43 protein-coding genes and 2 tRNA genes (2 of these 45 only partly in view) are annotated in these 57671 nt (G+C 46.5%); 11 read left to right on the forward strand and 34 right to left on the reverse strand.

Annotated elements, in window-relative coordinates; translation table 11 throughout:
- From SK066_RS17440 to SK066_RS17450, 3 genes are all read right to left on the reverse strand, one after another.
- A tRNA-Ser gene (locus tag SK066_RS17440) sits at positions 1-17 on the reverse strand (it extends 75 nt beyond the left edge of the window).
- Between the two features lie 6 nt (positions 18-23).
- Positions 24-99, reverse strand: a tRNA-Asn gene (locus SK066_RS17445).
- Between the two features lie 24 nt (positions 100-123).
- The gene (locus SK066_RS17450) at positions 124-609 is read right to left on the reverse strand and encodes a SprT family protein (protein ID WP_320542410.1); all 486 of its coding nucleotides are present in this window, start codon (positions 607-609) and stop codon (positions 124-126) included.
- 201 nt (positions 610-810) lie between these two features.
- Between SK066_RS17450 and SK066_RS17455 the strand changes: the two genes are divergently transcribed.
- The gene (locus SK066_RS17455; RefSeq protein ID WP_320542411.1) at positions 811-1158 is read left to right on the forward strand and encodes a hydrolase/acyltransferase; all 348 of its coding nucleotides are present in this window, start codon (positions 811-813) and stop codon (positions 1156-1158) included.
- Between the two features lie 312 nt (positions 1159-1470).
- On the opposite strand, the gene SK066_RS17460 is transcribed toward SK066_RS17455, so the two are convergent.
- From SK066_RS17460 to SK066_RS17500, 9 genes are all read right to left on the reverse strand, one after another.
- Positions 1471-3696 carry a Tex family protein gene (locus SK066_RS17460; RefSeq protein WP_320542412.1) on the reverse strand — a complete coding sequence of 742 codons (2226 nt, stop codon included), beginning with the start codon at positions 3694-3696 and terminating at the stop codon, positions 1471-1473.
- A gap of 162 nt (positions 3697-3858) precedes the next feature.
- A complete protein-coding gene (locus SK066_RS17465; RefSeq protein ID WP_188773610.1) occupies positions 3859-4209 on the reverse strand; it encodes a type II toxin-antitoxin system PemK/MazF family toxin in 351 nt (116 codons plus the stop codon).
- 3 nt (positions 4210-4212) lie between these two features.
- Positions 4213-4494 carry a CopG family ribbon-helix-helix protein gene (locus tag SK066_RS17470; RefSeq protein WP_284446173.1) on the reverse strand — a complete coding sequence of 94 codons (282 nt, stop codon included), beginning with the start codon at positions 4492-4494 and terminating at the stop codon, positions 4213-4215.
- Between the two features lie 225 nt (positions 4495-4719).
- Positions 4720-5901 (reverse strand): alanine racemase, encoded by a 1182-nt coding sequence (gene alr / locus SK066_RS17475; protein ID WP_188773609.1) that lies wholly within the window; start codon positions 5899-5901, stop codon positions 4720-4722.
- A gap of 366 nt (positions 5902-6267) precedes the next feature.
- The gene (locus SK066_RS17480) at positions 6268-6825 is read right to left on the reverse strand and encodes a hypothetical protein (protein WP_320542413.1); all 558 of its coding nucleotides are present in this window, start codon (positions 6823-6825) and stop codon (positions 6268-6270) included.
- 76 nt (positions 6826-6901) lie between these two features.
- Positions 6902-7654: an ABC transporter permease gene (locus SK066_RS17485; protein ID WP_320542414.1), complete on the reverse strand. Its 753-nt coding sequence runs from the start codon at positions 7652-7654 to the stop codon at positions 6902-6904.
- Positions 7654-8895, reverse strand: coding sequence for an SPFH domain-containing protein (locus tag SK066_RS17490; protein ID WP_320542415.1), 1242 nt, complete (start codon positions 8893-8895; stop codon positions 7654-7656). Before SK066_RS17490 ends, SK066_RS17485 begins: the two co-directional genes overlap by 1 nt.
- Before the next feature lie 276 nt (positions 8896-9171).
- Complete coding sequence (gene fur / locus SK066_RS17495) at positions 9172-9663, reverse strand: ferric iron uptake transcriptional regulator (RefSeq protein ID WP_373289082.1); 492 nt, start codon at positions 9661-9663, stop codon at positions 9172-9174.
- Between the two features lie 474 nt (positions 9664-10137).
- Positions 10138-10737, reverse strand: a complete 600-nt coding sequence (locus SK066_RS17500; RefSeq protein ID WP_320542416.1) for a hypothetical protein — start codon at positions 10735-10737, stop codon at positions 10138-10140.
- A 435-nt stretch (positions 10738-11172) separates the two neighbouring features.
- Between SK066_RS17500 and arfA the strand changes: the two genes are divergently transcribed.
- Positions 11173-12687 carry an arabinosylfuranosidase ArfA gene (gene arfA / locus SK066_RS17505; RefSeq protein WP_320542417.1) on the forward strand — a complete coding sequence of 505 codons (1515 nt, stop codon included), beginning with the start codon at positions 11173-11175 and terminating at the stop codon, positions 12685-12687.
- A gap of 389 nt (positions 12688-13076) precedes the next feature.
- Here arfA and SK066_RS17510 read toward each other — a convergent pair whose 3' ends face one another.
- Positions 13077-14042, reverse strand: a complete 966-nt coding sequence (locus SK066_RS17510; protein ID WP_320542418.1) for an ArsR/SmtB family transcription factor — start codon at positions 14040-14042, stop codon at positions 13077-13079.
- Between the two features lie 169 nt (positions 14043-14211).
- On the opposite strand from SK066_RS17510, the gene SK066_RS17515 reads away from it, so the two are divergent.
- From SK066_RS17515 to SK066_RS17525, 3 genes are all read left to right on the forward strand, one after another.
- Positions 14212-15690 carry an alpha-N-arabinofuranosidase gene (locus tag SK066_RS17515; RefSeq protein ID WP_320542419.1) on the forward strand — a complete coding sequence of 493 codons (1479 nt, stop codon included), beginning with the start codon at positions 14212-14214 and terminating at the stop codon, positions 15688-15690.
- 223 nt (positions 15691-15913) lie between these two features.
- The gene (locus SK066_RS17520) at positions 15914-16216 is read left to right on the forward strand and encodes a hypothetical protein (protein ID WP_320542420.1); all 303 of its coding nucleotides are present in this window, start codon (positions 15914-15916) and stop codon (positions 16214-16216) included.
- Between the two features lie 143 nt (positions 16217-16359).
- The gene (locus tag SK066_RS17525) at positions 16360-16890 is read left to right on the forward strand and encodes a hypothetical protein (protein ID WP_320542421.1); all 531 of its coding nucleotides are present in this window, start codon (positions 16360-16362) and stop codon (positions 16888-16890) included.
- A gap of 283 nt (positions 16891-17173) precedes the next feature.
- On the opposite strand, the gene SK066_RS17530 is transcribed toward SK066_RS17525, so the two are convergent.
- The 4 genes from SK066_RS17530 to SK066_RS17545 form a co-directional block, all read right to left on the reverse strand.
- Complete coding sequence (locus tag SK066_RS17530; protein WP_320542422.1) at positions 17174-20446, reverse strand: S8 family serine peptidase; 3273 nt, start codon at positions 20444-20446, stop codon at positions 17174-17176.
- A 474-nt stretch (positions 20447-20920) separates the two neighbouring features.
- The gene (locus SK066_RS17535; RefSeq protein ID WP_320542423.1) at positions 20921-24223 is read right to left on the reverse strand and encodes a S8 family serine peptidase; all 3303 of its coding nucleotides are present in this window, start codon (positions 24221-24223) and stop codon (positions 20921-20923) included.
- Positions 24224-24777: 554 nt separating this feature from the next.
- A complete protein-coding gene (locus tag SK066_RS17540) occupies positions 24778-28050 on the reverse strand; it encodes a S8 family serine peptidase (RefSeq protein ID WP_320542424.1) in 3273 nt (1090 codons plus the stop codon).
- Positions 28051-28418: 368 nt separating this feature from the next.
- Positions 28419-28970 carry a GbsR/MarR family transcriptional regulator gene (locus tag SK066_RS17545; RefSeq protein WP_320542425.1) on the reverse strand — a complete coding sequence of 184 codons (552 nt, stop codon included), beginning with the start codon at positions 28968-28970 and terminating at the stop codon, positions 28419-28421.
- A gap of 482 nt (positions 28971-29452) precedes the next feature.
- Between SK066_RS17545 and SK066_RS17550 the strand changes: the two genes are divergently transcribed.
- The 3 genes from SK066_RS17550 (at position 29453) to SK066_RS17560 (ending at position 32619) form a co-directional block, all read left to right on the forward strand.
- Positions 29453-30658, forward strand: a complete 1206-nt coding sequence (locus SK066_RS17550) for a quaternary amine ABC transporter ATP-binding protein (protein ID WP_320542426.1) — start codon at positions 29453-29455, stop codon at positions 30656-30658.
- Complete coding sequence (locus SK066_RS17555; RefSeq protein WP_188773596.1) at positions 30651-31487, forward strand: ABC transporter permease; 837 nt, start codon at positions 30651-30653, stop codon at positions 31485-31487. Before SK066_RS17550 ends, SK066_RS17555 begins: the two co-directional genes overlap by 8 nt.
- Positions 31488-31689: 202 nt before the next feature.
- Positions 31690-32619, forward strand: coding sequence for a glycine betaine ABC transporter substrate-binding protein (locus tag SK066_RS17560; protein WP_320542427.1), 930 nt, complete (start codon positions 31690-31692; stop codon positions 32617-32619).
- 157 nt (positions 32620-32776) lie between these two features.
- On the opposite strand, the gene SK066_RS17565 is transcribed toward SK066_RS17560, so the two are convergent.
- From SK066_RS17565 to SK066_RS17575, 3 genes are all read right to left on the reverse strand, one after another.
- Positions 32777-32941: a hypothetical protein gene (locus tag SK066_RS17565; protein WP_320542428.1), complete on the reverse strand. Its 165-nt coding sequence runs from the start codon at positions 32939-32941 to the stop codon at positions 32777-32779.
- 56 nt (positions 32942-32997) lie between these two features.
- Positions 32998-33465: a NucA/NucB deoxyribonuclease domain-containing protein gene (locus tag SK066_RS17570; RefSeq protein WP_320542429.1), complete on the reverse strand. Its 468-nt coding sequence runs from the start codon at positions 33463-33465 to the stop codon at positions 32998-33000.
- Between the two features lie 176 nt (positions 33466-33641).
- Positions 33642-35324 (reverse strand): methyl-accepting chemotaxis protein, encoded by a 1683-nt coding sequence (locus tag SK066_RS17575; protein ID WP_320542430.1) that lies wholly within the window; start codon positions 35322-35324, stop codon positions 33642-33644.
- Positions 35325-35636: 312 nt separating this feature from the next.
- Between SK066_RS17575 and SK066_RS17580 the strand changes: the two genes are divergently transcribed.
- Together SK066_RS17580 and SK066_RS17585 are read left to right on the forward strand one after the other, a co-directional pair.
- Entirely contained in the window at positions 35637-36413 is a 777-nt protein-coding gene (locus tag SK066_RS17580) for a sporulation protein (RefSeq protein WP_320542431.1), read from the forward strand.
- A 398-nt stretch (positions 36414-36811) separates the two neighbouring features.
- The gene (locus SK066_RS17585) at positions 36812-37234 is read left to right on the forward strand and encodes a LysM peptidoglycan-binding domain-containing protein (protein ID WP_320542432.1); all 423 of its coding nucleotides are present in this window, start codon (positions 36812-36814) and stop codon (positions 37232-37234) included.
- A gap of 541 nt (positions 37235-37775) precedes the next feature.
- Here SK066_RS17585 and groL read toward each other — a convergent pair.
- The 9 genes from groL to SK066_RS17630 all read right to left on the reverse strand — a co-directional run bounded on the left by groL (position 37776) and on the right by SK066_RS17630 (position 50476).
- Positions 37776-39404, reverse strand: coding sequence for a chaperonin GroEL (gene groL, locus SK066_RS17590; RefSeq protein ID WP_188773590.1), 1629 nt, complete (start codon positions 39402-39404; stop codon positions 37776-37778).
- A 96-nt stretch (positions 39405-39500) separates the two neighbouring features.
- Positions 39501-39782 (reverse strand): co-chaperone GroES, encoded by a 282-nt coding sequence (gene groES, locus SK066_RS17595; RefSeq protein WP_188773589.1) that lies wholly within the window; start codon positions 39780-39782, stop codon positions 39501-39503.
- A 259-nt stretch (positions 39783-40041) separates the two neighbouring features.
- On the reverse strand, positions 40042-45453 hold the full coding sequence (locus tag SK066_RS17600) for a diguanylate cyclase domain-containing protein (RefSeq protein WP_320542433.1): 5412 nt from the start codon (positions 45451-45453) through the stop codon (positions 40042-40044).
- Entirely contained in the window at positions 45453-46658 is a 1206-nt protein-coding gene (locus SK066_RS17605; protein WP_320542434.1) for a small-conductance mechanosensitive channel, read from the reverse strand. Before SK066_RS17605 ends, SK066_RS17600 begins: the two co-directional genes overlap by 1 nt.
- A 551-nt stretch (positions 46659-47209) precedes the next feature.
- Positions 47210-47959: a twin-arginine translocase subunit TatC gene (tatC, locus tag SK066_RS17610; RefSeq protein WP_188773586.1), complete on the reverse strand. Its 750-nt coding sequence runs from the start codon at positions 47957-47959 to the stop codon at positions 47210-47212.
- A 184-nt stretch (positions 47960-48143) separates the two neighbouring features.
- Complete coding sequence (gene tatA / locus SK066_RS17615) at positions 48144-48383, reverse strand: twin-arginine translocase TatA/TatE family subunit (protein WP_188773585.1); 240 nt, start codon at positions 48381-48383, stop codon at positions 48144-48146.
- A gap of 291 nt (positions 48384-48674) precedes the next feature.
- A complete protein-coding gene (locus tag SK066_RS17620) occupies positions 48675-49172 on the reverse strand; it encodes a MogA/MoaB family molybdenum cofactor biosynthesis protein (protein ID WP_188773584.1) in 498 nt (165 codons plus the stop codon).
- Between the two features lie 89 nt (positions 49173-49261).
- Positions 49262-49693, reverse strand: a complete 432-nt coding sequence (moaC, locus tag SK066_RS17625; protein ID WP_320544913.1) for a cyclic pyranopterin monophosphate synthase MoaC — start codon at positions 49691-49693, stop codon at positions 49262-49264.
- 138 nt (positions 49694-49831) lie between these two features.
- Positions 49832-50476 carry a 5-formyltetrahydrofolate cyclo-ligase gene (locus SK066_RS17630; protein ID WP_320542435.1) on the reverse strand — a complete coding sequence of 215 codons (645 nt, stop codon included), beginning with the start codon at positions 50474-50476 and terminating at the stop codon, positions 49832-49834.
- A gap of 453 nt (positions 50477-50929) precedes the next feature.
- On the opposite strand from SK066_RS17630, the gene SK066_RS17635 reads away from it, so the two are divergent.
- Positions 50930-52876, forward strand: a complete 1947-nt coding sequence (locus tag SK066_RS17635) for an ABC-F family ATP-binding cassette domain-containing protein (protein WP_320542436.1) — start codon at positions 50930-50932, stop codon at positions 52874-52876.
- 538 nt (positions 52877-53414) lie between these two features.
- Here the strand turns inward: SK066_RS17635 and tsaD are convergent.
- The 5 genes from tsaD to cls form a co-directional block, all read right to left on the reverse strand.
- Positions 53415-54467, reverse strand: coding sequence for a tRNA (adenosine(37)-N6)-threonylcarbamoyltransferase complex transferase subunit TsaD (tsaD, locus tag SK066_RS17640; RefSeq protein ID WP_320542437.1), 1053 nt, complete (start codon positions 54465-54467; stop codon positions 53415-53417).
- A 7-nt stretch (positions 54468-54474) separates the two neighbouring features.
- Positions 54475-54975, reverse strand: a complete 501-nt coding sequence (gene rimI / locus SK066_RS17645; RefSeq protein ID WP_250343036.1) for a ribosomal protein S18-alanine N-acetyltransferase — start codon at positions 54973-54975, stop codon at positions 54475-54477.
- A gap of 23 nt (positions 54976-54998) precedes the next feature.
- Positions 54999-55889: a tRNA (adenosine(37)-N6)-threonylcarbamoyltransferase complex dimerization subunit type 1 TsaB gene (gene tsaB / locus SK066_RS17650; RefSeq protein WP_320542438.1), complete on the reverse strand. Its 891-nt coding sequence runs from the start codon at positions 55887-55889 to the stop codon at positions 54999-55001.
- On the reverse strand, positions 55886-56383 hold the full coding sequence (tsaE, locus tag SK066_RS17655) for a tRNA (adenosine(37)-N6)-threonylcarbamoyltransferase complex ATPase subunit type 1 TsaE (RefSeq protein WP_320542439.1): 498 nt from the start codon (positions 56381-56383) through the stop codon (positions 55886-55888). Before tsaE ends, tsaB begins: the two co-directional genes overlap by 4 nt.
- 110 nt (positions 56384-56493) lie before the next feature.
- Positions 56494-57671: the 3' portion of a cardiolipin synthase gene (gene cls, locus SK066_RS17660; protein ID WP_188773579.1), read on the reverse strand. It continues 253 nt past the right edge of the window; 1178 of the gene's 1431 nt are visible here — the last part of the coding sequence; the start codon falls outside the window, past its right edge — the gene reads right to left on this strand; it ends in the stop codon at positions 56494-56496.

Below are 57671 nucleotides of genomic sequence, written 5' to 3' on the forward strand. Positions count from 1 at the left end.
CACTTGGGTATCTCTCCAAGAAATGGCTCCCCGAACAGGACTCGAACCTGTGACAACTCGATTAACAGTCGAGTGCTCTACCAACTGAGCTATCAGGGAACGTTGTTCAATCTAAAAAATAATTTACCATGTTTCTCTGGGCAAGTCAAGCGATTCCAATGTGAGTTTTCCTCCACATTTGCCACAGCGGTATTTGCCCGGGTCCATACGGCGTTTCCGCAAATATTGGGTGCCGCAATCACCACATAGAAGTCGATAACGGTACAGCTCCCTGGGTTTACTTTTTAACATATCGGGCGGAATCTGGCAATATCGTCCGCCACCTACGCGTTGTAGCCAGTATTTAAACTCTGCATCCTTATGCTGATAGCCTCGACCTAAAATATGAAGATGATAATGGCACAGCTCATGCTTAATAATCTTCTCCACTTCCTCGCGACCAAAGGCGGCAAGCTGATGCGGGTTAATCTCGATATTATGGCTTTTGAGAAAATAACGTCCACCGGTTGTGCGTAGTCGTGCATTAAAGATAGCCTCATGCAAAAATGGACGTTCAAAATGCTGCAAGGATAGCTGCTCCACCCATGCCTGAAGTTCTTCGTTAGTCATGAAACCCGCTCTGCTCCTTTGACATGATTGTTCCAGATCAGTTTGCATAGAAAAAGATCAACCTGCTTCTCTTGAATTTTAACTTTGTTATGCGCTACACTTCAAGTACAAACTACATTTTCGATCATTTATTTATAATGAAAATGTATACCGGCATGCCGGCAATTCGATTGAAGGAGAATGATGATGAGCACCTCACTTATGCGCTATGTACTTTTACAGCAGGACACGGAGCTTCAATATGTGGAGATGCCTGCTGATTATGCTTACCAGCTCAGCGCGCTCAATTTACGTTTACATAAGGAAATCAGCAAATTGACTGCTATGGATGTGCCGAAGCTTCCACGCGCGGTTGCTGAATGTAATGATCTGGAGCTATTACAGGACGGCGCACAAACGATCGGTGGACTAGATTACATTAATGCACTGGAACAGTCATTTGCCCGTCTACAGGAGCAAGAGTATCCGTTGATCTCATTGCTCACTGAAATTCGTGCACTACAGGCACAGCTTGAGCAGTGGTATGAGGAATATGCAGAGCAGCAATAATACTGCCACTAATCAGCTAATATGAATAGTTAGAAGATACGAACAGCCCTGTAGAATAATCTACAGGGCTGTTTGCGTTTCGTTCTGGTTATCATTACAGCTTTGCTCTAGCTTTCAGATAGCTGATGTACAGCTCGACCTGCTTATGCGCAGTTCTAGTTGCTTACATGCTATTCCGCTTATGCATCGTTACATAGTTATAGTTGACATGTATGGCTTCATACGACGTCTTACCGCAATGACGTTAGATGACTTGTACATCCGTATCCCTGCCTTGCCAGTGCCATTAAGCAGAATGTTGATTCATACCTTTTATTGTCCGGCTGCTTCCTGAGCAGAGGATTGGCGCATCGTCAGACCTACACGACCTTTTTTCAAATCCACATTCAGTACCCATACCGTTACATTATCTCCTACAGAAACAACGTCCATCGGGTGCTTCACGAATTGCTCGCTCAGCTGAGAAATATGCACCAATCCATCATTTTTGATGCCAATATCAACAAAAGCACCAAAGTCGATGACATTGCGCACCGTGCCTTGCAGCTCCATCCCTGGCGTCAGATCCTCGATCTTCAGCACATCGGTGCGGAAGATTGGCAATGGCAACTCATCCCGTGGATCGCGTCCTGGGCGCTGTAAGCTATCTAAAATATCGCGCAGTGTTGGCACACCGATATCCAGTGCTGCAGCTGTCTGTTCCACATCGACGCCTGCAAGAGCCGTTACCGCTTCGGGACTGCCTAATTGCTCTGGCTGGATACCAAGGGACTTCAGGAGCTTCGTTGTCGCTGCATACGATTCCGGGTGAATGCCGGTATAATCAAGCGGATTGTCTCCGCCCTTGATACGCAGGAAGCCGACACATTGCTGGAGCGTTTTAGCACCCAGACGTGGCACCTTTTGCAGCTGCTTGCGGCTAATAAAGCGACCATTTTCCTCACGATATTTTACGATATTTTTAGCAATCGTTGCATTCACGCCTGCCACATAGGAGAGCAGTGATGGAGAAGCTGTATTCACATCGACGCCGACGTGGTTAACCGCTGACTCTACAACGCCTTTAAGCGAGCTTTCCAGATTTTTCTGTGATACATCGTGCTGGTATTGACCGACACCGATTGCTTTTGGATCGATTTTGACCAGCTCTGCTAGTGGATCCTGCACACGGCGAGCAATCGATGCTGCACTGCGCTGTGCGACATCCAGATCAGGGAATTCTTCCTGCGCCAGCTTGGAAGCAGAATACACACTTGCCCCTGCCTCACTCACAATCAGATACGCAAGCTTGCGATCCTTGATCTCCTGAATCAGCTCGGCTACGAATTGCTCCGTTTCACGCGAAGCTGTACCGTTACCGATCACGATCAGCTCAATGTTATGCTCGTTAATCATACGATGGAAGATTTCCGTCGCTTCACGCTTTTTGTTAACTGGTGGAGTTGGGTACGTTACTGCTACCTCCAGCAGCTTGCCTGTCTCATCAACAGCTGCTAGCTTACAGCCTGTACGGAAGGCCGGGTCAACGCCGAGCACTCTTGTTTCCTTGATCGGTGCTTGTAGCAACAGATTGCGCAGGTTACCAGCAAAGATCGAGATCGCCTGGCTATCGCCCTTTTCTGTCAGCTCGGTACGTACCTCGCGCTCGATCGATGGTGCAATCAGGCGCTTGTAAGCATCCTCGATCACTTCACCTAGCAGCTTTTGTACCGCAGATGGCCCTTGAATGAGCTGCTTCTCCATATAACGATAGATCGATTCTGGAGCTACCTCGAGCTGTACCTTCAGTACATTTTCGCGCTCACCGCGGTTGATTGCCAGAATGCGATGAGGCGGCATTTTTTTCGCCAGCTCGCGATAGCTGTAGTACATCTCGTACACGGATTCTTCATTGGCATTACGCGCTTCGGTCACGAGCATGCCATGATCAAAGGTGTAACGTCTGATCCAGGCACGAATTGTTGCATCATCCGAAATTTCCTCGGCAATGATGTCCATCGCTCCCTGTAGCGCCTGTGAGGCATCCTCTACGCCTTTTGCCCCATCCACATACTTAGCGGCCTCTACGAGCGCTTCAGGCGCCTTCGGCTCACTACGAATCCATTGTGCAAGTGGCTCCAATCCTTTCTCGCGCGCTACGCTTGCACGTGTTTTACGCTTTTGGCGATATGGACGATACAGATCCTCGACCTCTTGCAGCTTGCTTGCATTTTGAATCGCTGTTGCCAGCTCCTCTGTCAGCTTGTCCTGCTCGCTGATGATACGTAGCACTTCTTCTTTACGTTCCTGTAAATTGCGCAAATATTGATGGCGCTCCTCGATATCACGAAGCTGGTTCTCATCCAGCTCTCCGGTCATCTCTTTACGGTAACGGGCAATAAATGGAATCGTATTGCCTTCCGACAGCAGATCAATCGTCGTACGAATCTGCTTTTGCGAGATATTCAGCTCATCAGCGATCTGACGTACGATCCGCTCGCGTACCTGCTGCTCGCTATCTTTCGCTTGCGCTTCATGAATTACTTTTTGTTCAGACAATCTGATCCCTCTTTCCATTCTCTACTCGTGCAGAGAACCCTATATCAATAGCTGTATTATCTCAAAAGTTGGGCATGATCTCAAACCATATTGAATAGGTCGCCCCATTAGACGCAAAAAACCCGGTGCAGTCACCGGGTCCACTTGCTTGCCGAAAGCCTTTTAGAAGTCCACCAGGCCGAGGCTGATCTGGAGAGAATCATGCACCCTACGCATGGTATCTTCATCCAGATGTGTGATTTTGTCAGTCAAACGCTGCTTATCAATGGTACGAATCTGCTCTAGTAAAATGACGGAGTCCCGGTCAAAACCATGAGACTTCGCGTCGATCTCCACGTGCGTCGGCAATTTGGCCTTTTGAATCTGTGCCGTAATCGCCGCCACAATGACCGTCGGACTGAAGCGATTACCGATATCGTTCTGGATCACCAGAACCGGTCTCACGCCACCCTGCTCAGAACCGACGACGGGCGATAAATCTGCAAAAAATACATCGCCACGCTTTACGATCAATGTCTACACCCCGCTAACTAAGCGGTCCAGAGTGATGTCCGCTTCTTCCTCCGCATAGAATGCTTCACTAGCAATTCTAAGATTGATCTTGGCCATTTCCATATATCCACGCTGCATCGATTCACGGACAATCCGCTTCTTACGCTCCGTTAGATACACTTTCGTCGCCTTTCTGATTAACTCATTGCGGTCGGAATTATCCAAGGCTGCGATCCCATCGATTTCCTGCAAAAGCTGATCCGGTAAATGGACCATAATCCCTTGCACGTTTTGCATGTTGTCCAACTGTCCAGCACCCCCAAAACCTTTTCAGCTATACCCCTTAGCTGTTGTAACGGCATTTTTTCATAATGCGAATCCAAGTTTATGGTCTGGCTTCATGCACAATACATAAAGCCACTTTGCTGCCCTCATTATAAACTACAACAACAGTATGAGTACAGACTTTTCATCACATTATGTAAGATTCGCTCAACATTTTCCGTTTCCTTCCACTCTGCGAAAAATATTTTAACGCAAAAGGGGGTTTAAACAGCTAACGATTTCGCCGTCACGGTAGTAGAGACGAGGGACGCGGGAAGCGATCATGCAAACCACTTCGTAATTGATAGTACCGAGCCATGAAGCAAGCTCATCAGCCGAGATGAATTCATTCTGCTGACGGCCGATTAAGACAACCTCATCGCCGATTTGGATTTCTTCTGCCTCATGGGCAAAAGATTTGAGTGATACCATACACTGATCCATACAGATCGTTCCAACGACGGGAACTCTGCGTCCGCGAAGCAGCACTTCGGCTTTTCCGCTGAGTAAGCGCGAATATCCATCCGCATAGCCAATTGGCAGTGTGACAATAACCTCTGGCTGCTCGGTCACATAACGGGTGCCATAGCTCACACCCGCGCCTGCCGGCAACGTTTTGGTATAGACCACTCTGGTTTTCAAGACCATGACCGGGGCTAACGCTATCGCCTGCTGGTTCACTTCGGTCGAAGGATACAGCCCATACAGTGCAATTCCTACCCGAACCATCTGTGGGGATAGCTCGGGAGCATCAATCGCGGCAGCACTGTTCCCCGTATGTATGACAGGGATAGTATAGCCCATGCTTCGCACTTCACGGTCCACGCGTTGGAAGTTCTCGTATTGCATCAGTGTATAATCTTTATTATGCTCGTCTGCTCTTGCAAAATGAGTGAACATTCCTTCTACTTCCAGTGTTGGTACTGCAAACGCCTTGGCGATAAATGCAGGTGCCTGATCTGGAAATAGTCCGAGTCGTCCCATTCCGCTATCAATTTTGATATGAGCCTTGAGCTTGCGACCGGAAGGTTCCACAGACAGTCCGGCAATCGCTTCAAGCACTTCTTCTGTAAACACATTTAAAGTAACATCATACTCATACGCTGCTGCTACCCCTTCTGGTGCCGTATAGCCCAGTACCAGAATCGGTAACGAAATGCCGTGCTGACGTAGCTCAATCGCTTCGTCCAAAAAAGCTACGCTCAAGTAGTCCGCACCGAGCTGTTCCAGCTCACGGGCTACGCCTACAGCACCATGTCCATACGCTCCTGCTTTTACACAAAGCATCAGTCTGGTTGTGTGCGGCAATGCACTCCGAAAAGCTTCGTAATTCGCCCGCAGCGCATCCAGATTAATTTCCGCTCTTGTTGGTCGATATTGCTCTTGCAATTACAGTCACCTTCTATCCGTTTTTGCCCATCCGGGCAATACAACTATGTTAATGCGGAAGCCGGATAACTGTCAATTATAAGCGACCTGCAAGATGCTATCAGATGCCATGTTAATGCTTCGAAATGGGACAATGCAGCGTATGAATTCACCGCTGATGGTGAAGAATATTCGGCATATTACACCAGCCGAAATGAAAGACATAATCCTATTATATATAACTACACCTTAAAAAGGCGAACAGCCGCCCAGCATAGGTCTGTTCGGTTTCGCCTTGTTTGTAGTATTTACCCGCTTCTTTCAGAATAGAAGCGGATATTTTGCAATTCAGAAAATTTACACGAATGCGCTAAAGTCATCCTGAAATCACTTGTAAGCAACGACCGTGCTACAGTATTCACACTCACGGCTCTGACCTGGTGCCAGCGTTTGTGGCGCCCCGCAGCCCGGACAATCTACGGTTTTCGGTTGATTACCTGTAGCTGCCTGATTCATAGGATTTGAAGATGTCGAGGACGCTGCTTGCTGCCTTGCTCGATGATTCACATAGGCAGCTGTGCGTGGATCAAGCGGATTATGAATCGTATACGATTCATTTACTCGCTGCACTCCATTTGTACTGGAAGATATATTCACATTCATGGATGACTGTGATGACGAATGCTGAAACTGCCCATTCAGATTGTGCTGATTCCACTGCTGCTGAGCCGTCATCATTTGCTCATATTCCAATCGCGTTTGTGCCTGACTTTTGCGAATCATAGAAATTCCGAATACCATCAATATGATTCCCGGAAAACCAAACACCATTCCCAGTACAATCGCTGATCCCGGATCGCTCGATAATGTACCACCTACTCCAAACAATGCAAATAACAATAAAGGAAGGGCAAAAATAATACAAACAATCCCTCCTGCAAGCATGATCAATCTCCCCTTTTACATCATTCTATATTCTTCTATATTGTTTGATGACAAGCCTGCTCGATCGAATAAAGAGCTATGACTTGGAAGCTGCCAGTCGAGTGTTTCGCTGACGTAAAATATCGTGTGCTGCCTGGAAATGCTGTCGCAGCTGCTCCAGCTGACGATTTATCTGCTGCTGGTCTCCAGCTGGCGCCTGCATCATCCGTTCACGCAGCTGACGTATTTCGTCGGTAAGCTGCTCCTCTTCCTTCCATATAGCAGGGTGGGTAACCGGATCACTAAAACGTACATTTTCCTCAAGCTCAGACAGCAGGCGACTCACCTCACTGCGATACGGCTCCTGCCAGCTGCGAATATGCAGACCAGCTTCGCCCAAACCCTGCCGAATATCATGAATGCTCAGCTTTTGTAGACGTTCCTGACTATCGATATAACGTTCAGACTGCATAAACCAGCTTATAAGCGCGATCACGCCAACCGCTACGACAAATGTCATTAATTGCAGCCAGCTGTAGAAGAACGCCCCTAGATTGAACAGCAACCAGAATACAAGCGTATAGACGATGACCAGTATAGCATACAGGCCAGCGGTCACGAGCTGTCCCATGTAGGCAGGCACGGTAGAAGCGAAGCGTTCTCCACGTAATGCTCCCCATCCAGCTAGCGACCAAAACAACGTTTCAGCTAAAAATAGAGCTGCAAGCGATATCCAGAAGCGACTGTCTGCGATCAGCACATTACCGAGCAGGATAAAACTAATAATCGTGACCAGTAGTGTCAGTCCATACAATAGAGCGATGATGGCGATGCCTCGATTACGATTCATCAGGCTTGTCCCCCTTGCTCCGGCGCTGCTTGTCCGCATTCCATACAGAATTTCTGACCAGGCTGCATTGGTTTTCCGCAATGATTACATGCTACCGTAGTTGGTGTACCACATGCATGACAGAAGCGCGCATCTGCTTTTAACGAAGCGCCACATTGACGGCAGGGATGAGAGAGTGCCTTGCCGCAGCTATTACACTGCACAGCACCTTCCGGATTGTCTGCACCGCAGTGCTCGCATGCCAGATACGCATCGCCACAATGATGACAGAACTTGGAGCCGGCGATGAGCGGCTGACCGCAATTGCTGCATGGCTTCGCATTTGTCGATGTGGAGCTATTAGATACACTGCTCGTGTTCACTTCCATAACACGTCCGACCTGCCCCATCAATTGACCAAGCGGGCCGCCCATGCCTACACCCATACCAAGTCCTAGTCCGGCACCCATAATACCGGACTGCATACTGCCTTCATTTTTAGCAGCACCCTCCAGCGTATCAAAGCTGCGCTCCTGCTGATACGTATAGCCAATAATATCCATCTCTGCTTTTTTAGCAAGTGCTTCCCGCAGTCGCTGAACCGAGAGATCCTCGTCCGGTGTATTGATCGAGTCGACATACATATTCACGACCGCAATGCCATACTCGGCGAATACAGGAGCCATACGTTCCTGTACAAAGGTAGAAATCTCACTAATATACGCATTGATCTCCAGAATGCTAATTTTACGATGAACAAGATACGATGAAATGCACTCATTAATATTCATTAACAATAAACCGCGGAAATATCTTGAAATATCAGCCTGTTCAAACTTTGGTAACGTTCCGACCAGCTTGATCAAGAATCGACGAGAGTCTTCAATACGAATCCCCATCTGTCCAAATGCACGTACAGGCACGATGATATTATATTTCGGATCTTGAAGCTGGATCGGTGATGTGGTTCCCCATTTCACATCCAGATTATTGACCCGGTTCACGTACCATATTTCAGCGGCGAATGGAGATTGTCCACCAAAGGGTAGATTGATCACTTTGTTTAGTAGAGGAATATTCATTGTGCTCAGTGTATGACGACCCGCCTGAAACGTATCAAACGCCTGTCCATTTTTGAACAAAATCGCTTCCTGAGATTCATTTACAACTAATTGTGTCCATGTGCTAACCTCTTCATTGGGATACTTCCACGCATACACATCCGGTGTGCCATCATATTTTACAACTTCAAATAAGGCCATTGTTCTAACCCCTTTTCTATATATGTAAATCTATACTCTATGTACGCTGGGAATGAAGATCGCGTTCCAAAAGTAAGTAGCTTGCTTCATTTCTATTTTCTAATATGCCCACAACGATACAAAGACTAACTGTAAAATCATACTTTTATTGTATAATGTCGGCTAGATTGGCTGAAAAAATAACCCACACAGCAAAAAAGAGCCTTTGCAGGCTCTTTCATGCATCATTACTTTTCCGTCCTAGCTCAATAGCGATAGCACGCTCACCGTTTATTATTAGGAAACCGCCTGGCAGTTCTTGCCGCCTTTATTCTTCTCGCGTTCCTTTGCCTGGCAAGCGGAGCATACACCTTGGAAGTCCAGTCGGTGATCAGTCACTGTAAAGCCGTACTCACGCTCTACGCGCTTTTCCAGTGTGACCAGCCAGTCCTCCATAATCTCCTCTACATTGCCGCAGCGTGTGCAGATGAGATGGTGATGCAAATGGGGACTATTCGCTGCACGTAGATCAAAACGTGCTGCTCCATCGCCAAAATTCACTTTTTGTACGATCTGTAGCTCATTTAGCAGATCAAGTACCCGATACACGGTCGCCATACCGATCTCCGGGAATTGTTCCTTTACGAGCAAAAATACTTCCTCTGCGCTCAAGTGATCCTTTTCATGCTCCAGCAATACCCGGATTGTCGTTTCACGCTGTGGCGTCAGCTTGTAGCCTTTGGATTTGAGTCGTTCCTTAATCCGGTCTACCTGTTCCGTCAGCACCATCATGTTCTTCACACCTTCCGGTTGATTTAATTCTTCCTGTCCAAGTAACGTTTCACATTGTCATTTTCGGTTGGGCATTTCATCTTCTTCATCGTCATTTATTCCAAATGGTACGGTGTAGCTAACATCTCGACACGACGTACACATCCATGTCTGCACATACCGAACATAATATAAATGGATACCGATATCTGTATATTCACGCACACGGTACAATACCGTGCCTGACTGTAAGAGAGACCATCAACACACGTAACTTGTATTTATATTTAGAATAATTATAAATATATCATATCGGAACCGCTTGTACTTGTAAATAGGAAGAAGAAAATCTGTATCGGCGCTAAAATATAGAGTGCCACTATACCGGATTAGTTTACATTTTCACCTGTAGATTTTTTGCGAGTAGCTGTGCGAATAGCTAATTGTATGGAATATTCTCATCAATTTGCTGACCCATCCTATCCATAGTACCTATTCCAAATTATACGTTCGCGTATAGATAATGAATTCTCCTTCATCCGGTGCTTCGCTTCCAATCCAGCCAATAGGCATCCCCTGATTACGATAAATACTCAGCATATGCTCAAAATATGGATGTGACTCCTCTAGCAACAATCTGGCTTTGGCACAATGGTACAGGTCGTTGCTAATGATATCTGCCACAAAACTAGCTTCCTCGTCCTCGATATGTAGTTTGGCAGCAAGCGGAGCAATTCTTTCCTTTATAAGCTCATAAAAATTATGCTCCTCCTCATACTCAATTAGCGCACGATTCAGCGCTCTCTGCTCATCGCTGGTCGCAGCTGGAATATCTCCTAATGCCTCTGCCGTTATATCGGGCAAATGATAATAAGGCGGCTCCAGATCTTCCTCCTGATAAAATTGCAACGCTTCCTGCAAATCGTTAAACAGATTCGCTGGCGTACTCATTTCTATGTAATGCTGCGGTGTCTGTGTAGCTATATCCACTATTGGAACAGACTCTTTATAGGCTTCACTTAATAAATCCCCCTGCTCAATCAAGTCGATCACTTCGCGCACACGCGCTGGAAATACATCCTTAGATTGCATACGTCATCCACCCCTTCATTGGTCATGCGCTCTTCTTGCATCATCCTACAAGCTATTAGCGCGCGTATATGGTGAGATTATAGCAAATTCCACCGCACAAAAGGTTACTTTTATCGCTCCATACGCTTATCGTTCTATCGTGTCATATCCATCATATGTCGATTCGATCATCCTCATGTAGTAGCGATATGTAGTAGCAAGGAGAGAACCGTGCAGAATTATCAAACGCTCCGCAACAAGTAGATTTTACATCCGAGAGATCATTAGTTAATAAAAATATTAATTATTAATATTATAATTGACCTATCTATGAACGTTATGTTACATTCAAACTATAAACGATAGGATCTTGCAGCTACTTACTGTTGCTGTATATCTAGCTGCAAAGACTCCGACCTGCACCACCTCCACATTGAAGATGAAAGGATGAACACCATGTCTCAAACAAGCATCAAAGCTAAAATGATTGTTGACAAATCCTTCCGTATTGCCGAGGTTGATAAGCGAATTTACGGCTCTTTTATCGAACATTTGGGCCGGGCTGTATATGGCGGTATTTATGATCCAGGGCATCCACTCGCGGATGAACATGGCTATCGCAACGATGTAAAAAAATTGATTCAGGAGCTACAGGTTCCTATTATTCGTTATCCTGGCGGTAACTTTGTATCCGGTTACAATTGGGAAGATGGCGTAGGTCCTGTCGATCAGCGTCCGAAGCGTCTAGAGCTGGCATGGAGAACAATTGAGCCGAACGAAGTCGGTACAAATGAATTTGCGCAATGGACGCGTGAAATTGGCTCCGAAGTTATGATGGCAGTCAATCTGGGAACGCGTGGCATCGATGCTGCACGTAATCTGGTGGAATACTGCAATCATCCGGGCGGTACATATTATAGTGATCTGCGTAAGCAGCATGGCTATGCTGCTCCACATGGCATCAAAACCTGGTGTCTTGGCAACGAGATGGATGGCCCGTGGCAGATCGGACACAAAAATGCAGAAGATTATGGCAAGCTGGCGCTGGAAGCAGCAAAAGCAATGCGTCTGGTTGATTCCTCCATTGAGCTGGTAGCATGTGGTAGCTCCAATACTGGCATGGCTACATTCCCACAATGGGAAGCAACCACTCTTGATTATGCCTATGATGAGGTAGATTTCATCTCCCTTCACCAATACTATGGCAACCAGGAAAATGATCCTGCCAACTATCTGGCTCGCGCAGTCGATATGGATCATTTTATTCATACCGTTATCTCGACCTGTGACTATATCAAAGCGAAAAAACGCAGCAAAAAGAATATGTATCTTAGCTTTGACGAGTGGAATGTATGGTATCACTCCAATGATGCAGATAGCAAAATGGATCCGTGGAGCATCGCCCCACCACAGCTGGAGGATGTGTATAACTTCGAGGATGCACTGCTGGTTGGTAGTATGCTGCTCACCTTCCTGCGTCGTGCAGATCGCGTGAAAATGGCGTGTATGGCACAGCTCGTGAACGTTATTGCACCGATCATGACAGAGACTGGCGGACGCTCCTGGAAGCAGACCATCTTCTATCCGTATATGCACGCTTCTGTGTATGGTCGTGGTGTATCCCTGAAGCCAGTTATCGACTCTCCAGTCTATGATGCCAAAGATTACACCGATGTTCCTTATCTGGACAGCGCTGTGGTGCATGACGAAGAGAATGAACATCTGACGATCTTCGCCGTGAACCGTCATCTGACCGATGCGCTTGATCTGAACTGTGACGTTCGTTCGTTTGAAGGCTATGTGATCGAAGAACATATCGTACTGGAAAATGATGATCTAAAAGCGGTCAATACAGCCGATAACGAGCAGGTGAAGCCACATAGTGGTGGTAACTCTACGCTGGATGGCGGTATGCTGACTGCACGCCTGAGCAAGGCTTCGTGGAACGTGATTCGTTTGCGTAAAGCGTAAATATACTCATTCTCATACGTCCGTACAATTTTCTATGTAAATACGTAGAACCTGTTCTTCAAACTAGAAATGCAAACTAGCCAGCATATCCGAGTAATCGGTATACATGGCATCCTTGTATTCAACCCATATGACCATTCATGATCTTCATACAAAGCAAAAAGGGAGCGAAGCAATCGATCGATTACTTCCTCCCTGCTGCTTGTATCCATCTGCTTGCATGGATTCAACTATAAAACAAGCATTGGATGCTGATGACGATAAGCTGGATTGGATACCCTGTAGTCTATGTAGGCTTCAAGGCAACAAGCTACAGCATGATATGCAAGCGTTATCAAAATGAGTGGAGCCGATCCGTAGCTTTCATAACGAAGCCGGATCTCACTATTCTAGCGCTGCTCTTGCTTTTCCTGCTTGGGCTGGTCAACTGGCGTTGCTGTTGGGCGAACGCGCTTGTCGTAGTACAGTCGGAACACAATATCCTGATTGTAATTACCAAAGCCACGTCCAAACAGGGTCAGGCCGCCAACATGCTCAGCTGAGGATTCCACAGCCAGTCGTAGTGTCCATTGTCGATCACGTACATTCACTTGATCGAGCGTCACATCCGACAGCTGAATTCCATCCATAAAGGTGCCTTCACGGGTAACCTGCAAGTGCTTAAGCAGACCGTACTGGTTAATAATTTCCGGCCACCATGCAGGATTGTACTTGCCGCGCTTGTCGCCATAGTCGCCTGGGCTTGTCCATGTACCGAGCTTCACATCATTCAGGTAAAAGGTGATATCCGACGGGAAACGATCATCGGTCATCGGAGCTTCCGAGGAGATCTCCATCGACATGATCAGCTCCAGCGGGTTTTCGGTGGATAGCAGGAAATTCGGGATTTTATACTCGATAAAGCCTTCGCTAAACCATAGAATTTTCGCCTGAAAACGCTCGGCATCGAAAAAGTAGCGTGTGTCATCGACCTGACCGATAAACTTCTCGGTTGAAGCCAGACCACAGGTTGGCTCTGCCGCCAGATCGGTATAGTGTCCGATCGAAATCTCACTTTCATGATAGTGACGCACATGCTCTACCTTGTTAGGAAAAGCGATATTCGCTTCTTCTACCTGCAGATAGCATACCTTTTGCACGCCGCCTTTACCGGGCTGCATGTTAGTCGAGATAATCGCTGCCTTTTCTAGCTTTTTAACATGCATCGATACGATGGCGCTGGTCAGCCCAACCGCTTCTGCTAGCTCGCGAATATTCATCGGTTTATCAGCAAGCAGTTGAATGATTTTGTGCCGTACACTGCTGGCAAGGGCTTCGTACACAGGTAATGATTTGTCCGAAATATCCAGATTCATGGGCAAGCTCCTCCATTAGCGAGTGTGTAACGTTTTTATTTATCTTTTCACTATATCCTTAGGTTAACAAAAATACAAACGTTTCCCGTTGAATTTTGAAAATATCGTGATGATATCAGGCTAATTCAAGCATTAACCTAGCTTTTACTACCAAAGGAGGCATTTTACTATGATTAACATGAATGTGAACACAACTGTAACGACTGGAACATTAAGCCGTCATCTGCATGGACAATTTGCTGAGCATCTGGGTCGTTGTATTTATGAAGGTATGTGGGTTGGAACGGATTCCCCGATCCCGAATACAGACGGTATCCGTAATGATGTGCTGGAAGCGCTGCGTGAGCTGAACATTCCCGTACTTCGCTGGCCGGGTGGCTGCTTTGCAGATGAATACCATTGGAAGGATGGCGTAGGTAAGCCAGAGGAACGCGCACGTATGGTGAATAGTCACTGGGGCGGCGTAGAGGAAAATAACCATTTTGGTACGCATGAATTTTTGCGTCTATGTGAGCTGCTGGATACAGAGCCATACATTAGTGGTAACGTAGGTAGCGGCACCGTACATGAGATGCAGCAATGGGTCGAATATATGACTCAGGATGGTACATCTCCAATGGCAGACTGGCGTCGTCAAAATGGTCGCGATGAGCCGTGGAAGCTGACTTACTTTGGTGTAGGTAACGAAAACTGGGGCTGTGGCGGTAATATGCGTCCCGAATACTATGCGGATCTGTACCGTCATTATGCAACATATGTGCGTAACTATGGCGACAATCAAGTGTACAAAATCGCCTGTGGTGCAAATACAGACGACTACAAATGGACCGAAGTGCTGATGCGTGAAGCAGGTCATCTGATGAATGGTCTGAGTCTGCATTACTACACGATTCCATCGGGCGACTTCTTCCCGGTTAAAGGGTCTGCTACGGGCTTTGCTGCTGAAGAATGGTTCCGCACATTGAAAAATACATTGTTTATGGAAGAGCTGATCGTGAAGCATTCCAAAATTATGGATAAATACGATCCAGAGAAAAAGGTTGGCATGATCATTGACGAGTGGGGCATCTGGACGGATGTGGAGCCAGGCACCAATCCGGGCTTCCTGTTCCAGCAAAATACAGTGCGTGATGCTGTCGTAGCCGGAGTGAACCTGAACCTGTTCTATAAATATGCAGATCGAATCAAAATGGCAAATATCGCTCAAATGGTAAACGTACTGCAAGCAATGGTACTGACAGAGGGCGATCGTATGCTGCTCACGCCAACGTACCATGTATTCAATATGTATCAGGTGCATCAGGATAGCGAGCGTCTTGACCTGCAATGGGAAAGCCCGGAATACGTGATGGGCGCACAATCGATTCCAAAAATCAGTGCGGCTGCATCGAAGGATGCTCAGGGTCAGGTACACATTACCGTGTGTAACCTGAGTCATGACGAATCCGAAAGCTTCAGCTGTCAGATCGAAGGCGGCTCGTATACCGCTACAGGTATTGTACTGGCAGGCGATGCACTGGATGCACACAACACATTTGAACAGCCAGAGCGTGTAGCTCCAACCGAGCTGAGCGTTACGCTGTCAGCAAACGGCGTACTGAGCTTCGAGCTTCCTGCTGCTTCGGTGGCACGTATTACATTGTCGTAATTGTACATGCTACACTCGGCTACCGTATCAACGGATATACAGTCTATCCAATAGAACTACGAAATATAGAACGATGATCTGGAGGACGATGGAATGTGCAATGACTCCATATCCTATGAGATGTAGCAAGCAGTCGATGCGTGTAGATCATATTTGGAATCCAGATATGAGTACAGTTTATGAAAATATGCGGTATATTCAGTTGCAGAAGGGGGGATGAGCAATGAGCGTGATTCGTCCTATGCAGGCTAATTCAGATGCAAATCAAGGCTGCAAAGGCTGCAATCGCAGTCCTGTGCTATCCGAGGAAAAGATTAATCATCTCGTACAGCTTGCTATTGCAGGCAAACAGGCTAATGAGCTTGCAGCCGAAGCTGTCCAGCAGGAGCGCTTCCAGCGCTGTATGGCGTGCCCCTCTCTGCAATTCGGTACCACCTGCAAGCATTGTGGCTGTCTGGTGCATATTCGTACGCGTTTACAGGCAAGCTATTGTCCTTCACCTGCCGGATCCCAGTGGGAGCAGTAACTGCTACTATCTACGTATAAATGGGGCAAACAGCGGACATCGTCTCAGCATGTGGTGTATAATCGTTACGGGTCATATGGATGATGATCCAGTATGACAGGTGCAGCATCAACGCTGCTAAGAATCGAAACCGGAGGATAACGATGTCACCACATAAACTGGAACAATGGTTTGCAGAAGGAATATTACCAGAAGATACACTCATTGATATTTTGCATCAATGCTCGGTCGTGCCGTTGCTGTACGATGAAGGCGGACATTTAAAGTTAGAGGATTTCCATGAGCAGCTGGAAGCCCCTTTAACAGGTGAGGTTGCTGTAGCGGCTGATGCCCTTTATACGGTTGTGATCGAAGCCTTTCAGCGCTATAGCGAGCCGGAAGCGTATGAGCAGCTACAGGATAGTATTAGCTTGCAGGAAGATCTGTGCATGAGCGGCATTCTTGCTGTCTCGGATTGGATCGATTGGATGGCGCGCTGTGCGCAGGGTGAGCAGACCTTACCTGAGGTTGATTTCCATAGCCTGTTCGAGGATTTGCCAGAAGGCTATATGGTGCAGGATTTCCATGATGATCTGACCTTTATTTTACAGCAGGCCGATCATGAGAAATATGCGGAAGCGCTGCGCCAGCAGGCTCTTTTGTATAGTCAGCTTGGCGTGAAGCAAAGTAGCTGATCGATGATACGATTTATTTGAGGTTATAGCGTTTATTTCAGGCTGTAGTATTCATTTCAGATCATACGATTTATCTGACCAATCATAACAAAGAGACATCCTCCTTCCACTAAGGCGGATGTCTCTTTGCATTGACTGTGACTGATGCTTCTATGCTCTAGCTGATATTTCTACATGGAGAAGCAGTTCTTTTACTTTACTCTTCTATTTTAAAAGAAATCTTTCAGACAAATAAGCTACATCTGTATCTGTATCTGCATTTACATCTACATCGCATCAAGCCTTACTTTTGACGTTGAATCTTGACGGACACCGTGATGGTAGTTGTTGCAGAAGGATCATTGATCGAGCTGATTTGTAGCTGTAGACGCACAATTCGGTGCGAGGACTGCGGTAGTTTTAACAGCTTGCCCGTATTATCGACGTACTCAGGATCACTGCTGGACAATATGTTGTAATGGAGACGATCACTTTGCGGTAAAGTCAGCACAGCTTGCCCTACAACCGAGTTGCCTGTGATTACCTTATGAAATGCATCAGCCGCAGCCTGTACACGATTCTGCTCTGTGCCTGCGATACGATAGATGCTATTGGCGATCTTCGTATCGCTCTGTACTACATTGCCATTCTCATCGAGATGGTATGCATTCAGACGAAGCTGATAGGTACCTGGTTGTAAAATCTGAAGCTGTGAGCTACCATCATCACCGAGGAAATTCACGATATTATCCAGTCCACTCAGCGTGTAATAGCCTGGACTGAATGTGTCCGGTGACGACTTGATCTGCTGTACAAGTGTACCGACATAATCACCATTGATCGTATATGCATCCAGCTCCAGTGCATTGATATGATTCGGCATCAAACGGAAGGTTAGTGCTGCTGCATCCTCCTTGCCATTCAAGCGCACGATTGGATGATCGATGGTTACCTGCTGAATTCCTAAGCCCGTATCAGGCTGATCCTTACCGATATGAAGCACGAACGGCAGATGAAGGGCTGGGTAGCCGTCTGCGGTTAGCTGCACATCCCCTTCATACACTCCATCCTTTGCTGATGTGGACGGGGTTACCGAAAGGGTGAACGAAGTCGCCTCATTCGGATTCGCTGTAATGCTTCCATCTGCACCAACACCTTGCAGCACCACTTGAATATCGTTTACATCGGGCGTAGTCACCGGTGCAGCTGGATCAGATGTGACGGATGAATGCAGATTGACTTTGGCGTGATACGTGACCGCTGTGCCAGAGGTGTTTTTCAACTGGAGCACCTGATCGTGTGACTTGCCATCCCCCTCCATCACACCCAGTGAGGCAGATGGATTGTAGTTGGTGACAGCTTTCAAGTTCAGCTTTTTATCCAGAATCGTAATATCCTGTACAGCTTCCAGTACTGCTGGCGTATTCACAGCAGCGCCGATATCCGCTCGTCCAGATCCCTGCGAGTACACATCATATTGCTGTCCCGATTCATCTACTAACGGTACCGAAGTATTCGCAAGTGCTGCTCGAATATCGAATGGTGTCCAGTCTGGATGCTCTTGCTTGAGCAAGGCTGCCATCCCGGTTACATGCGGCGTTGCCATACTCGTACCACTCTCACGAGCATACGCATCTGCATAATTGGCATTCTTAATATATTTTTCGTACGCTGGGAAGGTGGAACGAATCGACAAGCCCGGTGCAACCAGATCTGGCTTGATGTTCAGTCCCCCATCCAGATTCGGACCGCGTGAGCTATAGGAGATCAGATGATCACCTGGTACATTTTGCGCTGGATAATCCGCTCCAAAGGTAAAGGTGATCGGCTGATCGTCATGCTGTAGTGCAGCCCGAGCAAGCGCACGACCATCTGCACCCTTCATATCAAAGGTTGGAATATAGTTAAAGCTATCCCGTAAAAAAGCGTTATAGCCAATATATCCATCACGACCACTAATACTTGCTGTCAGGTCGGCTTTACTGGAATCTGTAGCATCTTGATTGCCATTGAAAAGAATTAAGGCTACGGCACCATGCTCCTTCGCATTCGCAATCTTTTGTACAAATGTAATGCCCCCACGAGAAGCAAGCACGACCTTACCATTTACATTTTCACCACTATAATCGGATTCATCCCCTAAGCCAACATATACTCCTTGTAGTGGCTTCGTGCCAAGGACCGAAGCGAACTGCTCATGAGCAGTCTCCCAGGCAAGCAGATGCAGATCATAGGCATGGTTGACATTGTTGGACTGTTTGGTGCTGGCTGTGGTATCAGCTGGTGTTCCTGTCCCATACGTATCGTCTGTAACACGAGCAGCTGCTGTTCCTGTCCCATACACATCAGCTTTGACAGTCGCGCTATAGTACATAACAGGCACAGTCGAAGCACCTACGGTAATTGCCAGCGGCGATGTTGCTGGCTCACCCAGTGAATAATAGTAGGATCCCGGTGCAGCAGCATTACCACTTGCAATAACAACAGTTGTTCCACTCAATACTGCGTTGTTAACCGCAATCGTTTCCGGCGCATTGATATCTTTATCTTCATCCGTACCGATAGACATATTAATAATATCCATATGATCCTTGACCGCGTGCTCGATACCGTCGATGATCGTTGCTGTATCACCTGTATCTGCATTCGTATCAGGATCACGCCTCATGACGCGGTATACGTACAGATCAGCTCCATAGGCTACGCCTTTTTGTACGACATCACTTTTCGTATTCGCAGCGCGTCCAGCAATTGTGCCTGATACATGCGTTCCGTGCCAGCTTCCTGCATAGCCTGTACCATATACATCATCTGTAGCAGAGACAGGTGGATTCTCATAAGGATCGCGATCATGATCGACCGAATCGTAACCACCCTTATAGGCTTGCTTGAGATCAGGATGATCATAATCAATTCCGCTATCCAGTACACCGATGCGAACCCCTTTTCCGGTTAAACCTTTTGCCCATGCGGCTTGTACGCCGAGGATGGATAAAGGTACGCCATCATACGTTGCACTCGTTGTAGTCTCAGCTGATTGAGGGGCAGGTAGTGTCGTATAGGTTTCATTTTTAGAAATGGATTTGATACCGGATAGCTTGGCAAGCTTTGGGATTTGATTCGCTGGCAGTGTCATCTCGACACCATTTAGTACGGTATTGTAGCGATAATTCACTTTATACGAAATGTTCTGGCTACTCGCCTGCTGTAAGATCGTATTTTGCTGTGAGGCAACGGTATTCTGAGTTACTGCCAATTCGCTACCTGCTAGAGAATTCGATTGCTCTGCCTTTGTCGTCTGATCCTGTAGCTTAACTGCTACCGGCTGATCCGTCATTTGCACAATAACAGAGACTGGATTGCTGGACGAAGTATCAATATCTGGTGAAATCATATGCTCCTGCTCTTGAATCGTCCCAGACATAGTAGCGATATTGCCTTGCTGAATCATATAAGGCGATTGCGCTGTACCCTGCGAAGCAGCAGAGGCAACAAAGGGGGCACCCGCCATGCTAACCGTCAGCATAGTTAGAACGGACCATATCCATAATTGATTTCGCTTACTTCCTGTGTTCAAGGTTCTCTCCTCATTCCATATGTTTGTAGTAAAGCAGTGCTATACTATCACCGTTGCTAAATGACTGAATAGAGACTTTTTTCATAGATTATATTTTTTTTGCGATACTCATTTAACGAAAACTGATTTTTATCAAACATCTAAAACGAGTTAAAAATCACCTGTATTTATCCATTAAAAGTAATTTTTATAGCTAATATTTATTTTTGGCAAACTTGATTTTTCTCGTAAAAGCGACTTTAGAAGCATGCATTGAAATTCGATTTAGCATATCTATGCAACAACCTGAGAATTGAGAACTATTATAAAAATATAAGCATATAAAAACACCCTTTGAAAGGAGCACACTCAACGACCTGTGCACTCCCTCAAAGGGTAGAACTATTGCTATTCTTGTAATAGTCGCTGGCTTCACGACTCTCGCAATCAGTTAGTTAATGAATTGTGAATTAGTTAATTGATAATTAGAATATTTTATTTTCCTTTGCCTTTAACTTTGATTAGCGAAGATACCGTCTGGGATGCAGATGGATCATGGATCGAGCTAATTTTCAGCTGTAGGCGCACAATCCGGTACGATGAAGCAGGTAGCTTGATTAGCTTACCACTATTGTCGACAAGCTGAGGATCACTACTGGATAGTATCTTGTAATCCAATCGATTATCCTGCGGCAGTGTAAGCACAGACTGACCTACTGTCTGATTACCTGCCTGAATCGTTCTAAAACGAGCGGTAGCCGTCGCTACACGATCCTTTTCTGTACCTGCGATTCGATAAGCGGTGCTCGCACGCTTGGTCGCACTTTTCTTGATATTGCCGTTTTTATCAATATTAAAAGCATTCAGTTGAAGCGAATAGGTTCCTGGCTGTAGCACGCGAGTCTCACCAGCTCCATCATCGCCAAAGTAAGTGACGATATTGTCCAATCCAGTTAGGCGATAATACCCTGTTGCAAAGGCTGGTGAGGCGGTTGCAGTAGGCTGCTTGATCGTTTGAACAAGCGTACCTGCATATTGACCATCCAATGTCACGGCGTCTAGCTCCAAAGCATTCACATTATTGGAGAGCAGACGGAAGGTTACGTCTGCCGAATCCTGCTTACCATCCAAACGTACAGCTGGATGATTTACCTCCACCTGCTGAATACCCAATCCTGTGTCTGGCTGATCCTTACCAACATGAAGCGAGAATGGCAAATGCAGTGCTGGATAGCCATCTGCTGTTAAGTCTACCTCTCCCTCATATACTCCCTCAGTCGCAGCTGTGGACGGTGTAATCTCCAGATTGAACGAGACAGTGCTATTCGCTGCGGCTGTAATCGTACCGTTCGCATCCAGTCCTTGTAATACGGCCTGAATCGCTTTCACATCCGGTGTAGCTACAGGTGCGGACGGATCTGACGTTACTGACGGATGCATGTTCACACTTGCATGATACGTAACAGATGAACCGGACGTATTTTTAAGCTGTAAGGTTTGATCGTGTGGCTTCCCATCTGGCTGCACCACGCCAAATGCGGCAGATGGATTATAGTTGGTGACCGTTTTACGGTTAAAATCCTTATCTAGAATCGTAATATCGTCTACCGTCTCCAGCAATGCTGGTGTATTCACAGCAGCTCCTACATTAGCGCGACCTGCTCCTTGAGAATACACATCATAGCGTTGACCAGATTCATCCACTAACGTCTCAGACGTATTCGCAAGAGCTGCTCGAATATCAAATGGTGTCCAGTCTGGATGCTCCTGCTTGAGTAACGCCGCCATACCTGCTACATGCGGAGCAGCCATACTTGTACCGCTCTCCCGCTTGTAAGCATCTCCATAATTCGCATTCTTGATATATTTTCCATAAGCCGGCACCGTAGAACGAATCGTTACCCCTGGTGCAACCAGATCAGGCTTCACCCCAAGTACGCCGTCCTGATTTGGACCACGAGAGCTAAAGCTTGCGATATGGTCACCGCTCACATTCTGTTTGGGATACCTGGTGTCAAATGTAAATGAGATTGGTTGTCCACCCTGTGCCAGTGAAGCACGAATCAAGGCTCGACCGTCCGCACCTTTCATATCAAAGGTAGGTACATACGTAAATCCATCCCCCATGAATGCTGCTCCGCCAATATAGCTATCTCGCCCCGGAATACTTTTGGACAGATCCGGCTTCCCTGGATGATTCGGATCGGCATTCCCATTGAATAGAATCACGGCACGTGCGCCATGTTTGGCGGCATTTTCAGCCTTATCAGTAAAACTGATTCCACCGCGTGAGACAATGACGACTTTATCCTTTACATCCTTGCCTTCATAATCGGTTTCGCTACCTAATCCTACATATATTCCCTGCACTGGAGCCTTACCGAGGATCGAAGCAAAATCCTCTTGATGTGTCTTCCATGCAAGCATCTGTAGCGCATAGTCCTGATTCACATTCGTGTCATACACGTCCTTGCTTACCGTGGATGCCGACTTGCTAGACTTGCTAGACTTGCTCGAACCGTATACATCCCCCGTTACTGCAGTAGACTTATCGGTTGAACCGTAGACATCAGCATGAACAGTCGCTAGATATTGGGTAAAAGGGACACTCGATGCGCCGACTGCAATCGCTAGCTGCGAGGTTGCTGGCTCACCCATCGAATAATAATACGAGCCTGGCGCAGCAGCATTACCGTTTGCAATCACGACGGTCACTCCGCTTAGCACTGCATTGTTAACCGCGATCGAATCTGGAGAATTTACATCTTTATCCGCATCCGAACCAATCGATAGATTGATCACATCCATGCCATCCTTTACCGCATGCTCAATGCCATCGATAATGGTAGCCGAATCTCCTGTCTCTTCATTGGTGACAGGGTCACGCTTCATTACGCGATATACATACAGATCGGCTCCATAAGCGACACCCTTTTGATTCACTTCGCCCTGTTGATTGGCTGCACGACCAGCAATGGTACCGGATACATGAGTGCCATGTGAGCTACCTGGATAGCCTTTTTTGTATACATCATCCTGCACCGATACAGGCGGTGTCTCATACGGGTCATTATCATGATCTACGGAATCATATCCACCTTTATAGGCACCAATCAGATCGGGATGATCGCTATCGATTCCTGTATCGACAACACCGACCTTCACCCCTTTACCCGTCAATCCCTTTTGCCAGGCAATCGGAGCACCGATTAGCGATAATGGCGTAGGATCATAGGTTGCCTGCGTTGCTGTACTATCCTGTACAGGCATCGTTGTATAGGTTTTATTTTGATAAATTGATTTGACTCCAGGCAGCTTCGCCAGTGCTGGAATCTGATTCGCTGGCAGGGTCATTTCCATTCCGTTCAGTACGGTATTATAGCGATAATTAACTGTGTACGAAATGCTCTGATTGCGCGCCTGCTGTAAAATTAGATTCTGCTGAGAGGCGACCATTTGCTCATCAGCTATGGGATCGAGCTGCTCTGATGCAATTCGTTTACCAGCTTCCAGCTTGGAATCATGCAGGCTTACCGCAGCTGGCTGATCCGTTAGCTGTACGATAACCGATACCAGATTACTCGATTCCGTATTGATGTCTGGCGAGATCATATGCTCCTGCGCATTGCGAAGATTCACAGACTGTCCTTTGATATCTGCTGGCTGAATGACATAGGGTGAAGCCGGTGTTCCTTGAGCTGCCGCTCCAGCTACTGCTGGTCCAGCGATCATACTAGCAGTTAACACACTCACAATAGACCAGATCCATAATGGATTGCGCATATTCCCTGTTCTCAAGCGTTCTACCTCATTTCATATGTTTTTGGTAATGAAGCAGAGCTATCCTATCACCGTGATGATTCATCTGAACAGAGACTTTCTGGGCAGATAACAATTTTTTAATGCTACTCCATATCGAGAAAATGTTATTTATCAAACTAATCAAAATAGCTCATTTTCACGACATATTCGCCTTGTATTCTCTACTTTTGGGAATTAATAAAGAATTCAGGGAAAAGAACGCGAGTTGATTTTTAGTTATTATGTATCTTTAGTTATATAAAATCATGATCTATTATGCCCGTATGCTTTATTCCTCTATATGTCATAAGACGGGTTCAAGCAGGACTGTTGCAATGACAAATACCCTTTGAAACGAGCGTCTGTAAGGAAAATCGCTCTGCTTCAAAGGGTATATTGTACTTCAACACATTATAACAATGGGTATATTCAGTATTCCAACTGTACAAGTCATCATACAGAATATGGGATCAGGCAATATGCAATAACACTGTACTTTGATCACTGCTCTAATGGAATCACCCTAAAAAATAATCATTTGTTTCTTCAACTTATTTTTTTGGCTTCTGGATCTTCACCAGTGCTTGTACGGTACGCTTCACCGTTGGATCATTCAGTGAACTGATCTGTACCTGCAAGCGAGCAATACGGTAGCTTGTCGCTGGATATTTGATCAATGTGCCGCTGTTATCTACATATTTCACATCACTGCTGGAAATCACTTTATATTGTAGACGTCCATCCTGTGGCAGATTCAGTACCGATTGACCGATGACTGTGTTGCCATCCAGAATATAGTTGAAGGCGCGAGCCGCTGTATTCACGCGATCCTTCTCTGTCGCATCGATACGATAAGAAGAATACGCACGCTTGATGGAGCTTTCCGCTACACTGCCATCAGCAGCCATATGATAAGCTACCAGCTCCAGCTTGTACACGCCTTTACCTAATACCTTGAAGGCAGGCTTACCGTTCGCATCCTGACCGATATAAATATTATCGATATCGCTGAACTCATAGTATCCTGGAGCAAAGACTGGATAGCCATTATCGCTTGGTGGCTGTACGATCTGTGCCAGTGTACCTACATACTCATCATTCAGATCATAGGCATACAGTTCCAGTACATTCGTATCGGTATTCAGTAAACGGAAACGAACATCTGTAGAGTCCTGTTTACCGTTTAGGCGTACCACTGGCTCACTTACAGAGATTTCCTGTAGACCGAGCCCACTATCTGGATTGCTTTTGCCCACCTGTGCGACGAATGGCAGATGCAGTGTTGGATAACCAGCTGCTGTCAACACCACTTCGCCCTCATAAGGTCCTTCTGCTGCACTTGCAGATGCTTTGACTGACAATGCAAATTTCGCTGCTTGACCAGCGGTTGCGGTTACCGAGCCATCTGCACCTACACCATCAAGCGTAGCCGTAATATTACTTACATCCGGTGTTGCTACAGGATTGTATGGATCGGAGGTTACAGAAGGATGCAGCTTCACGCTTGCTTTATACGTTACTGTAGAGCCGGACAGATTTTTCAGTTGAAGCTGCTTGGTTACTGCATCGCCACCAGCTGCGAGCAAGCCGAATGCTGCGGATGGATTGTAGTTGGTTACTTTCGTTTTGTTCCAGTTTTTATCGAGGATTGTGATATCCTCTACCGTTTGCAGTACTGCTGGTGTGTATACCGCAGAGCCAACATTTGCGCGTCCAGCTCCTTGAGAATATACATCATACGGTGTACCTTCCTGATCCGCAATATTGTCTGCTGTGTTTGCCAGCGCTGCGCGAATATCAAACGGTGTCCAGTTTGGATGCTCCTGCTTCAGCAGCACTGCCATACCAGCAACGTGTGGTGAAGCCATACTTGTACCATTTTGACGCTCATACGCCTGACTGTAGGAAGCATCCTTAATGTACTTACCATAGGCTGGTACGGAGGAACGAATGCCTACGCCCGGTGCAGCCAGGTCTGGCTTAATACCTAGCAGACCATCCTGGTTCGGACCACGTGAGCTGAAGTCAGCCATATTGTCGCCTGCTACTACTGTTTTTGGATATTCACTACCGAATTTGAATGTCAGCTCACCATTTGCACTGTCCAGTGCAGCGCGTGCAAGTGCGCGTCCTTCTTTACCGGACATATCGAAGGTTGGTACATAATCATAGCCTTCTCCGATAAATGCAGATGGACCAATATGACCATCGCGTCCGCTAATACTCTCGGACAGATCAGCCTCGTTCGGGTTACTTGTCTTTGCATTACCATTGAAAATAATCGCTGCTTTCGCGCCATTTTTGCGAGCAATCGACATTTTATCTACGAATGCCAGATTACCACGGGAAATCAGCACCACTTTACCTTTAACATCCTTACCAGCATAATCTGCCTCTGTACCCAGTCCTACATAGACACCTTCCTGTGTCGACGTACCAAGAATAGAAGCAAAATTCTCCTGATTTACATACCAGCCCATCAGGCTCAGTCCGTAAGTAGAATCGCCATACACATTCTCGCTAACAGTTGATGTATTGTCATTCAGATAGCGTACAGGTGATGCCGCAGCCGCTGCTGCAGTGCCACCATAGACCGAAGCCGTTACCGTTGCTTCATATAAATTGTAAGGTGTGGTTGAAGCACCTACCGAGATCGCTAGCTGTGCGCTTGCTGGCGAGCCCATCGAATAATAGTAATAGCCAGCTTTCGCAGCATTACCGTTAGCGATAACTGCGGTCACACCGCTCAATACCGCATTATTAATCGCAACCGAATCTGGAGAGTTTACATTTTTCTCCGCATCCGAACCGAGCGACAGATTGATTACATTCATTCCGTCTTTAACTGCATGCTCGATACCATCGATAACCTGTGCCGAGGAACCGGAAGCACGACCCGTCTGTGGATTGCGTCCCAGTACGCGATATACGTACAGATCTGCTTCATACGCAACCCCTTTTTGTACAACATCACTCTGTTTGTTGGCAGCACGGCCTACAATCGTACCCGATACGTGTGTACCGTGAGATGTACCTGCAAAGCCGATACCGTACGGATCATCCTCTACGGAGATTGGAGGTGCTTCGTACGGATCGTTATCCTTATCAAAGGAATCATATCCACCTTTATAAGCGCCCTTCAGATCAGGATGATAATAATCGACACCACTATCGATAACGCCGACCTTTACCCCTTTACCTGTCAAGCCCTTTTGCCACGCCTTTTGAGCACCAATCAGGGAAAGTGGGGAAGCATCATATGTAGCCTGACTCGCTGTCAGCGAAGGTGGGTCCTGTACTGGAACGGTGTAGTATGTATTGTTTTCAAATACGGAGCGCACGCCTTCCAGTTCAGCTAGCTTTGGCACCTGATTAGCAGGAATTGTAACTTCCAAACCATTCAGTACTGTATTGTAGCGATAATTCACATGCAGATTGATGCCTGCCGCCAATGCACGCGTCACCAAGTCGTTCTGCTGGTTGTTAACCGCACTCTCTGTAGATTCCGCAGCAATCGACTGCAAACCAATCTTCGCTGCGTATTCGCCTACTGCTGCTGGTTGATTCGTCAGCTGTACGATAACGCGGATATTGGATGTTCCCTTTGTATTGATATTAGGAGAAATGACATGCTCCTGATCTGTACCCTGTAACCCGATCAGACGATCTGGCAGTGTTTTCTGTTGTAAAATGTACGGAGATTCTGCTGTTCCTTCATTCGCTGCATATGCAGCACCAGGCGCCCAGATTGTTCCTGCGGTAAGCAATACAGCCAAAGATGCAGTAGACAGCTTGCGTAAAACGTGAAATTTCGTCTTCGTCAAATTACGTCCCTCATTTCAATAAAATAGTGTATACTTCCAATTCCGATACCCCTGTTGTAAGCAAAAATATATATATGTTAGTTTTATTAACCTCCTTCCCCATTCCGCTAATAATTAGGAAGATTTTGTTACATAGGATTATATTATCACCTGAATTAACCACTGGCTAGATATTTTATCCATCTATTGATTTTTTTTGCGTTACGTATAAATCAAAAGGTTATTTTTATCAATCCGACCAAGTTCCATTTCAAAAACGCTTTATATCAGCCTTTTTACCTACATACAAAATAAAAAAAGCATTCATGCCACTGCATACTTATAAGTGCAGTGAATGAATGCTCTATGCTCATTCCTCGATTCGGTTCTTACTCCTCCCGTGGTACAAGGTCAAAAATGGTACCATCCTCCATCGTATCAATGAGTCGATCCAGCCAGATATAATACTTAATCGACTCCTGCATCTTCTCCTTATCACGCAATAAGACATCACGTATAAGCGATTGCTCTTCACTGGCGATCAGCTTATCGATCTCCTTCACCGACTTGCGCAGAATAAGCAGATTACTTTCCACCGCTTTGCGCCATTTGATAACAAAAAAGTCGGTAAATGTCTGATACCAGTCATATTCCACTTCATATAGATCCTTACGCGAGCCCTTTTCCCATACCTTATTCACCATATGAAGATCAAGCAGATTCCGTACGCCCGTGCTCATGCTTGTCTTACTCATCGCCATCTCGCGACCCATATCGTCAAGCGTCATCGGATGATCTGCAAAAAAAAGCAAGCCATATAAATGACCTGTGGAATGTGAAATCCCGTATAAATCCATATTACGACCGATAACCTCAATGACTCGTTTTCTTAATTTTTGCACGATTTCGATTTGATTTTCATCTAATTGATTCAAGCTCATGCTTGACAACTCCATTCTATATATACAGTTTATACAAAACGATCTGAATATTAATTCGACTTTTTCCATTTTAAAAAAATTCTCACTAAATGTAAAGATGAGCATTTGGAAGCATCATTTAGTATATGGCAGTATTTACTTTATAAACATCGTACAGTTTTTTCTGTACAAACTTATTATACGGATTTTACGGTTGATTTGCAAAATCGGATTTGTTACAATTAATCCCGTTGAATTGAAAACTATGAAAATTATTCATCCATGTGAAAACAAATTTAGTTTTCATTTCGCTAACAACTGGTTAATAACCTTACTGTCAATAAAGCAAGCAAATGAGCAAATGCGCTGCTATGCTCCAGAGTCTTCCCATACGGCGGCAATCTTATCAGCACGTCGCGATATGGAAACTGTGCAGCACTGCAGACAGTATGTACACAGCATGATGAATGATATTTCTACTATTAATAAGGGGTGACGATGGAATGTCTACAATTCTGGAAATTAAAAATGTCAGCAAACTGTTTGGCCCAAACGCAGATCAGGGCGTAAAACTACTACAGCAGGGCTGGACCAAAGAGAAAATGGCGAAAGAAAAGCAGATCACCGTCGGCGTAAACCGAGTCAACATGGAGATCAAAGAAGGCGAAATTTTCGTTATTATGGGTCTTTCCGGTAGTGGTAAATCGACATTGGTACGTATGTTCAACCGTTTGATCGAACCAACGTCTGGCGAGATTCTTGTACATGGTAAAGACCTTCGCAAAATGAACAAGGAGCAACTGCGTAATGTACGCCGCAAAACGATCAGTATGGTGTTCCAAAAATTCGCACTGTTCCCTCACCGTACCGTACTCGACAATGTAGAGTATGGACTGGAAGTTCAAAAGGTAGCCAAAGCACAGCGCCGCGAGAAGGCTCTGCAATCGCTGGAATTGGTCGGCCTGAAGGGCTGGGGCGATAAAATGCCGGACGAGCTGAGTGGTGGTATGCAGCAGCGTGTCGGTCTGGCTCGTGCACTTGCTAATGATCCTGAAGTACTGCTGATGGATGAAGCCTTTAGCGCACTTGACCCACTGATCCGCCGTGATATGCAGGATGAGCTGCTGGAGCTGCAAGAAAAAATGCGTAAAACGATTATCTTCATCACGCACGATCTGGATGAAGCATTGCGCATCGGTGATCGTATCGCTCTCATGAAAGACGGAGCTGTCGTGCAAATCGGTACACCGGAAGAAATTATGATTCAACCAGCTAACTCGTATGTTGAGCGCTTCGTAGAGGATGTCGATCTGTCTAAAGTCCTGACTGCTGCACATGTGATGCGCAGACCAGAAACGATCACATTGGATCGTGGACCACGCGTCGCACTCGAGCTGATGCGTGAACGCGGTATTTCGAACCTGTTCGTTATTGACCGCTCCAAGAAATTGCTAGGAATTATTACAGCTGAAGATGCTGCTAACGCTGTGCGTCAGCAACAGAAGCTTGACGATATTTTAATCAAAGACGTTCCGCATGTAGAGCCTGAACGCATGCTGAACGATCTATTCGAACTGGTAAGTACTGCTAAATTGCCTGTTGCGGTTGTGGACGAACGCGAACGTCTGACTGGCGTTATCGTACGTGGCGCATTACTGGGCGCACTTGCCGGCGAAGTTGAAAATGAGGGGGTTGCTTTAAATGCCTAAGATTCCTGTAGCAAGCTGGGTTGATGTCATTGTAGAGTGGCTCAGCATTCACTGGGCAGCATTTTTCAAAGGAGTTTCTAACATTATTACGTATGTGGTGGATATCTTCACCTGGCTATTCATGCTACCACATCCATTTTTATTCGTTGCTATTATTGCAATCCTTGGTTATATGGCAGGACGATGGACGATGGCGCTATTCTCCGCACTCGGCTTCCTGCTCATCTATAATCTCGGTTACTGGACAGAAACGATGAACACACTTGGTCTGGTCGTTACATCGGCATTGATTTCGATCGTGATCGGTGTTCCACTCGGTATCTGGTGTGCTTCAAGTAAGATCGTTGCACGTATCGTAACACCTGTGCTTGACTTTATGCAGACCATGCCTGCATTCGTCTATCTGCTTCCAGCTGTTACGTTCTTCAGTCTTGGTGTCGTACCAGGGGTAGTTGCTTCTGTTATCTTCGCACTGCCACCAACAATTCGTCTGACTCATCTCGGTATCACACAGGTATCTGGCGAGCTGGTCGAAGCGGCTGATGCATTCGGTTCTACAGGTGGACAAAAGCTGTTCAAGGTACAGCTTCCACTCGCACTGCCATCCGTTATGGCGGGTGTGAACCAGACAATCATGCTGTCCCTGTCGATGGTCGTTATCGCGTCCATGATCGGTGCACAGGGTATCGGTGCAGTCGTCTATCGCGCAGTCGGTCAGTTGAAAATCGGTGAAGGCTTTGAAGCCGGTCTGGCTGTTGTTGTACTGGCGATCGTACTGGATCGTTTATCCCAAAGCTTCTTTAATGGTAAAAGCAAAAAAGCGGCTTAATACAGCCGCTTTACCTTTGTACTTTGTACATCGATGATCGTAATATCACATACTCCGTATATGGAAATACAGCTACGGATTGAAGTAACTGGAACGTATACATGGATATTCACATGCAAATGATCCATTCTGACTTTTCTTACTCTTACTGTAACCAGGTATCCCTACGAAAACTACGAATGCAAAAGGAGCGAACTCACTTATGAAAAAGTACAGAAACTGGCTTCTCTCTGGCTGTATCGTGCTGATTATGATTATTTCGGCATGTAACCCGGATCGCCAGCCATTCCCAAGCTTCCCAGGCACTGGCGAGGCTGCTACCAGCTCTGATCCTGTCGGTGCGCAGGTGAATCACCAGATTATCGGTATTGATGCAGGTGCTGGTATTATGAAGGCTACGCGCAAAGCGATTGAAGATTACGGTCTGAGTGACTGGACACTGGTAGAAGGCTCTAGTGCAGCCATGACAGCTACACTCGCCAAAGCGATTCGTAACCAAGAACCTATCATCGTAACGGGCTGGACACCACACTGGATGTTTAGCAAATATGATCTGAAATATCTGGAGGATCCGAAGAAATCCTACGGTGATGCGGAAGAAATTCATACGATTGCTCGTAAAGGCTTAAAAGAGCAGGATCCAACTGCTTATCAATTCCTTGACCGTTTCTCCTGGACGGACGATGAAATGGGCGAGATCATGGTTGCCATTCAAGATGGTGCTGATCCAGCTGCCGCAGCCAAAGACTGGGCAGAGTCTCACCAAGATCGTGTCAATGAATGGACAAAAGGCTTGAGCAAAGCCAATGGCAAGTCGCTGACACTCAGCTATGTAGCATGGGATTCCGAGATTGCCAGTACGAATCTAGTCAAGTATGTGCTCGAAAGTAAGCTGGGCTACAAGGTAACCGCGCTTCAGGTTGAAGCTGGGCCAATGTTCACCGGTGTTGCCAATGGTGATGCGGATGCAACGGTAGCAGCATGGCTGCCACTGACACACGCGGACTACTGGGCAAAATACAAAGATAAATTGGAAGATCTAGGTCCGAATTTGAAAGGTGTTAAAGTCGGTCTGGTCGTTCCAGCGTATATGAATGTCAACTCGATTGAAGAGCTGAAGGATCAGCAGTAATTGATCGCGTATGATATAGATATATATAGATAGATATAGTACGAAATAAAAGAGGCTTCCTTAGACAAGGAAGCCTCTTTTATCATTTGCAGGATTACCCTTTCGAGCTAGAGCTAGCCTGCATTATCATGTTGAATACATGCGTCATTGCTTCGAATTACATACCGCTGTCCGAATCGTCTTTGTGATCGTTCAGCTTTTTAATCCAAATTCCGAACAAAATGGATGCTCCCACGATCATGACCGCATACAGCAGAATGTAAGGGGTATGTGCGTTGAATTCCGTAAATAAAGGCAATAGAGCCGTCATCGCTGTTTCCACACTCGTTCCTCCTTTATCGATTTACATCATTTGATTATAAATTAACCATACAATAGCTATTTTACCTCAATTAATACCCGGGTGCCATCAGGATAATTGTCTAATTGGTTACTAATCCATGAACCAGCCCCTCGATTATCAGCTGGAGTGACATATTTTATATCTGCACCCGTTCCGCCTTCCTGACACATCGCCATCGGCCATTCATCCCGATCATAGCCTTTACGAGTCGGTATTCCTTTTAATGAAGCCTTGCGATTCTCCTCCGCACCAGAACGATCAATCGTGCAGATTGACGATTTGCCCGCGGCAATCGCTTCGCGAATATGCGCTCCCGTCTCTGGATAACGATCAAGCGGAAATTGCAGGGTATAATCCGCATTCCCCTGTTGTTGTTTTACACTTCCTGTGCCTGTTTGAAGCTGTCCCAGCACATGCGATAGATCCAGCTTACCTGTAATCAAGTAAATGAGGATCGCCGCGATCAACGCCGTTACCGCAGCCCATTTTTTCTTGGATGACATGTTATTTCCTCCCCCTCGTGCCAGATCGGGGTTAGTATCCGTTCATCTGACACTTCTATACCTTACAAGTATAAACGGGATTGCACGAGATGGGAACATACGTTTAGGCTGGAGTCTGCCTATTATCCAGACCCCAGCCTATCTCCATGCGATCTTATTGCAGCATAATTACAGTATTAGACACGGAATTTGCGAATCTCTTCCTGAAGCTCCATCGAGATCTGGCTAAGTGAATCGGCAGCAGCGGAGATATCCTCCATCATGCTCACCTGCTGGTTCGATGCATCTGTAGCCGTGCGCGAGTTATCCATAATCGTATCTGCCATACCGACGATATGATTCTCTGCGTCCATAATACTGGATGCCGAGCGCGATAATACATCCGATGCCTGTAACGCTTCCTGCACCTGAACCGACACGATCTGAATCGTATCCTGAACCGTATCAAAAATCGCTCCCATCTGCTGTACTGCTGCGGTGCCGCTCTGTACCTGACGTGCTCCTTCTTCCATTTTGGATACGGTATAGGACATGTTCTGAATCATATCCTCAATCTTCGTACTAATCTGTCCTGCCGATTGACTGGAATAATCCGCAAGCTTTTTCACCTCACTGGCAACGACGGCAAAGCCATTGCCATGCTCACCTGCACGAGCAGCTTCGATGGAAGCATTAAGCGATAGCAGATTTGTCTGACTGGCAATATCGCGGATAACCTGTACAATGGCAGCAATTTCCTGTGAATGCTCAGCAAGCTTATACAGCGAGGCTGCTGTTTCTTGTACAGTCTGATCAATGATACTCATCTGAGTAACGGTATGCTGTACATTACGATTACCCTGCTCGACTTCACTGAGTACACGCTCAGAGGACTGCGATACCTGCGAGGTTGCTGTAACGATATCAGCGATACTGCTGGAGTTCTGATCCAGTCGCTGTTTGTTCTCGTTCACCTGCATACGCTGTGCTGTCGCTGAATCAGACATACCACTTACGATTGCAGCTGTATTGGTGGAAACACTGATGCCTTCCTCCGCATTCGCATACAATTGTTCCGATGCCGCGGCCATTTGCTCCGAGCTACTGGCAATCATATTCATCAGCTCACGTAGCTTAGTTTTCATGGAATTAAAGGAAGCTGCCATTTGCCCCAATTCATCTTTCGACTTTATTTCGATATCTGCAATAGTCAAATTCCCATTCGCAATCTCACTGGCAGAATCTGCAACAAGCTTGATCGGTCTGGAGAACATATGCACCACAAAAGTAGCGATGATGATACCGAGCAATACGGCAATAATACCAACGATGATCAGCGTCCAGTGTACTACCTCAACGGTTTGTGCATTTTCCGCACGTGCTTGCGTCAGCTGATCGCGTTCATAATCCTCCATCGCTTTAGCTTTTTCTGCAAGCGCCTGCGCCATCGGTACACATTTGGTCGCGACTAACTCATTATACGCAGTAGCATCTCCTTGCTGCTTCAAGGCAGTTAATTGCTCGGTTAGAGCAGCATAATCATTTTGTACACTTTTGAATTCACCCAGCAGCTGAGCATTGTTACCGGATACAATTTGCTCCAGCATAGCAATCTGCTTGGTGGTGCTTTGCTTGGATTCTTGCAATTGATTTAGTTGCTCCTGCTGTCCTGTTAACAGATATCCACGCATATACTTCGTTTCATCTGCGGCAAAATACTTCAAATCCTTAATGGCTGAGATATTTTCAACATGACCATTTAGCAACGCATTATAACTGTTATTCAAATTACGTGCAGCATAACCACTTACACCTGCTACAATCAGTACAATCAGAATCATAATCGAGAAAATGCTGTATAGCTTCATTTTAATATTCATGTGTGTGCCTCCTGGCCATGTTTCCTCAAAATTAAGTTTCTATGTTAGCTATATCGGTTGGCGAAATCATTTTTAATAGGTATTTTAAGGGAGTTTCGACAAATTTCTATCATTTTTGCACTAAGTATTTTTGTATGCAAAATTTCTAGAAACGGATCCTGACCTTGCTGCGTATATTCACCATAACAAGATGAGGGTAGCACTGAGCAGCAAGCTTTTATTTATACATATACAATCCGGGCTTAGCTGTCGTCGTTATCGTATTCATCTTCAATTAGGAACAGACTATATTGACTAAAGGGGAAATGTACAATGTCATTCTTTAATAAAATGCTTGCGCGTGTAGGTGTTGGTGCTGCCAAAATTGATACCGTATTGGAGCAAGGCGAATATGTGCCTACAGGTGAGGTGCACGGCAAAGTATATATTGAGGGCGGTAATGTCGATCAGGAAGTGGGGAGTATCTATATCGAGGTAATGACTCGTTATACTCGCGAGCAGGACGATAAAAAGCATGAAGTGAATTATGCGATTGCCCGTCACCGTGTATCGGATAAAATGCTGATCAAAAGTGGTCAAAAAACCGAGGTTCCCTTTGCCTTCCTGTTACCCGCTCAAACGCCGCTTACGATCGGCAACCAAAAAGTATGGCTTCATACTGGACTCGATATTGAAATGAGTGTAGATCCAACGGATCAGGATTACATTTCGGTCAAGCCACATCCGTATATGGACACGGTGCTGGAAGCTGCTGAGGTGCTGGGCTTCCGTTTCAAAGCATCGACCGTGGAATATGCATCCCGTGCTCCATTTGGTGTTCCCTATGTACAGGAGATCGAATTTTATCCGGCTCCCCAGTTCAGCGGTCGTGTTAGTGAGCTAGAGCTGATGATGGCGTTCAGCGGAAATGGCTTACAAGTACTGGTTGAGGTCGATCGTCGAGGACGAGGCTTAGGTGGATTTTTCGCAAGTGCATTTGATATGGACGAACGTCGTAGCTGGCTGGATCTGAGCAGTGATGAGCTGCGTCGCGGTCCTCGCTATGTCGCAGACCGTCTTGCTGAGATTATTCACCATAGTAGTCGCTAGTAGTCTTTAAAAAATGAGCAGTATATGAAATAGCTGTATAGATAAAAGACGATATGGCTGCATGATACGATCATCCTTTGACACATAGTCGACATACAGCTCTATTATGATGGGCATATCCCATCAACCACGAATCCGCAAGCGTAACGTGTCAGCTTCTGGCTCGTATACAGCCTGCACCGCTTATCCTCAGGGTGCAGGCTTTTGTGTTATTTTTGAATGATATGCTTTACTAATAAATAATGTTTCAAATAAATAGTTTTACATTTATTTAGATTTACTTTTATTTAGTATTGCAATCATCTTTAATCTGTGTTATATTTAGTACATGAAGAACAGCACGGTATTACTACCATGACAAAAACAAAAAATAAATTAACAAAGAGGAGCCATTACTCATGAACACAAAATTTAGTAAAATCCTGATGTCCGCTACTTTAGCTGCTACCCTGGGTGCAGTTGCAATCGCCCCAATCGGAGGCAGCCACGCATACGCTGCAACAAACGATCAATCGAACCATGACAAACGTAAAGACAAAGAAGATCGTATCGCTAACAACGCAGCATTCCTGGCAGCTCAAGAAGCTCAATTCCAGGCACTGTTTGGTACAACTGAAGAAGACAGCACAACAACTACACAGGAGCCTGCCAACTCCCAAACTCCAGCTACTGATGCAACAAACAAAACGATCACTGTTGTCGTTCCACAAGGTGCCAGCCTGACTGATCTTGCTGCTCAATACGGTGTGACTGTAGACGAGCTGGTTGCTGCCAACAACCTGCTGCCTGCTGGATTCCAACTGACTGTTCCACAAAAATAAGAACGTTTTGCTTGAAATACTAAGGTTCAAATTGATATAGATCGATTGAACGTAAGACTCGATGTTATTCACTCCAGCTTGCTCCCCATCAAGCTGGCATCCAAGGACTAACATTCGAAATCGAAGTGATAGATCCAACACGATTGAAAGTCCCCCTTTCAAAATCGGCCGAATTTTATAGATCGGGTGCGTATCTGCCAAATACGTGCCCAACATAAAAAGCTGACATTCTCCCCTGAGTGTCAGCTTTTGTTTGGATTGATGTTGTTTTAGATAAGTTGAGGTGTTCGAGCATCTTATAGAAATCTATATCTGATGTACATTAATTATTCTGTAATTCTTAATACACTCTTATCGCAATTCATGATCCAGTTAAGTATAAAATCATCAGGTAATCTTTCTTTTTTGTGCTTCGCTCTCATCATATATTTCAACTATAAAAAAAGCCGCTTATGAGATAGATCTCATAAGCGGCTTCTGTTTTAAAAGTGGTCGATACTCAAATTGAGAATGGCTGGTGCTAAAAGGCTTTACGCCTTTATCACATCATGCCACCCATTCCCCCCATGCCGCCCATATCTGGAGCTGCTGGGGCTGCTGGTTCTGGTTTATCTGCTACAACTGCCTCAGTAGTCAGGAACATTGCTGCTACAGAAGCTGCGTTTTGCAGTGCGGAGCGTGTTACTTTAGCAGGGTCAACGATACCTGCTTCGAACATGTTTACCCATTGTCCGGAAGCGGCGTTGTAGCCGATGCCTACTTCTTCTTTTTTCAGGCGCTCAACGATAACAGAGCCCTCTTCGCCAGCATTTGCTGCGATGGTGCGGATTGGCTCTTCCAGAGCGCGCAGGACGATGTTAACGCCTGTTTTCTCGTCGCCATCTACCTCTACAGCTGCTACTGCGTTGTATACGTTCACGAGTGCAGTACCACCACCGGATACGATACCTTCTTCAACCGCTGCGCGAGTCGCGTTCAGGGCATCTTCGATGCGCAGTTTGCGCTCTTTCAGTTCTGTTTCTGTTGCTGCACCGACTTTGATTACGGCTACGCCGCCAGCCAGTTTAGCCAGACGCTCTTGCAGTTTTTCTTTGTCGAACTCGGAAGTTGTTTCTTCCAGCTGGGAACGGATTTGGCTGATACGTGCATCGATGTCAGCTTTGTCGCCAGCACCGTCTACAACGATTGTGTTTTCTTTGGTTACGCGTACTTGACGTGCAGTACCCAGTTGATCGATTGTAGCGGATTTCAGATCCAGACCGAGTTCTTCTGTGATCACTTGTCCACCAGTCAATGCAGCGATATCTTGCAGCATCGCTTTACGACGATCGCCAAAGCCAGGAGCTTTAACGGCTACTGCATTGAATGTACCGCGCAGTTTGTTCACAACCAGCATCGCCAGTGCTTCGCCTTCGATATCTTCAGCGATCAGTACGAGTGGTTTGCTTTGTTGTACGACTTTTTCCAGCAACGGCAGGATTTCTTGTGTGTTGCTGATTTTTTTGTCAGTGATCAGAATGTATGGGTTGTCCAGGACAGCTTCCATTTTATCTGTATCTGTGATCATGTATGGAGAGATGTAGCCGCGGTCGAATTGCATACCTTCTACAACTTCCAGCTCCGTCGCGAATCCACGGGATTCTTCAACAGTGATAACGCCGTCGTTGCCGACTTTTTCCATTGCTTCTGCGATCAGTTGACCCACTTCATCATCAGCTGCGGAGATTGCTGCAACCTGAGCGATGGATTGTTTGTCTTCAACGTGACGGGAGATTTTTTGCAGTTCTTCTACCGCAGCGCGAACCGCTTTGTCGATACCTTTACGCACAACCATAGGGTTAGCGCCAGCAGTTACGTTTTTCAGACCTTCGCGAATCATCGCTTGAGCCAGAACGGTTGCTGTTGTTGTACCGTCACCAGCAACATCGTTTGTTTTGGTAGCTACTTCTTTAACAAGCTGTGCACCCATGTTTTCGAATGCATCTTCCAGCTCGATTTCTTTTGCGATCGTTACACCGTCATTTGTGATGAGCGGGCTACCGAATTTTTTCTCCAGTACAACGTTACGACCTTTTGGTCCGAGAGTTACTTTTACTGCGTTTGCCAGTGCATCCACACCACGCAGCATGGAACGACGAGCATCTTCACTAAATCTAATGTCTTTAGCCATTTGAATAGTACCTCCTCAGTATGTTGGAAAATCAGGTTTGGAAAAGCGTTGCTTAGACAATAATCGTCCAGGCGATGTATGTGCAAGGTCGCGGAATTAACCGATGATTGCGTGAATATCGCTTTCTTTCATAATCAGGTATTCTTTGCCTTCGAATTTGATTTCTGTACCGGCATATTTGGAGAACAGCACGCGATCGCCTTCTTTTACTTCAAGCGGAACACGAACTCCATCCTTCAGTTGTCCGCTACCCACAGCGATAATTGTACCTTCCTGTGGTTTTTCTTTGGCGGAATCCGGAAGCACGATACCAAACGCAGTTGTTTCCTCCTGCTGGCTCGCTTCTACCAATACACGTTCACCTAAAGGTTTGATCATGAAAAATAGCCTCCTTATTTTGAATGATTACATTGTGCAGATCATCTGCACCGTTGTGTTAGCACTCAACAACGTGTAGTGCTAACAACCAACTTTATGATACTCAACTTGAGCGATGATTTCAAGTCCCTTTATGTAAAAATCGTACGGCAGTCATAGAAAAAGAGCAGAGAATGATTTCTCATAGAGTCTAACCAGGGATCGGTGACTTCTGAAAAATAATGCTCTGCTCTTCTCATTGCTACTCCACTAGCTACTCTCAACGTTCAGCCTCAGAATAATCTTCCTCATCCGAGGTCGTTGGCTCTGTCTGCTGGGTATGAATAACGACACAGTTTCGTTGATTATCCTTTGCTTGATAAAGAGCTTCATCCGCCAGGCGATACAGCTTCTCCTCTGACAGATCAGCGGTGGCACGCTCTACAAAGCCAACACCAATCGACATCGTCACATAAGGTGCAGCATCGCTTTGCTCATGCGGAATCTGCAAGGCTTCAATGCTCTGACGAATACGCTCGGCATACGCACCTAATTGATCATAAGTGCTACCAATATGCAGAATCGCAAACTCCTCCCCACCAAGCCGGAAAGCCATACTGTCATGTCCTGCCTGCTCCAGTAAGGTAGAGCCAATGATGCGAAGTACATTGTCGCCTTCGTAATGACCATAGGCGTCATTGTATTTTTTGTAATGATCAATATCCAGCAAAATAAACGTGATGCTCGCCTGCTGGATCACTGCCTGCTCCAGCTTATACGGAATCTGGCTATTAAAATAACGACGATTGTACAGCCCGGTCAATTCATCGGTAATCGACAAATGCTCGATTCGCTTTTTATCCGTAATATTATGACCGATACACGTATAGCCGGTCAGCTTATCTCCATCAAATTCCGGTTCAATGACCATATCAAGCCATAACGTACTGTGATCACGGCAAAATTGAAGTAGCTCGCCATGCCAGGTGCGATGCTCATTGATCGCAAAGACTTCCAGTATGTCTCCCCTCTGGGATGATGGTGGCTGGAAAAATTGATGCGGCTTGCCGATCAGCTCTTCACGCTTGTAACGAGTTAGGAAACAAAACTCTTCACTCACATGAGTAATACGACCGTAGATATCGATATTAGCAATAATGACATTTTTATCGACAATATCGAGGTACTTGAGCAATTGATCGTTCTTGATCTCCAGTTCCTCGGTACGCTGCGTGACCAGATGCTCCAGCTCGTTGTACAGACTGGCATTCTCAATCGCGTACACCATCTCACGGGAAAGCAGATTAATCATATTCAGTCGCTCACGTGTGAAGGCACCGGTGATCAGATTGTTCTCCAGATAGATGACTGCGATCACACGCTCCTGATTCACCAGCGGCATACACAGCACGGACTTGGGCTGATACTCTGTCATATAGCGTATATCGGATAACCGATTACTCAACCGCGCATCATTATAAATGAGCGTCTCTTGGCCGGAAGCAACTTCTTCCAGGGTAAGCCATGGAAATTCAGTCCCCATTGCGAGCTGATCATGATGAATGCGCACATCTACCTGATCGGTGTTCTCATCATATCGCCCCTCTGCCCATAGACTCGGTCCAGACTTCATAATCATACAGCCGCGCTGCGCCCCTGCATTAATCAGCACCACGTTCATGATACTATGCAGCAGCTGATCGATCTCGATCTCACGCGAGAACGATTGCGAAGCCTTGAGCAGCAGATGAATATCGATATTTTCGGTAGAGATGCTCATCGTTTGATCGCCATGCAGCGGCAACCATTGAATATGTCCCATTAATTCCTCGTAGGCTTCCTGAAGCTGCATGACCTTTGCCTTGGCTCCCCAGACGGAATAGTAGTAAGATGCCTGCTTCACATAATAAGCCGCAATTTCGGGCAACTGACGCTCCAAATAAAAGCGTCCAGCCAGCTCGCTGGCGATTGCCTTATAACGTGTAAAGTGTCCCTGTTCACTATGCCGTAGCGCCTGATGATAGTGCTTCTCCGCTTCACGGTAGTTCATTTGAAGACGAAGCCATTCGGCTTGCATCATCTCATATTGAGACAGGAAGTTATGCGGATGGTGTGCAGCAAGCTTCTTCATTCTGCCCAGCTCGCGTTTCATTCTACTCCGTACCCTGCGCTTTTCATGGATACTGTACAGATCATAATCGGCTGCAAGACACATAAAGGTATAAAAGATCGCTTCCTCCATGAAAGCCGAGCCTGCGAGCGTTGGCATCACACGATCCGCCTGCTCCAATAGCTCTCGGGAGCGACCACGTTGTTCAAACAAGAAGGCGATCTGCAAATGCGTAACATAATAGATCGCAATACCGGAATAATAGCGTGCACCTTCTAGCAGATCGAGGTATTCCTGTTCATTAAAGGCTCCTTCGTTCAGTGAATCGGTATGCTCCAGCTTGCCTGCCAGCAGTCTGAACTTTTGCTGAGCTAAGCGTGCTGTCGCCAGTGCAGGCATATAGCCTGTATTCTCAATCTTGTCCAGCATAAAGTCGCTTTCCTGCAAATACGTCTCGATCTCCATTCCTGGATTCCACAGGTTCATATAATAACAGGCATGTGCCAAATACAGCATATCCCCGGATTGAAGGCTGTACTCCATAGTGCGACTATATTGCTCCTCCAGTGTTTCCCAATCGTGACTCCAGCTATAGCAGAACAGGCTGTATAGCACATGGATCTGGCTTCGCCACTGCAAATCTTCATAATTGCGATTCAGTTGTACAGCCAGCTGACCGTATTCCTCAGCTCCTTTAAAATCACCAAGCCCGGCCAGTAGCATCGCATAGCCTACATAAGCTCCTGCGGATTCGGGCGAGTTGCCATGACGAACCGAAAGTCCCGTTTGTCGGAGCACCGACCAGGCGAACAATTCCTTTTCGCCACTAATAAATGCAGGTGCTGCAAAGCCACGCAACAATCGCATAATCATTTTCATTCTTGGATCTTTGACTTCTGGGCCTTCGAGTAGCTCCTGAGGCTTGCGTCTACCGATTTTGATTTTGACAGCAATGAGTTCTTTGCCTACAATGACCATCGTTAATCGTTTTGGTACAGCGAAGCCCAGACAAGCCAATCCTGACTTGCCAGCAGCAATTGCCTCTGCCATCATACCGAGATACATATAGTGACTGGAACGCATTTCATAAATGGTCGCACGCTCAATATCCGTATGTGCACGTTCTAACAATACCTTACTAATCTCATTACCGCGATCATAATTTTGGATCAAATAAGCACATTCGCTGTACAGGAAATATAATTCATACATCCGTTCATAGTGAGTAGACCAGTGCTGTACATTGGACAGATCCATCGCCGCCTGTAAAAACGTCAATGCGGCTGCATAACCAAATGCCTTTTTCGCACGTCGTCCTGCCTGCATATTCACTTCGATTAGACGCTCTCGATCGATATCGTTAGCAACTAATGTAATGCCTTTATTCAGATGTCCAGCAATATCCATAATATCGGTCTGGATGCTCTGCTCTGGCTGCTCTAATAATAACCAGCCCAGCTTCAAATGCAGATGCTGACGCAACTGGGGATCGATCATCTGGTACAATGCCTGCTGAAGCTTATCATGCTGGAAGGCAAACTGAATATTCAGCCGATCCAGCTCATCTTCAGACAATGTTGATGCATCAAGCAGATGATAGCTTGCCTGTAACGGCACTAAAATATCCTCCTCTACCGCCAGCAATAATGCAGGCAATAGCTGATTCTTTTCGGCATATCCGATCAATTGCAATACACGCCAGTGAAAGCTACGACCGATTAATGCAGCAATGCTCAAAATCAACTGCGTTTCTGCGGGTAGAGTCTTCATTTTCTGAATCAAATAATCGATCAGATCCTCGTTCGATGTTAGCGCACGAATCTGTACCGAATCAAACGTCCATTCGCCAGTCATCTGATCAAAATAGATCGCATTTTGCTTGTATAAGTCCTTCAGTATCTCCTGCACGAAAAATGGATTCCCGCTAGTTTGGCGATGAATAACAGGCGCAAGCCATTTGAGCTGCTGAGGATTCAATTCAACCGTATCGTTAATAAACTGTTGAATAACCGACTCACTCAGTGGCTGTAGGTGCATCTGATGAATAAATTCCTGTTCCTGCACACGGTCAATTGCCGCAGCGAGTGGATGCAGCTCATTCACTTCATTTGGACGATACGAAGCGATAATCATGACTCGCTTCAGTGTTTTGCTTTCTAGTAAACGGGTAAACAGCTGTACACTCGATATGTCTGCCCACTGCACATCATCCATAAACAAGACGATCGGCTTCTGCTGACTTGCCAGCGTTTCCAACAATCGCAATACGGATAGGAAAAATCGGTTGTTCTCTTCAACTGGCAGCAGCTGGTCTGGCTCACGCTGTGATCCGATCAATTGCTCCAGCTCTGGTAGCCAGCGGGTCATCAGACCCGCATTTGTACCGAGATTTAGCTTCAAGGCATGCTGTAAACTTGTGCGCTCCTCATCAGGGCTATTCAGCCACTGACTGAGCAATACACGCAATGCTTCAACAAAGGCACTATACGGAATATTTTTGTTATATTGCTCGAATTTCCCCTGTACAAAGTGACCTTTACGTGTAGACACTGTCGCTTGTAGCTCATTCACAAGTGCTGTTTTACCCACACCGGCTTCACCAGCAACGAGCACGAGCTGCACACGATCCTGAATGCTACGATCTAATGCCTGCTCCAGCATCGTCAGCTCTGCATCACGACCATACAATCGCTGTGGAATGCGGAAAAAGGTCATACGGTCATCCTGACCGACCTTAAACTGATAATTCATTGGAGAAGCAAGGCACTTTTTCAGATCAGCGCGAATGCCATACGCGCTACGGTAGCGATCTTCCGGCGACTTTTCAAGCAGCTTCATTACAATATTAGAGAGCGTCTCTGGAACCTTGCCACTCGTCTGCTCATAAGGAGATACCGGTTTTCTCGCGATAATCGCATAGATCTGCTCCATCGTCGTCGCGACAGGATGCGGGCGGCTACCTGTCAGCATCTCGTACAGCGTTACTCCAAGCGAGTAAAAGTCAGATCGATAGTCGATCGTACGGTTAATTCTGCCCGTTTGCTCGGGAGAAATGTAGCCGAGACTTCCCTCCATCACACCGGTAGCCACATAATCCAGCTTTTCATTACTCCAGCGCACGGACAGATCAAAGTCGATCAAGCGCAGTTCGTCTGTCTCACGGTTCCAGATCAGATTGGCAGGCTTAATATCCTTATGGATAATCTGGCGATCATGAATGCTGCCGATAATATCGGTCAATTTGATCGCCAGCTGCAAAATGGTCTGTGTATCCAGACGCTGCTTTTTCATGATGCTTTTAAGTGAATCTCCAGAGATATCCTCCAGCGTCAAAATCATATAGCCGCCGCGTTCCTCTAGCTGGATCGGGCGAATAATGCCTGAGATGGTCGGACTGAGCTCTGATAGTAGCTTATATTCTTTTTTGATACGCATAATCGACTCATAGGTAGATACTTTGGCTCCAAGCACCTTAGCAATTACACGTTGTCCGGAAAGATTATTAATGCAGCGATAGATGGCTTTGTTGCCATGATCAGCAATTTCCTCTATCACGGTGTATTTGTGATCTTTCCATATCATTAGCGTCCCCTCGTTTCATCCTGTCTGCCGTCCAGCTCAAAGTTAGGGTTGAATTTGAAAATGTATGCTGCCGTTAACCACAAAATCCAACAGTTGACACCAAAGAATAAATATCCGAAATAGCCCAGAATCGGCATCTCAGAGAAGATATGAAACTTATCCAGATAAGGAACAGAATATTTCCAATAGTTCGGATTCGCAGGATATCCCGATTTGAACCATTCACTACCGAAGTTCCACATTTCCCAGAACACGCCATTCAATACGGTACCGATCGCAATCAGTAAAATAGGAGACCAGTTGCCCTCGCGAATTGGGGTAAATGGTGTCCACAGACGAGTCAAGCCCATTGCTGCCGATAATAGCGGCACCAGCGCGACCCACAATACCCAGAACAATTGGTAAGGGAAATAGCCCATCAGTAAGGACAATACCAGGCCTACAATATACAAAGCGATCAGCCAGCCTTTATTCACCTTCAAGCGTGGCCCGTTACTGTAACGATCACGCATACGCGGGAACGTTTTAAGTAATAAATACCATTCTACAATAGCTGGCAATACTGTTGTATAAGATAATGAAAACCAGAAGATATTACCAAAGTCACTCATAACGTGATTATTCGGATAATACCAGTTCTCCATAACAAAAAAGTTCAAATATTCAAAGGCAAACCAGCTAAAGCACGATACTACAGCTAGCACCTGCATTAGAGCTGGCTTGATCGATAATAGAGATATCGCATTATTACGCTTATAGACGATACCATCCAAAATACAAATAAATGACCACCATAATGGTACAAAGGTATAACGTTCAAGTGAGAAAGAAATCGGGAGAGAGGTAATCGGTTCAAGATCGACGGGAATCTTCGCGCGTGTCCACATGATAATCCAGCAAATGATCAGTACAGGCAGCGCTCCCCAGAACCAGTATGGGAAATTCACCTTTTGACGTACAACCGGTGCGGCTACTACTTTTTTAAAGCCAAACAATCTCGGGAATAAGAGGAAGATTAAAATAAACGCAGCTACGATAGAAGCACAGATGAAATAGGTTAGGTTAAAGCCGGGATCATTCCCTGCCTCCTGTGCCGGAAACAAACCATAGCCTTCCGGCAAGCCTCCCCATCTTACAATACTCCCCAGTGTAGGCAGTAGAAAAATTAAAGCGGATGTAATGATTAGAAAGACTATTTTTTTCAATGTCGTAACCCCTTTTGTTTATATACTGGATATGTGCGCCTGCTGGCTTCGTAAAGCTCCACTGCGAGTGGAATTATGTAATCACAAAGCCGATCGTATAGGCTATGGTTTACAGGTTTAGCTTCTCTGTATCTTCGCATTCCTCCCATTCACCCGTTCAATTCCAGCAACCTGCGTTTGTCGTGTTTATTCTACAAAAGGTTACCGTTCAAATCAGTCCTTATTTACTAGTTATAATCGGCTATGCCAAAAAAAGATAGTGTTTTAATAGATAATTAAGTAAAAAAAGTGCTTTTCCAGTATCTACAGGCATTTACCTGCATGATCGAGTGACACTGGAAGAACACTTGCATGCATAATAGAGATATTTCAAATCTAAAATTCAGTAGAAATAGTATTTACAATTTCCAATAACAGTCTTTGGATTTGTGATTTTATCCGTATATTATTCTTTACTTTTCTGTCTTTGTCGACATTTTTATCAAGTAACTTACTCGTTTAACTAATTGATCATCCTTGATGTTATCGGCTCATGCGTCCTGTCATTTACTTTATTCCTCAAGATGTTCTCGATCTCTTGCCTGCTGCTTACGATAGACGATCGACGACAGGAATACACTCAGCTCATACAGACCAAGCAGCGGAATCGCCACTAGAATGTCGGAGATAAAGTCAGGTGGGGTAACGACAACCGCGATAAACACGAGCACAAAGTAAGCAATTCGCCGCAGCTTACGCAGCAGAGCAGGCGATACGATACGCAGTGTGGTCAAAAACATAATGACCAGCGGAAGTTCGAACAATGCTGCCACAGGAAAAACGATATTGGACATGAACGTAAAATATTGCACTACACCATACGTTTCCTCCAGCCCCATGCTGCGAGTCACCTGCGAGGTGAAGGTAAGCGCCATCGGAAACACAACGTAATACGCAAATAATACACCAATGATAAACATTAAAAATACAAATGGGATATAACGTAAGGCCGTTCGCCGCTCCTTCGGTAGCAAGCCCGGGCTAACAAATGCCCACAGCTGAAACAACGCACATGGTAAGGTTAAGGCGAACGCGACAACCATCGCGATTTTCATATATAAGCCAATGCCATCCCAGAAGGAAAAGACATGGAACACCAGATTGCGCGCTGTCTCAGCAGACACCAGATATTGATAGACCGGCTGAGCGACGAACAAGCCTAGAATCATGCCGAAAAACAGCACCGCAATCACAATAATGAGCCTGCGCCGAAGCTCGGTCAGATGATCCAGCAGCGACATTTCTTTTTCTAATTTGTTCATGGATTCCCTCACTTCTTCATGCCCTGTAGTATAAACAGGACAAATTCCGAGCAGCTCCCTTTCGCCCTATACGAAAAGAATCCCCTCCAAAAAGGAAGGGATTCGGAGGCTCTATAGAGCCAGCCTCCGTCATAGTTGAACGGTGATGACGTTCTGCTTTGAACGAAGCACCGGGTAGGTAGGATTAAAGTTTGTCTACTGGCTTAGACTCCTGCTGTAGCTGAGTCGCTTGAACGGGCTCTGCTGGTGCCTTTGTTTTATTATCTTCTTCCTTCATCATATCGCGTGTACCTTCCTTGAACTCACGGAATGTACGTCCTACTGCACGTCCCAGCTCTGGCAGCTTGTTCGGACCAAATAAAATAAGCGCTAGTATAATGAGCAAAATGAAGCCAGTTGGGCCAATACCCAGACCGTTAAACATTGGAACTCCTCCTTCATTGTACGACAGCATCCGTCTATCGTGCTCCTATCATAGCATAACTACGCACTGCGCTTCACTATTGGATCACGTAAAATATTTTCCTGCTTCCACACAAATACACACAATTCCTCCATCTGGAAAAATTGTGCTGTGTCCTCATCTTTTCATGCTAGTATACCTGTTGCATCGTGAAGCTTCTACCTGATCAGCGATCTGTATATGAAGCATCCCGACCCGTGGCTATGACATGACCGTATCTATGCAGCAATATGAGAGCTCAAACTGCTAGAGTTAACGCTCATCCCCAGGGCGATATTGACCTGTAATCATCAGTAACGCTTCTGGCAATTGATCCATAATCGCTGCCAGATGCTCGTGCACACCCTTCGGTGTTCCTGGCAGATTGACGATCAGGCTGCGCTCACGAATACCGCAAATACCACGGAATAGCATAGCTGAACGATTTTTCTGCATCACTGTAGCACGCATCGCTTCTGCCATACCCGGTACTTCGCGCTGAATGACACGCCGCGTTGCTTCCGGTGTCACATCACGCTGGGCAAGCTCGGTTCCGCCAGTCGTTAGGATCAGATCCGCATTAAAATATTCGGTCATTTCGATCAGTGCTGCGATAATCTCATCCGGCTCATCCGGTACGACACGGTATTCTACGATCTCACCGCCAAGCTCCTCTTCTACCAGCTCGCGAATGACCTGTGCACTCGTATCCTCACGTTCACCGCGAGCTCCCTTATCACTGGCAGTTAAAATAGCCGTTCTCCAAACCATACGCTCACCCTCCCATCTCTATGCCATCTTTGTTTCGGCTGCTTCTGTATCTTCATTGCTATTTAAGCTTGTTATTAGTGTCGCTATCGTTAGTCTCTGATGAAATCTCCGCTTTTGCCGCCGCTCTTGGATTGCAGTAGCGTAGGGCCAATCACCATATCTTTTTGTAACGCTTTGCACATATCATAGATCGTCAAGGCAACGGCTGAAGCGGCGGTTAATGCTTCCATTTCAACGCCTGTTTTGCCTTCGGTTTTCACCTTGACTTCAATATATAGCTCATCCGTGCCGTTATCCTGAAATGTAATATTCACACCCGTTAATGGCAGTGGATGGCACATTGGAATCCAGTCGGAGGTACGCTTAGCTGCTTGTATGCCCGCCACCTGCGCAACCGCCAGTACATCTCCCTTGCCCACTTCACCGGAGCGAATCGCTTGCAGTGTGGAAGGCTGCATCGTAACCTGGCTGGTAGCTACAGCCACACGTACCGTTTCTTCTTTGCCTGAAATATCAACCATTCGTGCTCTGCCCTGCTCATTAAAATGAGTGAGCGGTCCACTAGCGGTCGGTAAGCCCTCATATTCGTTATGCCCTTCATGACTCAATGAAATCCCAACTTTCGTCGCTTGCTTAATCTATAAGATAACGGTACACCGTCATTCATGTGTATGGATTACCCCGGAAGGTGTAAATAACAGATGAACCCGAAAATCATGCGGCTCCATCGGAATATGTTGCACCAGCTGCTGATGGAATGCCGGTGCTGTCAGTAATGGAGAAGATTCATGAGACGGTCGATGATTTCGATCAGCAACGGTAAGCTGTGCCATAAAGCGGTCATAATATCCACCACCATAGCCGATCCGTCCGCCAGAGCGATCATAGCCAAGACCCGGTACAATTACCAGATCAATCTCATGCCAGCGCTCGGCTGGATAATGAGCGGTATGTGCCTGTGGTTCAGGAATACCATACATGCCAGGCTCAACATCATCAATTCCACCAATTTCATACAATTCAAAAATGCCCTGCTGCTCTCGCTGAATACGAGGCGCCAGCACGCGATCATCGTGCTTCCAGCACTGCTCCAGCAAGGGCAATGTATCCGGCTCATCCCGGTAAGCCAAATAACTGAACACCGTAAAGGGCTGTTTACGCTTCTGCTCTCGCAAGCGATGAATATACGCTGACGCAACCACACACAGCTCCGCGGATTGCTGAACACGTAGCTCTGGATCAAGCTGCCGTCTTCGCTGCTGAAGCTGCTCACGAAGTAGCCGTTTATCACTCAGGTGTTCCATCAAAAGCCTCCCGTACATCGACCCGGCGAATGAGATGCAAAAGGCACGAGTCATTCATATTGACAGTGTAACACTTTCCTGTCAAAAAACCAATTTCCCTTTCTATTGTATGTACCCTTCTTGCCCGTCCTTGTATACGCTAGAATCGCGCTCTTTTTGCGCCAGGATACCGGATTAAATCATGCAAAATAACAGCATTTCATGTACACTAGACAGGATGGGCTGATTATAGGGTAAGGTGTATGCTCCCTGTCCGTATACAGCAGCACGATGAACAACAATGCTATACCCCTATATTGCACAAGCTTCTTTATAAAATGCTCCATGCTGATGCCGCCGCTAGCCCTGTTTCGTAGAAGCGAAGCTGACGATATCCATCGGTATAGGCCTCGTATAACAGATAAATGAACAGAGCAGCGATTCGCTGTTCATATAGGAAAGGATGAATAGACTGTGTTATTGCAAGCAAGCGGTATTACCAAATTATATGGCATCACTCCGGTGCTGGAAGGCATCAATTTACAGATTGAGGAGCGTGAACGGATCGGTCTCGTCGGTGTCAACGGCGCCGGCAAATCGACCCTGCTCAAAATTATCGCTGGTGAAATGTCGCACGATGGCGGACAAATTTTTCGCAGCAAGGAAGTAACGCTGGGCTATCTGGCGCAAAATAGTGGGTTGCATCATGGCAATACGATCGGCGAAGAAATGCGCTCGGTGTATGCTGATCTGATCGAGACAGAGCGTGAGTTGCGTACGATGGAGCAGCAAATCGCTGATCCGGCACATATGGGCGATGAAAAAGCTTATGCCGATCTGTTAGAGCGTTATTCCCAGCAATCGGACTGGTTCCGTGAGCGTGGCGGCTACGAGATGGAGACGCGGATTCGCAGCATTTTGCACGGGATGGGCTTTGCTGATTTTTCACAGGATACACCGGTATCGACATTAAGCGGTGGTCAGAAAACAAGACTGGCACTCGCTCGTATCCTGCTACAAGCACCTGATCTGCTCATGCTGGATGAGCCAACCAACCATCTGGATCTGGACACACTCGCCTGGCTGGAGGATTATTTGCGTGCGTATTCTGGCGCTCTGCTGGTTGTATCCCATGACCGCTACTTCCTGGATCGACTCGTAACTAGCATCGTCGAGATTGAGCGGCACCGCTCCAGACGCTATACCGGTAACTACAGCCGCTATATTGATATTAAGGCGGCAGAGTACGAATCGGCTATGAAGCAATTTGAAAAGCAGCAGGATGAGATTGCTCGCATGGAGCAATTTATCCAGAAAAATATCGTTCGCGCGTCTACAACGAAGCGTGCACAAAGTCGCCGCCGTGCACTGGAGAAGATGGATCGTATGGATCGCCCTGCCGGTGATCTAAAAAAGGCGAGCTTTACATTTGAAACCTCCGTGGTGTCGGGTAAGGATGTGCTGCGTGTGCACAATCTAACGCTATCGTATGAGGACAAGCAAAAGCTGTTTGAGCCGATCTCATTCGAACTGTGGCGCGGCGATATGGTCGCACTGATCGGCCCGAACGGAACGGGTAAAACGACGTTGCTCAAGGCGCTAATCGGTGATCATACACCGGATGGCGGTAAAATTGAATGGGGTGCCAAAACAAAAATTGGTTACTACGATCAGGAGCAAGGGCATCTAAATCCGAACAATACCGTGCTGGAGGAAGTATGGAGCAGCTTCCCACATCTGGAGGAGGTACGCGTTCGTACCGTGCTCGGTAACTTCCTGTTTAGCGGTGAGGATGTGCTCAAAAAGGTAGCTGCTCTGAGCGGCGGAGAAAAAGCGCGCGTATCGCTCAGCAAGCTCATGCTGCTGGAAGCGAATGTACTCATTCTGGATGAGCCGACCAACCATCTGGATCTGGTGAGTAAGGAAGTGCTGGAATCTGCGCTAATGGATTATGAAGGTACATTGCTGTTCATTTCCCATGACCGTTATTTCCTGAACAAAATGGCAGAGCGCATTCTGGAGCTACGTCCGGATGGTCTGACCACGTATCTCGGTAACTTCGATGATTATACCGCTAAAAAGCAAGAGCTACTGGAAATTGCGGCCGAGGAAGCGGCTAACGCTATGAAAACAGCGAAGCCGGATACACCGTCTACTGATCCTACCCGTATGGCTGCAATGTCATTTGAGGAAAGCAAGCAGGCTAAGCGTGACGAGCGTAACCGTAAGCGCCGCCTGGAGCAGCTGGAGGGTGAGATCGCTACGCATGAGGATCGCATTGCTGAACTGGAGCAGGAGCTGACCTTACCGGAGATTTATCAGGATTATGCTGCGGTACAGACTCGTCAGGAGGAGATTGCCAGCCACCAGCAGGCACTGGAGCAAGCTTATGAGGAATGGGAATTGCTAGCTGCTGAATAGACGCTTGTCAAGACCTGTCCATATAATTGTAAAAGTCCGTACTTTTTTTGTAAAAGAAGTTGAACGATGTTGTGAACAGACTTGTCCACAGCAAGCAGTGGATTTAGAGCGATAAATGAGCTGAGAAAAAGCTATTTTTTGTTGGTACAATCGCTTTTTTTAGAAAAATCCATATTTATCCACCAAGTTATACACATTGTCCACAGTTTTTGGGTGGAAAGCTGTGTTTAACTATCCCCTGAATGAGGATTTTAAAAAACACAGATATAGCAAGCATTTTGCAACTTGCCCACATTTTTCAGGGGATATGTGGATAACTTTGTTAACATCTTGACAAAACCACCCCTAAGATGCATGCCATTGTAAAACCCATTATTAGTCAAACTTCCAGTGTTGATTGTCGACTGGAGCTATTCAGATATAACAAAAAGACCGTATAGCGCAGAACGTGTATCTCTGCCTGTACGGTCTTTTTTGACATGACTCCGTGTATCTTCGTATAACTTCATTCATTCGGTATGGCTATTGAAGCGTAGGATTAGCCGATCGATGCAGTTGACCACTTTTCAAGCGATAACGACGGATCGCCTTTAATACGTAGATCGGAGAACTCCCCTGTTTTCCATTTCAAATAAGCTGCGGCACCGATCATGGCTGCATTATCTGTGCAGTATTCAAATGGTGGGATCAGCAGCTCAATCCCTTCACGCTCACAGCGTTCGGTTAATGTACGACGTAGCCCTTTGTTCACAGCTACTCCACCGCATAGCAGCAATTGACGTACATCATATGCTTTTACCGCACGGATTGCCTTTTCGACAAGCACCTCTACGACGGATTCCTGAAAACCACGTGCAATCTCAGCAGTCATCGGCTCCTCGCCGCGCATTTTCTTCTGGTTGACCACGTTTAACACCGCCGACTTCAATCCGCTCAGACTGAAATCATAGGAATCTGGCTCCAGCCATGCACGCGGCAGCTCTACCGCTGATTCGGCTTCCATCGCCAGTCGATCGACATAGGGGCCACCTGGATAAGGGAAGCCCAGCGCACGAGCCACTTTATCATATGCTTCACCTACCGCATCATCGCGGGTACTGCCGATCAGACGAAATTGTCCCTCTCGCTCCAGCAATACCAGCTCGGTATGTCCACCCGACACGACCAGCGCCAATGCAGGATAGACAATATCGGCAGTCAGATTATTTGCATAAATATGCCCGGCGATATGATGCGTACCGATTAGCGGCTTATCCAGTGCAAAGGCGATACTTTTCGCTGCCATAATACCGACGAGCAATGCGCCCACCAGGCCAGGGCCTTCTGTCACTGCAACAGCGGATACATCATCCAGCGTCAGCCCGGATTGCTCGACCGCCTGCTCAATCATTAACGTAATCGTCTCCACATGCTTGCGTGAAGCCACCTCGGGGACAACGCCACCAAATGCCTTGTGCGTCTCGATCTGACTGGAGACTAGATTGGACAGCACATGCTTCCCATTTTGTACAATCGCAACCGAGGTTTCGTCACAGCTTGTCTCGATCGCAAGTATATTACACACCGATTCCCGGTGATCCTGATGCATCATCTATCGTTCACGCTTCCTTCCCGTTTCCAGACTCCCCATCGACAGGGAGCTCGCACCACATAATCAGTGCGTCTTCATTATTATCCGAATAGTACGCTTTACGTACGCCTGCACCCGTAAAGCCTAGCTTGCGATACAGGCTCTGTGCAGGCTCATTGGTCACCCGTACTTCTAATGTCATACGAATCATACCGAGCTCCATTGCCCATTCCATCATGCGCACGAGTAGCAGCTCTCCCAGCCCTCTACCTCGATAGGCTTCACGAACCGCAATATTCGTCACATGCGCTTCATCCATAATCGTCCACATGCCTGCATAGCCAACAATGTAGCCGTTCAGCTCTAACACCATATATTTAGCAAAATGGTTCATGGTGAGCTCGTTGCGAAACGCTTCCTCTGTCCATGGAAGGGTAAACGCCTCATGCTCAATTTCAATAATTGCAGGTAGATCGTCCAGACTCATCTGGCGAAGAACCGGATGCTCTTCCCCCTGCTCTGATAACATGGCCACGTCGGCACGTCCTTTCATCAGGAATGACGCAGCAGGTTGGCTTCGGCCTCCGATAGCTGCGTATAGTTAGGCAATAAAGTATGCGCAGGTTCACTTTGCCCTGACAGCAATGCTGCGGCTCCAACGCTCCCTGCATCTTCTGCTTCCAGACTACAAGCCAGAAGCTGTACACGATCTCCAGCCAGCTCCACAAGCTTCGCCACACGCTGTTCATGCAGCGCCGTATCACCGACAATATATACGTTTGCAGGACGCTCCTGCTCAGACAGTACACGATAGCGCTCGCTTAGCTGATCCACCCAATCGTCCATTAATATAATCCGATCAGCCTCTACACAATAAGGTACACCTTCACCCTCTGTTGTAAATAGACCCGTATATACCTGACCTCGACGTGCATCCATCAACGGTACAATCCAGCTTTCCGTCGTTGCTCTGGATACGTTCTGTTCAGCCTGCTGCGGATTGGCACCTGATGTCGCCTGATTAGATAGCTCATCTGCTCCGACAGAAGATGTGTTGATTAATGTGTCCGTATCATTCTTTTCTCCGTTACCCGTTGCCTGAAGATAACCACTCAGCGCCAGCGCTGCCAGACTGGAGAAGCCTGCAACAGGTAGCTGTAGTGTCCACGCCAGCGTCTTCGCCGTTGTTACGGCAATTCGAATCCCTGTATAGGAGCCTGGACCAACGCCGACTGCGATTCCATCCAGCTCGCGGCGCGATATAGATGCCGCCTCCAGCATACGGGCGATGCTGTCCAATAAGCCTACCGAATGGTTACGATCGGCATTACTACTTTCGGCTGCCAGTACCTTCTGTCCTTCCATTACCGCAACTACCTGTGCGGCTGTCGATGTATCCAAAACTAAAAACCGCTTGCGCGGCTGTTCGTTCATTTCACTCATGAATTGTCATTGACTCCATTCTGTTTTAACTCGGCGCACCATTGTCCATATGGATCGCCGTATCCCTCGCATAGGATTGTGCGGCTATCGTCTGCGTTCACTGTAATCTGCAATGATAATCGCTGCTCCGGTAGCAGGTCTTCGATCCGACTGGACCATTCAACCAGCGTTGCTCCCTGGCCGAAAAAGTATTCATCCAGACCGAGCTCAGCTGCTTCATCCTCACTAATCCGGTACACATCCATATGGTAAAAGGGCATTCGACCCTCATACTCCTTAATAATGGTAAAGGTCGGACTATTGACCATACCAGCCACACCCAGATGCTTAGCAAATGCCTTGGAAAAATGCGTTTTCCCTGCACCCAGATCGCCATCAAGTGTGATCATCGTGCCTGGAAACGCACGACTCGCCAAAAAGGCTGCCAGTCGCTCGGTATCCTCCAGACTGCGGCTTGTAAAGCTTGCCACCTGCTGAGGCAATGATTGTGCCATGTTATCCTCCATCATGCAGCACGATCACATCAACGATCGGTGCATCGTGTTTATTCATTCTTTTTCCAGTATACCACATTCGGCGGTGACTTCAGCCCTCTGCTGCATTTTTACAGCAGTGGGGAGAGCATACGGGATAAGGTTTCCATCGTCTTCTGTGTGCGTGGACGACGGATGAATTCATGATAATTAATTTTCTCACTTTCCTGCAAATCACGGCGGAAATCATCCATTAATCGCTCAATCGTCTCCTGCTCGAACAGCACCGCAGATAGCTCGAAATTACTGTAAAAGCTGCGCATATCCATATTAGCGGTTCCTACTGAGGCGAGCAGATCGTCGATGATCACAATTTTGGCATGGACAAAGCCCTTCGCGTATTGATGAACACGTACGCCGACACGCATCAGCTCCTCCAGATAAGACAGGGAAGCGTATTGTACAATCTGAGAGTCCGATATTTTAGGAATAATAATATCGACCTCTACGCCACTGACTGCCGCTGTTTTCAGCGCAGCATAAATGCTCTGATCCGGAATAAAATATGGCGTCGTAATACAAATACGGCGCTTCGCCACCGCAAGCGCGCTAAAGCACATTTCCTGAATCGCATTCCAGTTGCGATCTGGCCCACTCGCAACGATAAGCGCTCGCTCACTGCCAGCGCATTGATGAACTGGAAAATAAATCGAATCGGTAATCCGCTGACCGGAAGCAAACTCCCAGTCCTCCAAAAATACAATTTGCAAAAAGTACACGGTATCACCGCGCACCTGTAGATGTGTATCACGCCAGTATCCAAGCTTCGGATCATGACCGAGATAATCGTCACCCACATTCAAGCCACCGATAAAGCCAATCTCGCCATCGATGACCAGTATTTTGCGGTGATTGCGGTAATTGACCTCACGCTGGATAAACGATGTGAATGGCGGCAGGAAAAAGTAAAACTCAATCCCTGCTTCCTTTAGCTCACGGACAAAGCGATCCTTTAAATGATAGCTACCAAGTCCGTCACACATCATACGTACCTTGACCCCAGCCTGTGCCTTGCGTATAAGAATATCAGTGAACTTCCGACCAATCGTATCCTCGCGGAAAATGTAAAACTGAATATGAATATGATGCTGCGCCTGCTCCAATGCCTGTAGCATTGCGGCATAGGTCGCTTCCCCATCGGTCAGCACTTCAATTTCACTGCATGAGGTGATCGGATTCTCGGTCAAATGGGATAATAACGAAAACAGTCTGCTTTGCGTCTGAAATTCGGGATTGCCCATATTGTCCG

It is taken from the genome of Paenibacillus hunanensis (assembly GCF_034055775.1).
Lineage (GTDB): Bacteria > Bacillota > Bacilli > Paenibacillales > Paenibacillaceae > Saccharibacillus > Saccharibacillus hunanensis.

What these genes read in the sequence shown, in the direction of transcription:
- SK066_RS17450 (WP_320542410.1), bottom strand. Translation starts at nt 609, where the DNA reads ATGACTAACGAAGAACTTCAGGCATGGGTGGAGCAGCTATCCTTGCAG.
- SK066_RS17455 (WP_320542411.1), top strand. Translation starts at nt 811, where the DNA reads ATGCGCTATGTACTTTTACAGCAGGACACGGAGCTTCAATATGTGGAG.
- SK066_RS17480 (WP_320542413.1), bottom strand. Translation starts at nt 6,825, where the DNA reads ATGCTTGCAGGAGGGATTGTTTGTATTATTTTTGCCCTTCCTTTATTG.
- SK066_RS17485 (WP_320542414.1), bottom strand. Translation starts at nt 7,654, where the DNA reads ATGAATCGTAATCGAGGCATCGCCATCATCGCTCTATTGTATGGACTG.
- SK066_RS17490 (WP_320542415.1), bottom strand. Translation starts at nt 8,895, where the DNA reads ATGGCCTTATTTGAAGTTGTAAAATATGATGGCACACCGGATGTGTAT.
- fur (WP_373289082.1), bottom strand. Translation starts at nt 9,663, where the DNA reads ATGGTGCTGACGGAACAGGTAGACCGGATTAAGGAACGACTCAAATCC.
- SK066_RS17500 (WP_320542416.1), bottom strand. Translation starts at nt 10,737, where the DNA reads ATGCAATCTAAGGATGTATTTCCAGCGCGTGTGCGCGAAGTGATCGAC.
- arfA (WP_320542417.1), top strand. Translation starts at nt 11,173, where the DNA reads ATGTCTCAAACAAGCATCAAAGCTAAAATGATTGTTGACAAATCCTTC.
- SK066_RS17510 (WP_320542418.1), bottom strand. Translation starts at nt 14,042, where the DNA reads ATGAATCTGGATATTTCGGACAAATCATTACCTGTGTACGAAGCCCTT.
- SK066_RS17515 (WP_320542419.1), top strand. Translation starts at nt 14,212, where the DNA reads ATGATTAACATGAATGTGAACACAACTGTAACGACTGGAACATTAAGC.
- SK066_RS17520 (WP_320542420.1), top strand. Translation starts at nt 15,914, where the DNA reads ATGAGCGTGATTCGTCCTATGCAGGCTAATTCAGATGCAAATCAAGGC.
- SK066_RS17525 (WP_320542421.1), top strand. Translation starts at nt 16,360, where the DNA reads ATGTCACCACATAAACTGGAACAATGGTTTGCAGAAGGAATATTACCA.
- SK066_RS17545 (WP_320542425.1), bottom strand. Translation starts at nt 28,970, where the DNA reads ATGAGCTTGAATCAATTAGATGAAAATCAAATCGAAATCGTGCAAAAA.
- SK066_RS17550 (WP_320542426.1), top strand. Translation starts at nt 29,453, where the DNA reads ATGTCTACAATTCTGGAAATTAAAAATGTCAGCAAACTGTTTGGCCCA.
- SK066_RS17555 (WP_188773596.1), top strand. Translation starts at nt 30,651, where the DNA reads ATGCCTAAGATTCCTGTAGCAAGCTGGGTTGATGTCATTGTAGAGTGG.
- SK066_RS17560 (WP_320542427.1), top strand. Translation starts at nt 31,690, where the DNA reads ATGAAAAAGTACAGAAACTGGCTTCTCTCTGGCTGTATCGTGCTGATT.
- SK066_RS17570 (WP_320542429.1), bottom strand. Translation starts at nt 33,465, where the DNA reads ATGTCATCCAAGAAAAAATGGGCTGCGGTAACGGCGTTGATCGCGGCG.
- SK066_RS17575 (WP_320542430.1), bottom strand. Translation starts at nt 35,324, where the DNA reads ATGAATATTAAAATGAAGCTATACAGCATTTTCTCGATTATGATTCTG.
- SK066_RS17580 (WP_320542431.1), top strand. Translation starts at nt 35,637, where the DNA reads ATGTCATTCTTTAATAAAATGCTTGCGCGTGTAGGTGTTGGTGCTGCC.
- SK066_RS17585 (WP_320542432.1), top strand. Translation starts at nt 36,812, where the DNA reads ATGAACACAAAATTTAGTAAAATCCTGATGTCCGCTACTTTAGCTGCT.
- groL (WP_188773590.1), bottom strand. Translation starts at nt 39,404, where the DNA reads ATGGCTAAAGACATTAGATTTAGTGAAGATGCTCGTCGTTCCATGCTG.
- groES (WP_188773589.1), bottom strand. Translation starts at nt 39,782, where the DNA reads ATGATCAAACCTTTAGGTGAACGTGTATTGGTAGAAGCGAGCCAGCAG.
- SK066_RS17600 (WP_320542433.1), bottom strand. Translation starts at nt 45,453, where the DNA reads ATGATATGGAAAGATCACAAATACACCGTGATAGAGGAAATTGCTGAT.
- tatC (WP_188773586.1), bottom strand. Translation starts at nt 47,959, where the DNA reads ATGAACAAATTAGAAAAAGAAATGTCGCTGCTGGATCATCTGACCGAG.
- tatA (WP_188773585.1), bottom strand. Translation starts at nt 48,383, where the DNA reads ATGTTTAACGGTCTGGGTATTGGCCCAACTGGCTTCATTTTGCTCATT.
- SK066_RS17620 (WP_188773584.1), bottom strand. Translation starts at nt 49,172, where the DNA reads ATGGTTTGGAGAACGGCTATTTTAACTGCCAGTGATAAGGGAGCTCGC.
- moaC (WP_320544913.1), bottom strand. Translation starts at nt 49,693, where the DNA reads ATGGTTGATATTTCAGGCAAAGAAGAAACGGTACGTGTGGCTGTAGCT.
- SK066_RS17630 (WP_320542435.1), bottom strand. Translation starts at nt 50,476, where the DNA reads ATGGAACACCTGAGTGATAAACGGCTACTTCGTGAGCAGCTTCAGCAG.
- tsaD (WP_320542437.1), bottom strand. Translation starts at nt 54,467, where the DNA reads ATGATGCATCAGGATCACCGGGAATCGGTGTGTAATATACTTGCGATC.
- rimI (WP_250343036.1), bottom strand. Translation starts at nt 54,975, where the DNA reads ATGTTATCAGAGCAGGGGGAAGAGCATCCGGTTCTTCGCCAGATGAGT.
- tsaB (WP_320542438.1), bottom strand. Translation starts at nt 55,889, where the DNA reads ATGAGTGAAATGAACGAACAGCCGCGCAAGCGGTTTTTAGTTTTGGAT.
- tsaE (WP_320542439.1), bottom strand. Translation starts at nt 56,383, where the DNA reads ATGGCACAATCATTGCCTCAGCAGGTGGCAAGCTTTACAAGCCGCAGT.